General features: G+C 71.8%; 50 protein-coding genes (2 of these 50 only partly in view). 33 read left to right on the top strand and 17 right to left on the bottom strand.

What is annotated here, in order from left to right; translation table 11 throughout:
- The 5 genes from pgm to DNL27_RS10560 form a co-directional block, all read right to left on the bottom strand.
- Nucleotides 1-544, bottom strand: partial view of a phosphoglucomutase (alpha-D-glucose-1,6-bisphosphate-dependent) gene (gene pgm, locus DNL27_RS10580; RefSeq protein ID WP_012399020.1) — the beginning only. The gene continues 1,091 nt to the left of window position 1, outside the view; only the first 544 of its 1,635 coding nucleotides appear in the window; the start codon lies at nt 542-544; its stop codon lies beyond the left edge, outside the window.
- Between the two features lie 136 nt (nt 545-680).
- The gene (locus tag DNL27_RS10575) at nt 681-2,273 is read right to left on the bottom strand and encodes an amidase (RefSeq protein WP_112235513.1); all 1,593 of its coding nucleotides are present in this window, start codon (nt 2,271-2,273) and stop codon (nt 681-683) included.
- Between the two features lie 35 nt (nt 2,274-2,308).
- Nucleotides 2,309-3,784: an amino acid permease gene (locus DNL27_RS10570; RefSeq protein ID WP_112235512.1), complete on the bottom strand. Its 1,476-nt coding sequence runs from the start codon at nt 3,782-3,784 to the stop codon at nt 2,309-2,311.
- A gap of 295 nt (nt 3,785-4,079) precedes the next feature.
- Entirely contained in the window at nt 4,080-5,423 is a 1,344-nt protein-coding gene (gabT, locus tag DNL27_RS10565; protein WP_112235511.1) for a 4-aminobutyrate--2-oxoglutarate transaminase, read from the bottom strand.
- Nucleotides 5,424-5,509: 86 nt separating this feature from the next.
- Entirely contained in the window at nt 5,510-6,985 is a 1,476-nt protein-coding gene (locus tag DNL27_RS10560) for an NAD-dependent succinate-semialdehyde dehydrogenase (RefSeq protein ID WP_112235510.1), read from the bottom strand.
- Between the two features lie 327 nt (nt 6,986-7,312).
- Here DNL27_RS10560 and DNL27_RS10555 point away from each other — a divergent pair, with 327 nt between their 5' ends.
- On the top strand, nt 7,313-8,692 hold the full coding sequence (locus DNL27_RS10555) for an NAD-dependent succinate-semialdehyde dehydrogenase (RefSeq protein ID WP_112235509.1): 1,380 nt from the start codon (nt 7,313-7,315) through the stop codon (nt 8,690-8,692).
- 198 nt (nt 8,693-8,890) lie between these two features.
- On the opposite strand, the gene DNL27_RS10550 is transcribed toward DNL27_RS10555, so the two are convergent.
- From DNL27_RS10550 to DNL27_RS10540, 3 genes are all read right to left on the bottom strand, one after another.
- Complete coding sequence (locus DNL27_RS10550; protein ID WP_012399014.1) at nt 8,891-10,519, bottom strand: amidohydrolase; 1,629 nt, start codon at nt 10,517-10,519, stop codon at nt 8,891-8,893.
- Between the two features lie 91 nt (nt 10,520-10,610).
- Complete coding sequence (locus DNL27_RS10545) at nt 10,611-12,257, bottom strand: thiamine pyrophosphate-dependent enzyme (protein ID WP_012399013.1); 1,647 nt, start codon at nt 12,255-12,257, stop codon at nt 10,611-10,613.
- Nucleotides 12,258-12,335: 78 nt separating this feature from the next.
- Nucleotides 12,336-14,012: an amidohydrolase gene (locus tag DNL27_RS10540; RefSeq protein WP_012399012.1), complete on the bottom strand. Its 1,677-nt coding sequence runs from the start codon at nt 14,010-14,012 to the stop codon at nt 12,336-12,338.
- 461 nt (nt 14,013-14,473) lie between these two features.
- Here DNL27_RS10540 and DNL27_RS10535 point away from each other — a divergent pair, with 461 nt between their 5' ends.
- The 4 genes from DNL27_RS10535 to DNL27_RS10520 all read left to right on the top strand — a co-directional run bounded on the left by DNL27_RS10535 (nt 14,474) and on the right by DNL27_RS10520 (nt 18,841).
- The gene (locus tag DNL27_RS10535) at nt 14,474-15,970 is read left to right on the top strand and encodes an amino acid permease (protein WP_112235508.1); all 1,497 of its coding nucleotides are present in this window, start codon (nt 14,474-14,476) and stop codon (nt 15,968-15,970) included.
- 137 nt (nt 15,971-16,107) lie between these two features.
- Entirely contained in the window at nt 16,108-16,443 is a 336-nt protein-coding gene (locus DNL27_RS10530) for a rhodanese-like domain-containing protein (protein ID WP_012399010.1), read from the top strand.
- Nucleotides 16,440-17,441: a prephenate dehydratase gene (pheA, locus tag DNL27_RS10525; RefSeq protein WP_112235507.1), complete on the top strand. Its 1,002-nt coding sequence runs from the start codon at nt 16,440-16,442 to the stop codon at nt 17,439-17,441. Before DNL27_RS10530 ends, pheA begins: the two co-directional genes overlap by 4 nt.
- A gap of 5 nt (nt 17,442-17,446) precedes the next feature.
- A complete protein-coding gene (locus DNL27_RS10520) occupies nt 17,447-18,841 on the top strand; it encodes a GntP family permease (RefSeq protein ID WP_112235827.1) in 1,395 nt (464 codons plus the stop codon).
- Between the two features lie 45 nt (nt 18,842-18,886).
- On the opposite strand, the gene DNL27_RS10515 is transcribed toward DNL27_RS10520, so the two are convergent.
- A complete protein-coding gene (locus tag DNL27_RS10515) occupies nt 18,887-19,861 on the bottom strand; it encodes a diacylglycerol kinase family protein (RefSeq protein ID WP_012399007.1) in 975 nt (324 codons plus the stop codon).
- A gap of 125 nt (nt 19,862-19,986) precedes the next feature.
- Between DNL27_RS10515 and serS the strand changes: the two genes are divergently transcribed.
- From serS to DNL27_RS10500, 3 genes are all read left to right on the top strand, one after another.
- Nucleotides 19,987-21,291 carry a serine--tRNA ligase gene (gene serS, locus DNL27_RS10510; protein WP_012399006.1) on the top strand — a complete coding sequence of 435 codons (1,305 nt, stop codon included), beginning with the start codon at nt 19,987-19,989 and terminating at the stop codon, nt 21,289-21,291.
- A 301-nt stretch (nt 21,292-21,592) separates the two neighbouring features.
- Nucleotides 21,593-22,507, top strand: a complete 915-nt coding sequence (locus DNL27_RS10505; protein ID WP_112235506.1) for an HAD family hydrolase — start codon at nt 21,593-21,595, stop codon at nt 22,505-22,507.
- 52 nt (nt 22,508-22,559) lie between these two features.
- The gene (locus DNL27_RS10500; RefSeq protein ID WP_112235505.1) at nt 22,560-23,192 is read left to right on the top strand and encodes a hypothetical protein; all 633 of its coding nucleotides are present in this window, start codon (nt 22,560-22,562) and stop codon (nt 23,190-23,192) included.
- A gap of 33 nt (nt 23,193-23,225) precedes the next feature.
- On the opposite strand, the gene DNL27_RS10495 is transcribed toward DNL27_RS10500, so the two are convergent.
- Together DNL27_RS10495 and DNL27_RS10490 are read right to left on the bottom strand one after the other, a co-directional pair.
- Nucleotides 23,226-24,005: a hypothetical protein gene (locus DNL27_RS10495; RefSeq protein WP_226905836.1), complete on the bottom strand. Its 780-nt coding sequence runs from the start codon at nt 24,003-24,005 to the stop codon at nt 23,226-23,228.
- 216 nt (nt 24,006-24,221) lie between these two features.
- Complete coding sequence (locus DNL27_RS10490) at nt 24,222-24,737, bottom strand: inorganic diphosphatase (RefSeq protein WP_012399002.1); 516 nt, start codon at nt 24,735-24,737, stop codon at nt 24,222-24,224.
- A gap of 188 nt (nt 24,738-24,925) precedes the next feature.
- Here DNL27_RS10490 and dacB point away from each other — a divergent pair, with 188 nt between their 5' ends.
- The 20 genes from dacB (at nt 24,926) to DNL27_RS10390 (ending at nt 45,872) form a co-directional block, all read left to right on the top strand.
- A complete protein-coding gene (gene dacB / locus DNL27_RS10485) occupies nt 24,926-26,485 on the top strand; it encodes a D-alanyl-D-alanine carboxypeptidase/D-alanyl-D-alanine-endopeptidase (RefSeq protein WP_239494346.1) in 1,560 nt (519 codons plus the stop codon).
- A gap of 75 nt (nt 26,486-26,560) precedes the next feature.
- Nucleotides 26,561-27,658: a zinc-dependent metalloprotease gene (locus DNL27_RS10480; protein ID WP_112235503.1), complete on the top strand. Its 1,098-nt coding sequence runs from the start codon at nt 26,561-26,563 to the stop codon at nt 27,656-27,658.
- Between the two features lie 53 nt (nt 27,659-27,711).
- Complete coding sequence (locus DNL27_RS10475) at nt 27,712-28,173, top strand: DNA-binding protein (protein WP_204360289.1); 462 nt, start codon at nt 27,712-27,714, stop codon at nt 28,171-28,173.
- A gap of 4 nt (nt 28,174-28,177) precedes the next feature.
- Entirely contained in the window at nt 28,178-29,302 is a 1,125-nt protein-coding gene (tilS, locus tag DNL27_RS10470) for a tRNA lysidine(34) synthetase TilS (RefSeq protein ID WP_370447101.1), read from the top strand.
- Complete coding sequence (hpt, locus tag DNL27_RS10465; protein WP_012398997.1) at nt 29,299-29,850, top strand: hypoxanthine phosphoribosyltransferase; 552 nt, start codon at nt 29,299-29,301, stop codon at nt 29,848-29,850. The genes tilS and hpt overlap by 4 nt, the downstream gene beginning before the upstream one ends.
- Before the next feature lie 264 nt (nt 29,851-30,114).
- Nucleotides 30,115-32,244, top strand: a complete 2,130-nt coding sequence (ftsH, locus tag DNL27_RS10460; protein WP_012398996.1) for an ATP-dependent zinc metalloprotease FtsH — start codon at nt 30,115-30,117, stop codon at nt 32,242-32,244.
- The gene (gene folE, locus DNL27_RS10455; RefSeq protein WP_012398995.1) at nt 32,245-32,943 is read left to right on the top strand and encodes a GTP cyclohydrolase I FolE; all 699 of its coding nucleotides are present in this window, start codon (nt 32,245-32,247) and stop codon (nt 32,941-32,943) included.
- The gene (gene folP / locus DNL27_RS10450) at nt 32,940-33,995 is read left to right on the top strand and encodes a dihydropteroate synthase (protein WP_012398994.1); all 1,056 of its coding nucleotides are present in this window, start codon (nt 32,940-32,942) and stop codon (nt 33,993-33,995) included. Before folE ends, folP begins: the two co-directional genes overlap by 4 nt.
- Before the next feature lie 7 nt (nt 33,996-34,002).
- Nucleotides 34,003-34,416, top strand: coding sequence for a dihydroneopterin aldolase (folB, locus tag DNL27_RS10445; RefSeq protein WP_012398993.1), 414 nt, complete (start codon nt 34,003-34,005; stop codon nt 34,414-34,416).
- Nucleotides 34,416-34,940: a 2-amino-4-hydroxy-6-hydroxymethyldihydropteridine diphosphokinase gene (gene folK / locus DNL27_RS10440; RefSeq protein WP_012398992.1), complete on the top strand. Its 525-nt coding sequence runs from the start codon at nt 34,416-34,418 to the stop codon at nt 34,938-34,940. The genes folB and folK overlap by 1 nt, the downstream gene beginning before the upstream one ends.
- On the top strand, nt 34,928-35,479 hold the full coding sequence (locus tag DNL27_RS10435) for a DUF3180 family protein (RefSeq protein ID WP_012398991.1): 552 nt from the start codon (nt 34,928-34,930) through the stop codon (nt 35,477-35,479). The genes folK and DNL27_RS10435 overlap by 13 nt, the downstream gene beginning before the upstream one ends.
- A complete protein-coding gene (locus DNL27_RS10430; protein WP_041297413.1) occupies nt 35,463-35,975 on the top strand; it encodes a PH domain-containing protein in 513 nt (170 codons plus the stop codon). Before DNL27_RS10435 ends, DNL27_RS10430 begins: the two co-directional genes overlap by 17 nt.
- Entirely contained in the window at nt 35,972-37,984 is a 2,013-nt protein-coding gene (locus tag DNL27_RS10425; RefSeq protein ID WP_112235500.1) for a PH domain-containing protein, read from the top strand. The genes DNL27_RS10430 and DNL27_RS10425 overlap by 4 nt, the downstream gene beginning before the upstream one ends.
- 52 nt (nt 37,985-38,036) lie before the next feature.
- Entirely contained in the window at nt 38,037-39,017 is a 981-nt protein-coding gene (locus DNL27_RS10420) for a Rossmann-like and DUF2520 domain-containing protein (RefSeq protein ID WP_112235499.1), read from the top strand.
- 2 nt (nt 39,018-39,019) lie between these two features.
- Nucleotides 39,020-39,862: a pantoate--beta-alanine ligase gene (gene panC, locus DNL27_RS10415; RefSeq protein ID WP_112235498.1), complete on the top strand. Its 843-nt coding sequence runs from the start codon at nt 39,020-39,022 to the stop codon at nt 39,860-39,862.
- A gap of 24 nt (nt 39,863-39,886) precedes the next feature.
- Nucleotides 39,887-41,419 (top strand): lysine--tRNA ligase, encoded by a 1,533-nt coding sequence (gene lysS, locus DNL27_RS10410; RefSeq protein WP_012398986.1) that lies wholly within the window; start codon nt 39,887-39,889, stop codon nt 41,417-41,419.
- Nucleotides 41,420-41,480: 61 nt separating this feature from the next.
- Nucleotides 41,481-41,756 carry a hypothetical protein gene (locus DNL27_RS10405; RefSeq protein WP_239494342.1) on the top strand — a complete coding sequence of 92 codons (276 nt, stop codon included), beginning with the start codon at nt 41,481-41,483 and terminating at the stop codon, nt 41,754-41,756.
- 238 nt (nt 41,757-41,994) lie between these two features.
- Nucleotides 41,995-42,336, top strand: a complete 342-nt coding sequence (locus DNL27_RS10400) for an Lsr2 family protein (RefSeq protein WP_012398984.1) — start codon at nt 41,995-41,997, stop codon at nt 42,334-42,336.
- A 282-nt stretch (nt 42,337-42,618) separates the two neighbouring features.
- Nucleotides 42,619-45,237 (top strand): ATP-dependent Clp protease ATP-binding subunit, encoded by a 2,619-nt coding sequence (locus tag DNL27_RS10395; protein ID WP_112235496.1) that lies wholly within the window; start codon nt 42,619-42,621, stop codon nt 45,235-45,237.
- A gap of 116 nt (nt 45,238-45,353) precedes the next feature.
- Nucleotides 45,354-45,872, top strand: coding sequence for an amino-acid N-acetyltransferase (locus tag DNL27_RS10390; protein ID WP_197408491.1), 519 nt, complete (start codon nt 45,354-45,356; stop codon nt 45,870-45,872).
- Here DNL27_RS10390 and DNL27_RS10385 read toward each other — a convergent pair.
- Nucleotides 45,856-46,839, bottom strand: a complete 984-nt coding sequence (locus tag DNL27_RS10385) for an A/G-specific adenine glycosylase (protein ID WP_112235495.1) — start codon at nt 46,837-46,839, stop codon at nt 45,856-45,858. The genes DNL27_RS10390 and DNL27_RS10385 overlap by 17 nt on opposite strands.
- Before the next feature lie 25 nt (nt 46,840-46,864).
- On the opposite strand from DNL27_RS10385, the gene DNL27_RS10380 reads away from it, so the two are divergent.
- Complete coding sequence (locus tag DNL27_RS10380) at nt 46,865-47,602, top strand: DUF4232 domain-containing protein (protein WP_112235494.1); 738 nt, start codon at nt 46,865-46,867, stop codon at nt 47,600-47,602.
- A gap of 263 nt (nt 47,603-47,865) precedes the next feature.
- On the opposite strand, the gene disA is transcribed toward DNL27_RS10380, so the two are convergent.
- The 3 genes from disA to DNL27_RS10365 all read right to left on the bottom strand — a co-directional run bounded on the left by disA (nt 47,866) and on the right by DNL27_RS10365 (nt 51,861).
- Nucleotides 47,866-48,942, bottom strand: a complete 1,077-nt coding sequence (gene disA, locus DNL27_RS10375) for a DNA integrity scanning diadenylate cyclase DisA (protein WP_112235493.1) — start codon at nt 48,940-48,942, stop codon at nt 47,866-47,868.
- A 282-nt stretch (nt 48,943-49,224) separates the two neighbouring features.
- A complete protein-coding gene (radA, locus tag DNL27_RS10370) occupies nt 49,225-50,643 on the bottom strand; it encodes a DNA repair protein RadA (protein WP_112235826.1) in 1,419 nt (472 codons plus the stop codon).
- A gap of 60 nt (nt 50,644-50,703) precedes the next feature.
- Complete coding sequence (locus DNL27_RS10365) at nt 50,704-51,861, bottom strand: aromatic acid exporter family protein (RefSeq protein WP_112235492.1); 1,158 nt, start codon at nt 51,859-51,861, stop codon at nt 50,704-50,706.
- Nucleotides 51,862-52,083: 222 nt separating this feature from the next.
- Here DNL27_RS10365 and pstS point away from each other — a divergent pair, with 222 nt between their 5' ends.
- The 4 genes from pstS to pstB all read left to right on the top strand — a co-directional run bounded on the left by pstS (nt 52,084) and on the right by pstB (nt 56,210).
- Nucleotides 52,084-53,187, top strand: a complete 1,104-nt coding sequence (gene pstS, locus DNL27_RS10360) for a phosphate ABC transporter substrate-binding protein PstS (protein WP_112235491.1) — start codon at nt 52,084-52,086, stop codon at nt 53,185-53,187.
- A gap of 146 nt (nt 53,188-53,333) precedes the next feature.
- Nucleotides 53,334-54,281 (top strand): phosphate ABC transporter permease subunit PstC, encoded by a 948-nt coding sequence (gene pstC / locus DNL27_RS10355; RefSeq protein ID WP_012398975.1) that lies wholly within the window; start codon nt 53,334-53,336, stop codon nt 54,279-54,281.
- Nucleotides 54,281-55,399 carry a phosphate ABC transporter permease PstA gene (pstA, locus tag DNL27_RS10350; RefSeq protein WP_012398974.1) on the top strand — a complete coding sequence of 373 codons (1,119 nt, stop codon included), beginning with the start codon at nt 54,281-54,283 and terminating at the stop codon, nt 55,397-55,399. Before pstC ends, pstA begins: the two co-directional genes overlap by 1 nt.
- A 31-nt stretch (nt 55,400-55,430) precedes the next feature.
- Nucleotides 55,431-56,210 carry a phosphate ABC transporter ATP-binding protein PstB gene (gene pstB, locus DNL27_RS10345; protein WP_012398973.1) on the top strand — a complete coding sequence of 260 codons (780 nt, stop codon included), beginning with the start codon at nt 55,431-55,433 and terminating at the stop codon, nt 56,208-56,210.
- A 105-nt stretch (nt 56,211-56,315) separates the two neighbouring features.
- Here pstB and DNL27_RS10340 read toward each other — a convergent pair whose 3' ends face one another.
- Both DNL27_RS10340 and DNL27_RS10335 read right to left on the bottom strand, forming a co-directional pair.
- Nucleotides 56,316-57,341, bottom strand: coding sequence for an inorganic phosphate transporter (locus DNL27_RS10340; protein WP_112235490.1), 1,026 nt, complete (start codon nt 57,339-57,341; stop codon nt 56,316-56,318).
- Between the two features lie 6 nt (nt 57,342-57,347).
- Nucleotides 57,348-57,671, bottom strand: the 3' portion of a protein-coding gene (locus DNL27_RS10335; RefSeq protein WP_112235489.1) for a hypothetical protein. The gene runs 294 nt beyond the window's last position; only the last 324 of its 618 coding nucleotides appear in the window; its start codon lies off the right edge, out of view; it ends in the stop codon at nt 57,348-57,350.

Here is a 57,671-nt window from a genome sequence, read left to right as displayed (position 1 = left end):
CCTCGATGAGCTCGTTCGCGCGGTTCGCGATCCACTCGGTGGCGTCCGTGTCCGCGGGGCCACCGTGCGGGGGGTTGTACTTGAAGCCACCGTCCGTGGGCGGGTTGTGGGACGGGGTGATCACGATCCCGTCCGCACGGTCCTCGGGCTCGGACGCGTTGTACGTGAGGATCGCGTGGGACAGCGCCGGGGTGGGCGTGAAGCCGTCCCGGGAGTCCAGCAGCGTGCGCACGCCGTTGGCCGCGAGCACCTGCAGGGCGGTGTCCTGCGCGGGCCCGGACAGCGCGTGGGTGTCCCTGCCCATGAACAGCGGTCCGGTGATGCCCTGCCCGGCGCGGTACTCCACGATCGCCTGGGTGATCGCCGCGATGTGGTGCTCGTTGAACGAGGTCTTCAGTGAGGAACCACGGTGCCCGGAGGTCCCGAACACCACGCGCTGGTCCGGGTTCCCGGCGTCCGGCACCCGCTCGGTGTAGGCCGCCAGGAGCTGGTCGATGTCCACGAGGTCACTGGGTTGGGCAACGGTGCCCGCACGGTTGGTCATGCCACCAACCTAGTCCCGAAAGCGCGCCCCGTCAGGCCGTGCGCCGCTCGGTTTCGGGCCCCGCCCCCGCCACGGCGGACGACGACGCCGCACGGCCCCCTCCTGCGCGCGGGCGGCGCCGTGCGCGGAGGGGCACTCAGGCGACGAGGTGTGCGTGCGGCGTCGTGGGCGGGTCCAGCTGGGCGGCCAGCGCGAGCAGCTGCGCCTCCGAGGACGCGCGCCCCACCAGCTGCACGCCCATGGGAACCGGCCCGGGGTAGTCCCCGGACCCGGGGGTGCGCCACGTGGTGGGCACCGTGATGGCGGGCAGCCCGATTACGTTCACCACCGAGGTCCACGGCGTGTACTGGCACTGCCGCAGGTAGTCCTGGTCCGCGCCCGCCGGATCCGCGATGTCGAAGCCCTTGTGGTACCAGCCCACGGGCCGCGGGGGCATGGCGAGAGCCGGGGTGAGAATCATGTCGAAACGGGAATACTGGCGGATCAGGTCCGCCTCGATGCCGCGCAGCACGGCGAACGCGTCTGCGAGCTCCACCGCACTGCGGGAGAGTGCGCGCTCGCGGAACGAGCGGGCGAGGCCGGTGAGCAGGTGCTCGGCGCCGTCGAGCGGCAGCTGGCCCATGGCGGTGGTCCACAGCCGGGAGAAGGCCTCGGGGTACGCGGGATCGTAGTGGAGATCGGCGTCCTCCACCGTGTGGCCCAGGGACTCGAGCCTGCGGATCCCCTCGTCCAGCGCGGCGCGCGCCTCGGGGGACACCGTGATCTCGTACGTGGCGTCGAAGGGCGAGGCCGTGCTCACCCCGATGCGCAGGGGGCGATGACCCCACGGCGCGTCGCCCTGCAGGGCGCGATCCACGACCCGCGAGAACGAGGGTTCCGGCACGGCCACCACGGGCCGGTCGATGCGCTCGTGGCCCGGGGTGCCGCACAGCACGTCCATGAGCAGGGCGGCGTCTGCGGCGGTACGGGTGATGGGTCCGTTGACCCCCAGCTGGCCGACGTTGGACAGCGCGTCGCTGCTGGGGACCCGACCCCGGCTCGGTTTGAGCCCGATGAGCCTGCACGCCGCGGCCGGAATCCGTACGGAACCGCCGCCGTCCGAGCCGATGGCCGCGGGGAGGATGCCCGCGGCTACGGCGGCGGCCTGGCCTCCGGAGGAACCTCCGGCCGAGCAGTGCAGGTCAAAGGGGTTGCGCGCCGGAGGGTACAGGCGGTTCTCGGAGTAGCAGTTGAGCAGGAACTCGGGCACCTGGGTCTTGCCGAGCAGCACGGCGCCGCTGTCCTGCAGGGTGGCGGCGAGCTCGTCCGAGCGTTGCGCCCGCGGGATGCTTCCGTCCGCCCCGCGGGTGGTCAGTGAGCCCCACGAGGTGGGCATGCCGGCGACGTCGTGCCCGTCCTTCAGGGACAGGGGGACACCGCGCAGGGCGGCCGCTTTCGCGTGCTCCCGGGAGGGCCCGGCGGAAGGGCGCGTTCCGCCGTGCCGGGTGGTTCCGCCGGATCGTTCGGACGCCGGTGCCGGAGAGTCTTCGAGCAGACCCCCGCAACGCAGCCGCTGGTCCGCGGCGCGGGCGCTCTCCAGTGCGGCATCCCGTGCCACGTGGACGAACGCACCCAGGTGCTCGTTCAGCGCGTCGATGCGGTCCAGGGCATCCGAGGTCAGGGACTCGCTCGTGGTCTCGCCGCCGCGCAGTGCCGCGACGGTCTCGGTCAGGGTGGGGAAGTGCGCCACGGGATCCTCTCGCGGGGTCGGTGAACGGTGGGGGATCAGGCGGTGGGCGTGGTGGCGGGGGCCGCGGTCTCGGCGGCCCGGCGGCGTCGCAGGTTGCGGCGCACGAGCGGCCAGAACACGGCGAGCACCGCCACCGCCACGAGGCTCGTCCACACCTGGGTGCGGCTCGCGGCGTCCGAGACCAGCATGACCACGACGATTCCCGCGACGGCCACGATCACCAGGATGCCGAGCCACGGGTGCAGCCAGATCTTGAGCTTGAGGTTCGCCCGCTCCTCGGGGCTCATCTGCGACCGCAGCTTCATCTGGGTGATGGCCACGAACACGTACACGAACAGGGCCACCAGGCCCGCCGAGTTCATGATGAAGTCGAAGATCCCGGACTCCGGAGCCAGGAAGTTCACGAACACCGCCGCATAACCGCCCAGGGTGGAGGCGAGGACCGCCACCGCGGGGACGCCGTTCCTGGACTTGCGGGCCACGATGCGCGGAGCCAGCCCCTCACCCGCCAGGGCGGAGAACATGCGAGCGGCCGAATACAGGCCGGAGTTCAGCACGGAGCACACCGCGGTGAAGATCACGATGCTCATGATCATCTCCGCGCCAGGCACGCCGAAGCGCTCGAAGACGTGCGCGAACGGCGCCTGCACGTCCGGGTCCGGAAGCTGGTTCCAGGGGACGATGGTGACGATCAGCAGGACGGATCCCACGAAGAAGATCAGGATGCGCCACACCACGGTCACGGTGGCCTGGCGGATGCCCTTGGCAGGGTCCTCGGACTCCGCGGCGGCCATCACGGCGATCTCGGTGCCGAAGTAGGAGAAGATCACCACGGCCACGCCGGAGATCACGGCCCAGCCGCCCTGGGGTGCGAAGCCGCCGTGCTGCCAGAGGTTGGGGATCGAGAAGTCGGCGCCCGGCCACAGCCCGAACGCGAAGAGGGCGCCCACCGCCAGGAAGACCACGATCACGGCCACCTTGATGCTCGCGAGCCAGAACTCCACCTCACCGAAGGAACGCACGGAGATCAGGTTGGTGGCGGTGAAGACCAGCAGCAGGACCACCGAGCCCAGCCACACGGGCATCGCCGGGAACCACCCCGCGAGCAGCGAGCCACCCACCACGGCCTCGAACGCAATCACACCCACCCAGAAGTACCAGTAGAGCCAGCCGACGAAGTACCCGGCCCAGTCGCCCAGGCCCACGCGCGCGTACTCCATGAACGAGCCCACGGCGGGGCGCGACGCCGCCATCTCCCCGAGCATCCGCATGGCCAGGAACACGAGCAGCCCGCCCAGGAGGTAGGAGAGCACCGCGGCCGGACCCACCAGGCGGATCACATTGCCCGAGCCCACGAACAGGCTGGCGCCGATGATCCCGCCCAGCGTGATCATGGTGACGTGGCGCGAGCGCAGCGCCTTGTGGGTGATCTCGGGGGAGTCACCCTCGGCCGCAGGGGCGGCGGAGCTGCCGGTCGGTGCCGGTCCCTGTGGTGCTTTGCCGGTGCTCATGGCTGGTCCTTTCGACCGCAGGAGAGGTGGTGGCGGTGGCTGCGGATAGGTGAGTTCTACCACACGAGGGGCGCGGGCGGCGTCGTCGTACGCCGTGCGGCGCACGGGTGGATCTGCACCGTTGCCGCAGGTCCGGGCCGGCCGCGGTGGAACGGTGCCGGCCCGGGCCCGGTGCCGCGGCAGGTCCGGGCCACGCGGCGTCGTCGTGCCGGGCAGGCGAGCGGGATACAAACGGGCGGCCACCGGAGAACCGGTGGCCGCCCGTCAGGGTGCATGAGACGTCAGATCCCCGGGATCAGGCGCCGACCTCCTGGATGGCCGCGGCGAACACGCCGAGGGCGTCGCGCAGCAGGTCCATGTCGATGACCAGCGGCGGGAGCAGGCGCACAATGTTGCCGTACGTGCCGCACGTGAGGATCGCGACGCCCTGCTCGAGGCAGCGCGCGGCGATCTGCTTGGCGGCGTCCGGGTTGGGCTCCGTGGTGCCGGGCTTCACGAACTCGAGGGCGATCATCGCGCCGCGGCCGCGGAGGTCGCCCACCACGGGGGCGGACTCCGCCACGGAACCGAGCTCCTCGCGGATGACCTTCTCGATCTCCCGCGCACGCGCCACAAGATCCCACTCCTCGATGGCCTCCAGGGCGCCGAGGGCCGCCGCGCACGCGACCGGGTTGCCGCCGTAGGTGCCGCCCAGGCCGCCGGGGTGCACGGCGTCCATGATCTCCGCGCGGCCCACCACGCCGGACAGTGGCATGCCGCCGGCAATGCCCTTGGCGAAGGTCACGAGGTCCGGCTCCACGCCCTCGTGCTCGGACGCGAACCATGCGCCGGTGCGCGCGATGCCCGCCTGGACCTCGTCCGCGACGAACACGGCGCCGTTCTCGCGGCACCACGAGGACAGCGCAGGCAGGAAGCCCTCGGCCGGCACGATGAACCCGCCCTCGCCCTGGATGGGCTCGATGACCACGGCGGCCACGTTCTCCGCGCCCACCTGCTTCTCGACCATGGTCAGTGCGCGCTTCGCGGCCTCGGCGCCCGTCATGCCCTCGGGGTCGCGGAACGGGTAGGACATGGGCACTCGGTAGACCTCGTTGGCGAACGGCCCGAAGCCCTGCTTGTACGGCATCACCTTGGCGGTCATGGCCATGGTGAGGTTGGTGCGCCCGTGGTAAGCGTGGTCGAACACCACGACGGCCTGGCGCTTGGTGTGCACGCGCGCGATCTTCACGGCGTTCTCCACGGCCTCGGAGCCCGAGGTGAACAGCGCGGTGCGCTTGTCGAAGGACCCGGGGGTCAGCTGCGCCATCTTTTCGCCCACGGCCACGTAGTCCTCGTACGGGGTGACCATGAAGCACGTGTGGGTGAACTTGGCCACCGCGTCCTGGACGCGCGCCACCACCTTGGGGTTGGAGGCGCCCACGGACGTCACGGCGATGCCGGAGCCCAGGTCCACCATCTGGTTGCCGTCCACGTCCTTGATCACGCCGCCGTCCAGCTCGTCCGCGAAGACGGGCAGGGAGGAGGCGACGCCGGCCGCGACGGTCTGCGCGCGGCGCTCGGCCAGTGACTGGGACTTCGGGCCGGGAATGCTGGTCACCAGCTCGCGTTTCTGCGGAAGCCGGTACTCGATCTCTGCCATCTCTGATGGTCCTTTCGTGCTGTGCGCGGCGCTGCGCCGCGGGATGCGGTGCGGGCGGATCGGGCCCGCGGAATCCGGTGCGGGGATCAGGCCCAGGGGGAGGGCATGCCCATGTACTGCACGGTGGTGTACTCGGCGATGCCCTCGGCGCCGCCCTCGCGGCCCACGCCGGACTCCTTCACACCGCCGAACGGTGCCGCCGCGTTGGAGATCACGCCCACGTTCAGCCCCAGCAGGCCGTACTCGATGCGCTCGCCGATGCGCAGCGCGCGGGAGATGTCCTCGGTGAACACGTAGGAGGCCAGGCCGTACTCGGTCATGTTGGCCAGGCGCACGGCGTCGTCCTCGTCCGTGAAGGTGGTCACGGGCGCCACGGGACCGAAGATCTCCTCCTGGAACACGCGGCACTCCTCGCTCACGCCGGTGAGCAGGGTGGGCTCGAAGAAGTAGCCGGGCCCGTCCACGGGCTTGCCGCCCACGACGGCGCTCGCGCCCTTCTCGAGTGCGTCCTGGACGAACTCGTTGACCGAGTCCAGGGCCTTCTTCTCCACCATGGGGCCCACGGTGGAGTCCTCGTCCAGGCCATTGCCGGGCTTGAGCGCCTTGAGCTTGGCCGCGAACTTCTGCGAGAACTCCTCGGCCACGGACTCGTGCACCAGGAAGCGGTTGGCGGCGGTGCATGCCTCGCCCATGTTGCGCATCTTGGCGGCCATGGCGCCCTCCACGGCCTTGTCCAGGTCCGCGTCCTCGAACACGATGAACGGGCCGTTGCCACCCAGCTCCATGGAGGTGCGCAGCACGTGGTCCGTGGCGGTCTTCATGAGCTGCTTGCCCACCGGGGTGGAGCCCGTGAAGGACACCTTGCGCAGGCGCGGGTCCGCCATGATCGGATCCGAGACGTTGGACGCGGACTTGGAGGACACCACGTTCAGCACGCCCGCGGGGATCCCCGCCTCGATCATGAGCTTGGCGAAGAGCTGGGAGGTCAACGGGGTCAGGCGCGCGGGCTTGAGGATCATGGTGCAGCCCGCGGCCACGGCGGGTGCCACCTTGCGGGTGGCCATGGCCAGCGGGAAGTTCCACGGGGTGATCAGCAGGCACGGGCCCACGGGCTTGTGGGACACGAACATCTTGAGGTTGCCCTCGGGCGTGGACGCGTAGCGGCCGTAGTGGCGCACGGCCTCCTCGGAGAACCAGCGCAGGAACTCCCCGCCGTAGACCACCTCGCCCCGGGCCTCCTTCAGCGGCTTGCCCATCTCCAGGGTCATCAGCAGCGCGAGGTCCTCCTTGTGCTCCTGGACCAGGTCGAAGGCGCGGCGCAGGATCTCGGAGCGCTCGCGGGTGCTCGTGCGGGCCCAGGACTCCTGGGCGTTCGCGGCGGCGTCCATGGCCGCATGCGAGTCCTCCTCGGTGGCCGAGGCGAGCGTGGCCAGGATCTCGCCGGTCGCGGGGTTCTCGACGTCGAACGTGCCGCCGTCCGAGGCGTCACGCCACTCACCGTTGATCAGAAGACCCTTGGGGGTCGCCTCGAGGACGGCGGAGACCTTGTCGTGGATGCTCATCTTTTTCCTTTCGGCGCGCGCCGGTGCGCGGCGATCTCGGGTTCGTGGGACGGGGCTGTCTGCGTTCATCGTATGCCCGGGCGCAAGGGGCGCCGGGCCCGAACCGTCCATTGTCCAGGGGGTGGACGCGTTCACCCCGATTGTTCTGGTTCGTGACGCCCATCATGCTCACCGCGGCCGTCGTCGGCGCTCCCGCGCGCCGCTCACCCGCGTCCCGGTACGGACGCCGCACGGTGCCGTCCGCGACCGGCGCACCGCGGCCTCGTGGGCTTCTCGCCCTGGGTGAAACCCCTGCCGCGGCCGTGTGATGCGCCGTAGGCTCGGGTCATGGCTTACGCAACCACCAACCCCGCAACCGGGGAGACCGTCAAGACCTTCGAGACCGCCACGGACCAGCAGATCCGCGACGCCGTGGCCCGTTCCGCCAAGGAGTACACCTCCTGGCGCACCGTTCCGGTGGCGGAGCGCGCGCGGCTCATGCACGCCATGGCCGGTCTGTACCGCGAGCGCCAGGACAAGCTCGCCGCCCTGATCACCGAGGAGATGGGCAAGCCGCTGGCGCAGTCCGTGTCCGAGGTGCAGCTCGTGGCGGACATCTACGACTACTACGCGGACAACGCCGAGGAGTTCATGAAGGGCCGCACCTTGACGCCCTCCACGGGCGGCGAGGCCCGCGTGGTGCTCGACTCCACGGGTGTGCTGCTGGGGATCATGCCCTGGAACTTCCCCTACTACCAGGTGGCGCGCTTCGCCGCCCCCAACGTGATGCTCGGCAACACCGTCATCCTCAAGCACGCGGGCAATGTCCCGCAGGCCGCGCTCGTGCAGGAGCAGCTCTTCCACGAGGCGGGCTTCCCCGAGGACGTCTACATCAACGTGTTCGCGTCCAACGACCAGGTCGCGGAGATCATCATCCCGGATCCGGCGGTGCGGGGCGTTTCCCTGACCGGTTCGGAGCGGGCGGGCGCGTCCGTCGCGGCCACCGCCGGCAAGAACCTCAAGAAGGTTGTGCTGGAACTGGGCGGCTCGGACCCCTTCATCGTGCTGGACGCCGAGAACCTGGAGCGCACCGTCAAGCAGGGTGTCCTCGGGCGCATGAGCAACAACGGCCAGGCGTGCACCAACGCCAAGCGCTTCATCGTGCTGGAGGACGCCTACGACACCTTCGTGGAGAACTTCACCCAGGCCGTGCAGGGCGTGACCCCCGGGGATCCCATGGACCAGAAGACCTTCCTGGGCCCGCTGTGCGCCGTGGAGGCTCGCGACGAGATCATGGAGCAGGTCCAGGACGCCGTGGACAAGGGTGCCACCGTGCTCGCCGGCGGCAAGAAGCTCGACAAGCCCGGAGCGTGGATGGAAGCCACCGTGCTCGCGGACGTCACCCCCGAGATGCGCGCGTACGCCGAGGAGATCTTCGGCCCCGTGGCCGTGGTCTACAAGGTCAAGGATGCGGACGAGGCCGTGGAGCTCGCCAACTCCTCGCCGTTCGGCCTGGGCGGCTCCGTGTTCGGCTCGGACGAGGCCGCCGCCGTGGAGGTCGCCCAGCGCGTGGACTCCGGGATGGTGTACGTCAACGAGACCACGGGCACCGCCCCGGACCTGCCCTTCGGCGGCGTCAAGCGCTCGGGCGTGGGCCGCGAGCTCGGGCCGTTCGGCATCGAGGAGTTCGCCAACAAGAAACTGATCCACACCCCCAAGAAGAAGTAGTCGGCACAGGCTCTTCGAGACCGCCGCCCCCGCGCCGCTCACGGTGCGGGGGCGGCGTCGTCCCCGGGGCCGGAGAGGCCGATGGAACCGGCGGAGGACCAGGGCTCCCGGGCCCCGAGTCGGCAGTTCCGCGGTCCGCCGTGGGCGGCGTCGTTCTCCGGCTCGACGACGCCGCACGGCACCCGCCGCGGGCGGACGTCAGTCCTCGCGCTGGTAGCGGATCTGGGAGCCCACCACCGTGGCCTCCACCACGGTGTCCCGCACGGCCTCCGCGTCCACGGTGAAGATGTCCCGGTCCACGCACACGAAGTCCGCCAGCATCCCGGGGGCCAGGCAGCCCTTCTGGTTCTCCTCGTACGAGGCGCGGGCCACGGCGTGGGTGTAGTAGGAGACGGCTTCTGGGCGGGTGATGATCTCGTGCGGCTGCCACCCGCCCTGGGGGGAACCGTCCCGGGTGCGCGTGATGGCCGCGTGGATGCCGTGGAACGGGTTGGGATCCTCCACGGGGGCGTCGGAGCCGAAGACCAGCTCGGCCCCCGCCCGGCGGAGGCTGTTCCACCCGTAGGCCACGAGGTCCCGGTCCTCCAGGAACCCGTTGAGGGGGATGTCCGTGGTGCAGTGCATGGGCTGCAGGGAGGCCGTCACCTCCAGCTGCCGGAAGCGAGGGACGTCGCTGCGCTTGACGTACTGGGCGTGCTCGATCCGGTGGCGCAGTCCGAAGGCCCGGGAGATGGCCTGGTTCGCCGCAATGGCGTCAAGGGCCTCGGTGGCCGCCTGGTCCCCGATGGCGTGCACGGCGGCGGCGATCCCCGCTGAAGCCGCCCGGTGGATCCAGTGCTCCAGCTCCTCGGGCTCCATCACCGCCATTCCGTGGTCCTGGGTGCCGGGCCACGCCTCGGACATGTGGCACGTGTGCGAGCCCAGGGCACCGTCCGCGAAGAGCTTGAGCGGGCCCATGGAGATCCACTCGTCCCCGGAGTGGGTGCGGATCCCGCGCCGGATGAAGTCCTCGATCTGCTCCTGCCGCAGGATCTTGTGCACCCGGATGTCCAGCTCGCCGCGGTCGTGGAGCTTGCGGTAGGCGTGCAGGCAGTCCACGCCGTCGATGTCGTGGATGGAGGTGATGCCGCGCTTGAGCAGCTCGCGCTGGCCCAGAGGTAGGTAGCTGTCGATGCTGCCGGAGATGTCCGACTGCATCAGCCCGTCCCGGATGGGGATCGCAGCGGCCTCCCTGAGCACCCCGGTGAGCTCACCGTGCTCGTCCCGCTCGAACTCCCCGCCGTCCGGGTCCCTCACGGTGCGGTCCAGACCGAGGACCTGCAGGGCCTTGGAGTTCAGCCACAGGGTGTGCAGGTCCAGGGAGCTCAGGGCCACGGGGATGCCCGGCGCCACCGTGTCCAGCACGTGGCGGTCCGGGCGCTCGGGGCTCGTCCACGCATTGATGTTCCACTGCCCGCCGAAGACCCAGGTCACGGAGTCATCGGCCATGGCCTGGGCCACGTGCGGGCGCAGCACGGCCATGGCCTCGTCCAGGGACGTGCAGTTCCTCAGGTCCGGCTCGATGAGCGAGCGCGAGTACATGGCGGAGTGGATGTGCCCGTCGCCCATGCCGGGAAGGACATATGCTCCGCCGAGGTCGGTGCGCTCTGTGCCCAGCGGCGCGAGGTCCCGCAGCTGCCGGTACTCGCCCACCGCCACGATGCGGTCCTCGGACGTGAGAATCGCATCGGGGTGGGGCATGTCGTGGGAGTGCCACTGGCCCCGGGGCGTCCAGCCCGTGGCGGGGTTCATGGCGTGGACCGTGGCATTGTGGAACAGGCGGTGCATGGAACTCCTCGTGGTGCGCTGAACGCGGCGACGGCCCGACTTCCGCGGGTCGTCACGGACCACCCTACGACGCCGCCGCGCCGGGGTGCCCCTACATTCCCGGGCTCAGTTTGGCCCGGTCCACGATCACGTGGACCAGGGCGGGGACGCGCTGCTCGGTCACGGCGCGCACGGCCTCGGTGACGACGCGCTCGATGTCCTCGTTGCGCTCCAGGCGGGCACCGTGGGCGCCGTAGCCCCGCGCGATGGTGGCGAAGTCCGGGTTCTGCAGCTGCGTGCCGGAGATCCGCCCCGGGTAGTGGTTCTCCTGGTGGGCGCGGATGGTGCCGAACTGGCTGTTGTCCACCACCAGGATCAGCGGGTGCGCGCCGTACTGCACGGCCGTGGCCAGCTCCTGCATGTTCATGAGCAGCTCGCCGTCTCCCGACACCGAGAACACGAAGCGCTCCGGCTCCTGCAGGGACACGGCCACCGCGGCGGGCACGGAGTACCCCATGGTGCCGTTGCGCACCGAGAAGTGGCACGGGTACTGGTGCTTGGTCACGTAGCGCGCGCCCCACGCCGTGTGGTTGCCCGAGCCGGTGGTCATGGCGGCGTCCTCCGGCAGGTGCTTGATGAGCTCTTGCATCACGAGCTCCATGTCCGCGGTGCCCGGGGCGTTGTTGCCCGCGGTCTCCGGGATCCGCAGGTGCTCCTGCCGGGCCTGCGCGGCGGGGGCCAGCCACGCGGACCAGTCCGGGTGCTCGGCCAGCTCCAGGAACTCCACGGCCTCGCCGAAGGCCACGGGGGAGGCGAGGATCTGCCGGGTCACCGCCCCCGAGTGCTGGCGCAGGGAGGGGTCGATGTTGACGATCCAGTTCACGGCGGAGGGGTCCTGCCGCAGCGTGAAGCCGTCCGTGGGGATGTCCGAGAGGCTCGTGCCCACCACCAGCAGCACGTCCGCGTCCACGAGCACCCGCCGGGTGGCCTCCGTGCGGCCGTAGCCGAGCTCACCCACGTCCACCGGGGAGTCGTCGGGAATGCGGTCCCCCGCGCGCCAGTCCGAGATCACGGGGATCCCGTGGCGCTCGGCGAAGGCGGTGACCTGTCGGGAGGCCTCGGGCGTCCACCGGGGCCCGCCCAGCAGGATGGCGGGGCGCTCGGCGTGCTCGAGGGCGGAGGCGAGGTCCGCGAGGTCGGTGCCGCTGACCGCACCCTCCGTCACGGGCAGCGGCGGGACCACCGGGGCGTCCGTGAGCTGGGTGATGACGTCCTCGGGCAGGCCCACCACCACGGGCCCGGGGCGCCCGGATCGGGCGGCGAAGAACGCCTTGGCCACGTACTCCGAGGCGCGGTCCGCCTCGTCGAGGATCATCACGCGCTTGGCCTGGGACCCGAACCACTGGTGGGGGTCCAGCTCCTGGAAGGCCTCCTTGTCCCGGTGCCCCACGGGGATCAGCCCCACGAACAGCACCAGGGCAGTGGAGTCCTGCCACGCGAGGTGGATGCCCACGAACGCGTTGGAGGCACCCGGCCCGCGGGTCACCATGGCCACGCCCGGGCGTCCGGTCAGCTTGCCGTAGGCTTCGGCCATGTAGGTGACACCGCCCTCCTGGCGGCACACCACGTTCTGCACGCCGGACTCGTAGAGCCCGTCCAGCACGTCCAGGTAGCTCTCACCCGGCACGGTGAACACGCGGTCCACGCCGTGGGCCTTGAGGGACTCGACGATCAGGTGGCCGGCGGATTGCTGGGGCATGGGGATCTCCTGACTCCGGGTCGAGTGTGGCCCGGATCACCGTTCTGGGGCTTGTCCGGCGATCCTACCGCCGGGGCGTCACACGGAGCCGTGCACCACCTCGCCGCCGATCACCGTGGCGGTGACCCGCACGTCCTTGATGCGGGCGGGATCCACGGTGTGGATGTCCTCGGAGAGCACCACGAAGTCCGCGAGCATCCCGGGCACCAGCCGCCCCTTCTCGTGCTCCTGGTGGGAGGCGTGGGCACTGCCCACGGTGTAGGCGCGCACCGCCTCGGCCACGGTGACGCACTCCTGCGGGACGAACTGCGCGCCGGAGGAGGTGCGCCGGTTGACCATGTCGTGGATGTTGGCGATCGGCGGGTAGTCCACCACGGGGGCGTCCGTGGAGGCGGGGACCTCCATGCCGGCGTCGAGCAGCGACTTCATGCGGTAGCACAGCCGGGTGCGGTGCTCGCCCATGGCACGGGCGATGCCGTCCCCGAGCTCGTTCACGAACCGCCCCTGCGGCACGGGCACCACGCCGAGCCGTGCGGCGCGGGCCACCTGCTCGTCGCTGGCCACCCCGAAGTGCTCGATGCGGTGGCGGCAGTCCTCGCGGGGGGCCCGACGCTGGGCGTCCTCGATGGCATCCAGGGCCACGTCCACCGCGCCGTCGCCGATCGCGTGGACGGCCAGCTGCCAGCCGTTCTCGTGCGCGGCCACCAGGCGGCGTCGGAGCCAGTCCTGCGGGAACTGCAGGTAGCCGGTGTTGTGGGTCCCGGCCTCGGCGTCCGCGGCGTAGTCCTCGGTCATGTACGCGGAGCGCCCGATCAGCGAGCCGTCCGAGAGCACCTTGACCGCGCCGATGCGCAGCCGCTCGTCGCCCAGCCCGGTGCGCAGCCCGAGGTCCAGCCCGAACGGCTGGCCGTCCTCGGGCAGCGCACGCGCCACGGTGGCCCCGGTGGGGTCCACCGGGTGCAGCGTGGTGAGGTACGGCATCACGGTGGCCCGCACCGCGAGCCGCCCCCGGTCCCGGGCCAGCTGGTAGGCGGCCAGGTCCGTGACGCACTGGCCCAGGTGCTCCGGGGCGCCCAGCCCCGGTTCGGTCACGGACGTGATCCCGGCGGCCACGGCGACGTCGCTCGCGGCCGCAATCTGCTCCGCCACCTGCTCGGTGGTCTTGGCGGGCATCGCGGCCGAGACGATGGACCGGGCGGTCTCCTCGAGCAGGCCCAGGGCGGCGCCGTCGTCGTCCAGCGGCACGCTGCCGCCCTCGGGGACCGTGAACCCGGTGCGCCCGGGGTAGCCGGCGGCCTCGAAGGCCGCGGTGTTGACCACGGCCATGTGCCGCGAGTTGTGCCACAGCCACACGGGGTTCTCGGGGGACACCGCGTCCAGCGCCTCGGCCGTGGGGTGGGCCCCGCCCAGGTGGTTCTGGTCGTAGCCCTGTCCCATGACCCACTTACCGGGTTCGGCCTCCTGCGCGGCGGCCCCCACGGCGTCGAGCAGCTCGTCCATCGTGGCCACCGTGACCGGCCGCAGGTCCACCTGCAGCAGGGACTCGCCGAGGGCGCTCAGGTGGCAGTGGGCGTCGTGGAAGCCCGGGACCACGGTGGCCCCGTGCAGGTCCACCACCCGCGAGAAGACGTCCGAGGGAAGTTCGTCGTCCACGCTCACCACGCGCCCCCCGTGCACCCCCAGGGCGCCCACCACGGGGTGCCGAGGATCCTGCGTATGGATGCTGCCGTTGGTGTAGATGACGTCGAGTGCCATGGTGGCGCCGTCCTCGTGGTCGCGGTCCCGGACCGCGGGTGCCGTGCTCCGGCGATCCGCGCGGGCCGGTCCGGGACCCGCGGCGGCTCCCGCCATCGTCCCCCGGCACCGTGTCCCGTGTCACGCCCGGCCCACCGGGGCGCTCCTGCGGCACGGCGACGACGCCGCACGGTCGCCGTCCGCGCGCGCGTGAGGCGGGCGGCGTCGTCCTCCTGTGCCCCGCCGCGCGCCCGGACGGACTCGCGGGTGTCGGAACGGCGACGGGGCGGGCGCCCGCCACGGCCCTCTCGCGGTGGGGCCTGTCGTAGCGGGAGCCCGTCACGACGGCGCGCTGTCGCCCCGGGCGGGCGGTGTGACGCTAACCTCATGGGCAACGCCGTGCGTCGCCGCCGCCGTCACCGGGAGTCGCCCGCGCTCCCGCCGTCGCGGACGCACTCGCCCTCGAACCCCAGGAGAACGCCATGCCGTTCGATCCCCAGGCGCCGGCCACCGGCCCCATGCCCGTCTACCAGGAGAGGGGTGACCAGGGGTACAAGAAGTCCCTGGGCAACTTCCAGATCCAGATGATCGGCATCGGCGGTGCGATCGGCGTGGGCCTGTTCCTCGGCATCGGCGGGCGCCTCGCCGTGGCCGGGCCCGCGCTGATCCTGTCCTACCTGGTGGTCTCCGCCGTGGTCTACCTGCTCATGCGGGCCCTGGGCGAGCTCGTGATCCACCGGCCCACCACGGGCGCCTGGGTGTCCTACGCGCGGGAGTTCGTGAGCGACCGCTTCGCGTTCATGACCGGGTGGATCTACGTGGCGCTCTCCGCCGTGGCCGGCGTGGGGGAGATCGCGGCGCTCGCGGTCTACGTGCAGTTCTGGTGGCCCGAGATCCCGGGGTGGATCCCCTCGCTCGTGGCGGCCATGGTGATCGTGGGCTGCAACCTGCTGAGCGTGAAGCTCTACGGGTTCATCGAGACGTGGGCCGCGGCCATCAAGGTGGTGGCCATCCTGCTGTTCCTGGGCGCCGGGATCATCCTGGTGGTCGCCGGGGACATCTTCAACGCCCCCACCGCGGCCAGCGTGTCCAACCTGTGGAACCAGGGCTTCGCGACCCACGGCGTGATGGTGCTGGTGGTCGTGATGACCGGCGTGGTGTTCTCCTTCTCCGCGATCGAGATCGTGGGCGTCTCCGCCGGTGAGGCCAAGGACCCCGAGGAGTCCATGCCCAAGGCCATCAACTCCGTGGTGCTGCGCATTGCCATCTTCTACATCGGCTCCATCCTGGTGCTGTCCATGCTGCTGCCCACGGACGAGTACTCGGGGGAGGAGTCGCCGTTCGTGACCGCGCTGTCCTCCCTGAACATCCCGGCGCTCGCGGGGATCATGAACTTCGTGGTGCTCACGGCGGCCGTGTCCGGCGTCAACGCCACCCTGTACGCGTGCGTGCGGCTGCTGCGCAACCTGGCCGCGCACGGCCAGGCACCCGCGATCATGTCCACGGTCTCCCACCGCGGCGTGCCCTCCGGCGCGCTGGTCTGCATCTTCGGCTTCGACCTCGTGGGCATCGTGATGATCTACGCCCTGGGCGCCGCGGACGCGTTCGAAGTGGTGCTCAGCGCGTGCTCCGTGTTCATCCTCTTCGGCTGGATCTCGATCTTCGTGTCCCACCTGGGCTACCGGCGCCAGGTGGCGCGGGGCCAGGTGCAGCCCGTGCACTTCAAGATGCCCGGGGCACCGGTCACCAACTACGTGTGCCTCACGTTCCTGGTGGTGCTGTCCCTGTACATCATGTTCGACTTCTCCAACCCCCACTGGTACTTCAGCCTCCTGGCCGGCGTGCTGATCCTGGTGGCCACCAACGTGGGCTACGAGATCTCCAAGCGCCACGTGGCCAGGCACGGCCTGCCCGAGCTGAAGACCACGGGAACCGACGACCACGAGGACGCCGAGCCCGCGCAGACCGAGGGGCGCTGAGCGGCGTCGTCCTCCGGGCCGGGCACGGACGCCCGGGTGCGCCCGCGTGCCACGCGCCCCGGGCGTCGGCCGAACGCGGGCGCTGCCGCTAGGGTGGGGCACCGTATGAAACCCCGAGGCCGACACCGGAGGAAACCATGGACACCGTGAACAACCTGCCGTCCGCAACCGTGGACGAGATCCCCGAGGGCGCCCCGGTGCTCGACGTGCGCGAGCAGAACGAGTGGGATGCCGGGCACATCGAGGGCGCGCAGCACCTGCCGCTGTCGCAGCTCGCCGAGCGCGCCGAGGAGGTGCCCCTGGACCAGGACGTCTACGTGATCTGCCGCTCCGGCGGGCGCTCGCTGCGCGCCACCGCCTACCTCGCGCAGTACGGCTACGACCCCGTGAACGTGCTCGGCGGGATGGGTGCGTGGGCGGACGCCGGCAAGCCGATCGTCTCCGAGACCGGCGAAACGGCGCGCGTTCTGTGAATGCGGCGCACGCCGGCGTGGCCCCGGGTCCGGTGGACCCGGGGCCACGCCCCCTCCGGTACGCGTTCCTGGGCCCGGAGGGCACGTTCACCGAGGCTGCGTTGTTGCGTGTCCCCGGGGCCGACGCCGCCTCGCGGACTCCCGTGAACTCGGTGCCCGCCGCGCTGGGCGCGGTCCGCGAGGGCCGCATGGACGCCGCGGTGGTGCCCATCGAGAACTCGGTCGAGGGCGGGGTCACCGCCACCCTGGACGCCGTGTCGTTCGGTGCGGAGCTGCGGATCCTGCGCGAGATCCTGGTGCCCATCCAGTTCGTGCTCGTGGCGCCGGAGGCCACCTCCCTGGCGGACGTGTCCACCGTGTCCACCCACAGCCACGCGTGGGCGCAGGTGCGCGGCTGGGTCGAGGAGAACCTGCCCGGCGTGGCCTACGTGCCCGCCGCCTCCACCGCGGCCTCCGCCGTGGCCATGCTCGACGGATACGGCGGCGTGAGCACCGAGGGGCTGGGCTACGACGCCGCGGTGTGCTCCCCGGTGGTCGTCCAGCGCCACCCCGAGCTCACGGTGCTGGCCGAGGACATCGGGGACAACAAGCAGGCGGTCACGCGCTTCGTGCTCGTCGCCCGTCCGGACGCCCCCATGCCCGCGCCCACGGGAGCGGACAAGACCTCCCTGGTGGTGCCCCTGTGGGAGGACCGCCCCGGCGCGCTGCTCGACATCCTCGAGCAGTTCGCCACCCGCGGCGTGAACCTGACCCGCATCGAGTCCCGCCCCACCAAGACCCACCTGGGCGACTACTTCTTCTCCGTGGACATCGACGGCCACATCCATGACGCCCGCGTGGCCGAGGCCCTCATGGGCGTCCGCAGGATCTGCCCCCGCACCCGGTTCCTCGGCTCCTATCCCCGCGCCGACGAGCGCGCGGTCCCCGTGGCCACCCACCACAGTGACGCCGCATTCATCCAGGCCCGTTCGTGGGTCGACAACCTGAAAGGACAGTGACGTCCATGGACATCGAGGGCTGGAGCCAGACCCTGACGGCAGGACCGCTGCTGCTCATCGCCGCAGCCGCCATCGCGGTGCTGCTGGTGCTCATCATCAAACTGCGGGTCCACGCCTTCCTGGCGCTGATCATCGTCTCCGCCCTCACGGCGTTCGCCACGGGGATCCCCACCGACCAGGTGGTGCCCGTGATGCTCGACGGGTTCGGCAAGACCCTGGCCAGCGTGGCCCTGCTCGTGGGTCTCGGCGCGATGCTCGGGCGCCTGCTCGAGACCTCCGGCGGGGCACAGGTGCTCGCGGACCGGCTGATCCGGGCGTTCGGGGAGAAGCGCGCGCCGCTGGCCCTGGGCGTGGCCTCGCTGCTGTTCGGCTTCCCCATCTTCTTCGACGCCGGTCTGGTGGTCATGCTGCCCGTGGTCTTCTCGGTCGCGCGGCGTCTGGGCGGCAGCGTGCTCACGTACGCACTGCCCGCCGTGGGCGCGTTCTCCGTGATGCACGTGTTCCTGCCGCCGCACCCGGGTCCCGTCACCGCGGCCACGTTCTTCGAGGCCAACGTGGGCTACATCATCCTGGTGGGCCTGATCTGTGCGATCCCCGCGTGGTACGTGTCCTCCTACCTGTTCGGCAAGGTGGCCGGGCGCCGGATCTCCCTGCCCGTGCCCACCATCCTGGGTGAGGCCGAGGACGTGCGGAACCCGCCGAAGGTGGGGACCGTGGTGGCCATGCTGCTGCTGCCCATGGTGCTGATCTTCCTCAACACCGGGCTGGGAACCCTCGCGAAGTCCGGGGCGGTGTCTCAGGAGACCGCGTCCCAGACGTGGTTCCAGCTGCTGCGCTCCCTCGGCGAGACCCCGATTGCGCTGACCATCACGCTGATCGTGGCCGCGTTGTGCATCGGCCGGGCCCGCGGGCTCAGCGGCACCGCGATCGAGAAGACGTTCGACTCCGCGCTGGGCCCCGTGTGCTCGGTCATCCTCATCACCGGCGCCGGTGGGATGTTTGGCGGCGTGCTGCGCACCTCCGGGATCGGTGCGGCCCTCGAGGACGTGCTCGCGGACCTGGGGATCCCCGTGATCCTGGCCGGCTTCCTGATCGCCGCCGTGATGCGCGTGGCGCAGGGCTCGGCCACCGTGGCCCTGACCACCGCGGCGGGGCTGATCTCTCCCGCCGTGCTCGCGGGCGACTACAACGGCGTGCAGCTCGCGGCCATGGTCGTGGCCGTGGCCGCCGGTTCCGTGGTGCTCTCCCACGTCAACGACTCCGGGTTCTGGCTCGTGGGCCGGTTCCTGGAGATGGACGTGCGCACCACGTTCAAGACCTGGACGGTGCTCGAGACGATCATCGGCGTGGTGGGTTTCGCCCTGGCTGCTGTGGTCTTCGGGGTGGCCGGCGTCGCCTGACGCGGGTCCCCCGGACGATCGCGCACCGGGCGGGCGCCCGCGGCCTCAGCCGTGGGTGCCAGCCCGGTGCGCGTCCACGTCGTCCGCCTGGGACGGCGGCACGCGCACCTTCAGGGAGCGGTGGTGGATGGTGGTCTCGAACGCCTGGACGCTGCCGAGCGGGTCCCCGTCCACCTCGGACTCGATGGGCTCGTGGAACTCCACGCGCACGGACTTGCCGCTGTAGTAGTTGATCACGGGCGGTTCGTGGCGGTGCTGCAGCACCACCTTCGCGGCCATCCGCAGCCACCCCACCGCGGAACGGGGTGTCATCACCACGAGGTCCAGGAAGCCGTCGTCGAGCCGGGCCTTCGGCGCCAGGACGATCCCGGCGGTGAGCTCACCGCAGTTGCACACCATCACCGAGCGCACGAGACGCGAGACCCACGGCCCGCCGTCCACGGAGAAGCGCGCCCAGCGGGGCCCGCTGAATAGGTTGCGCGCCCCGGCCTCCGCGTACGCGGCCCAGCCCACGAGGTCCTTGAGGTCGTCCTTGGTGTCGGCCATGATCTGGGCGTCGAAGCCCGCGCCGCCCATCACCAGGAACCGGTGGTCCTCGCTGCGCCCGTCCGGGGTCTCGAGGTGCATGCCCACGGTGTCGATGGCCTTCTCCGAGCCGAACAGCGCCACGTCCACCGAGTGGTGCGGGTCCGCGAGGTCCGCCTGCAGGTTGCGGGCCAGCAGGTTCCCGGTGCCCAGCGGCAGCAGCCCGAGGGGGATCTCGCCCCCGGCCAGGGACGCGCCCACCGCGCGGATGGTGCCGTCCCCGCCCGCGGCGAGCACCACGTCCGCGCCCATGTCCACGGCCCGGCGGGCCATCGAGAACCCGGGGTCGTCGGCCTCGGTCTCGAAGATCACGGGATCGGCCCACCCGGCCTTGCGGCACGCGATGATCACGGCATCCTGGGCGAGCTCCGCGAGGGCCTTGGTGGGATTGACGACGACGGCCACGCGCTGGGGCGTCCGGGGCAGTTCCGGCACGGCTCCCTTTCCTGGATCGGTTGAAAGGCGGCTGGAGATGGGCTCAAGTGTACGGTCACCGGGTGCGCGGGCGCCGTCGGGACGCTGTATCGCGCCCCCGGGCATCCGTTGGATACCCTGGACGCGTGATCGACATCAATGAGCTGCGCGCCGACCCTGACACGTACCGAGCCTCCCAGACCGCCCGCGGGGCGGACGCCGGGCTCGTGGACCGCATCCTCGAGGCGGACTCCCGGCGCCGCAGCGCGATCACCGACTTCGAGTCCCTGCGGGCCGAGCAGAACGCGTTCGGCAAGAAGGTGGCCAGGGCCCAGGGCGAGGAGAAGCAGCAGCTGCTCGCGCAGGTCAAGCAGCTGGCGGCGGACGTGAAGGCCGCCCAGGCCGCCGCGGACGAGGCCCAGGCCACGCAGCAGCAGCTCGTGACGCAGTTCCCCAACCTGATCGTGGAGGGCATCCCCGCCGGCGGCGAGGACGACTTCGTCCAGCTGCGCACCGAGGGCACCCCCCGGGACTTCGCGGCGGAGGGCTTCGAGCCGCGCGACCACCTGGAGCTCGGCGAGCTGCTGGACGGCATCGACATGGAGCGCGGTGCCAAGGTCTCCGGCTCGCGGTTCTACTTCCTCAAGCGGGACGTCGCCCGGCTGGAGACGGCGCTGCTGATGGCCGCGCAGGACCTCGCGCTGGACAACGGCTTCATCCCCATGACCACGCCCAACCTGGTGCGCCCGGGCATCATGAACGGCACCGGTTTCGACGTGGAGCACGACGACGAGATCTACCGCGTGGGCAAGGACGACCTCTACCTCGTGGGCACCTCCGAGGTGGCCCTGGCCGGCTACCACTCGGACGAGATCCTGGACCTCTCCGGCGGGCCGCTGCGCTACGCCGGGTGGTCCTCGTGCTACCGCCGCGAGGCCGGTTCCGCGGGCAAGGACACCCGCGGGATCATCCGCGTGCACCAGTTCAACAAGCTGGAGATGTTCGTCTACTGCCACCCCGAGGACGCCGCCGCGGAGCACGAACGGCTGCTCGCGTGGGAGGAGCAGATGCTGCAGGCGTGCGGGCTCGCCTACCGGGTGATCGACACCGCCGCCGGGGACCTCGGCACCTCCGCCGCCCGCAAGTTCGACTGCGAGGCGTGGATCCCCACCCAGGGCAAGTACCGCGAGCTGACCTCCACGTCCAACTGCACCACGTACCAGGCACGCCGCCTCAACATCCGCGAGCGGCTGCCCGAGACCACGGACGCCCACGGGAAGGTCAAGAAGGGCGGCACGCGCGCCGTTGCCACCCTCAACGGCACCCTGGCCACCACCCGCTGGCTCGTGGCCCTGCTCGAGACCCACCAGCAGGCCGACGGCTCCGTGACGGTTCCCGAGCTCCTGCGCCCGTACCTGCGCGGGCAGGAGGTCCTGCGTCCGGTCGCCTGACCGGCGCACAGGCCCTCCGCCGATGACGCCGCCCGCCCACCGTGCCCGCGCGCGGCGAGCGGGCGGCGTCGTGCGTGACGGGATGAGCGTCCTGGTGCGCGCCGCAGGCCGGCCACCACGGCGGAGGGGCCGTGAGGTGCGCCGGCCGGAGACGGTGACGTGGCCGCGAGCCCAGCGCCGGCCGCCGGGGTGGGGCAGCCCCCTGCTGCGCCGTCACCGGTCGACACGGGACTTCACCCTCGCGTCACCCGGGCGTCCACCCGCGGACATGCCCCCATGGTCATGTGACACCATGACTGTCATGACTGAGACTCAGGCCGGCACCGACGACCGGCGCACCGACGACCGCGCGACGAGCGCCGCGGACGCCTTCGCGCCCATGAAGATCCAGACCCCCCGCTCCAGCTCGTGGACCAGGGAGGAGGGCGTACGGTACCTCGTGGCGCTGGACGTGGACGGCACGCTCGTGGACCACGACGGCCACATGTCCCGCGGCGTCAAGGACGCCCTGCGCGCCGTGGTGGGCGCCGGGCACCACGTGGTGATCTCCACCGGGCGCTCCATGGGCGCCACCCTGCCCGTGATCCGCCAGGGGCACATCGACTCCGGCTTCGCCGTGTGCTCCAACGGCGGCGTGACCCTGCGGCTGGACCCGCAGCTGGAGGAGCACTACGAGGTCACGGACCGCGTGAGCTTCGACCCCGCCCACGCCCTGCGGGCCCTGGCCAGCAAGCTGCCCACCGCCAAGTTCGCCCTCGAGGGCGCGGACGGGCGCTTCTACTCCACCGAGCGTTTCCAGGACGCGTCCTTCGGCATCGAGGCCGTGGGCGTGGACATCCACGAGCTCGCGCAGATCCCGGCGGTGCGCCTGGTGGTCTACAGCGCCACGGACGCCCCCGGGGACTTCGCGGACGCCATCGAGCAGGCCGGTCTGCACGGCGTCGCCTACTCCGTGGGGTGGTCCTCGTGGCTGGACGTGGCCGCGAACGGCGTGTCCAAGGCCAGCGCCCTGGAGCGGATCCGCCAGCACCTGGACGTGGACCCCGCCCACACGGTGGCCATGGGGGACGGGCGCAACGACATCGAGATGCTGCAGTGGGCCGCGCGCGGGGTGGCCATGGGCCAGGCCCCGGACGAGGTGGCCGAGGTCAGCCGCGAGGTCACGGGCAGTGTGTACGAGGACGGCGCGGCGGCCGTGCTGCGCACCCTGCTCTGAGCCGCGCGCGGCACCTCCCGGTGAAAACGCATCGACCTGGGATACTGGCACCGTGTTCGTCCTGACCCTGACCCAGCGCGTGCCGGGCGCATCCCGCCCGGATCCCGAGACGGACCGCGAGGTGTGCCGGCGTCTCGCCGCCCTGCCCACGCGGGCACCGTTCCAGCCCTCGGGTCCCGGCATCGTCCGGGGCCTCACGGAGGACCCGCAGGCCGCGGTGGACGCCGCGATGACCGGGCTGCGGAACAGCGCCTACGCCGTGGGGATCGGGGTGGGGGACGTCCACCTCACGCGCGTGGACCAGCCGGACGGCCGCGTGGCCGTCACGGCGGAGGGCCCGGGCATGGGCTTCGGGCACGACGCTGCCCAGCACACCCGCAGCTCCGAGCGCGTGGCCGTGCGCGTGAGCGCGGCGGACGCCGAGGCCGCGGCCCAGGCGGAGGCCGTGCTGCGGATCGTGGGCCACATCGTGGCCGTGCGCAGCGAGGCCGAGTGGCGGGTGGTGGACCTCATGGTCCCGGGTGCCCGCGGCCAGCAGAGGACGGTGGCGCAGCAGCTGGGCATCACACCCCAGGCGGTGTCCAAGGCCGTGGTGCGCTCCCTGTGGAACGAGGAGTGGCGGGCCCGCCCCGCGGCCGCCACCCTGCTGCGGCTGTGCGCGCCCGAGGACCCGCTGGGCCTCTAGACCGGCCGCCTCCCGGGTGCGGGGCACCCGCGCTCACCACCACGTGTCCACTGCGAAGCCCGCGGCCTCGAGGTGTGCCCGCAGCACGGGCAGGCACTCCGTGGGCAGCCGCAGGGAACCGGGCACGTCCCGGGCGTCGAAGTAGCCCGTGAGCCACGTGAAGGCGGGGTGCTCCTCGGCCAGTGACTCGCAGCGTGCCACCACCTCCGCGGTGTACTGCTCCGGGGCGAAGATCCAGAAGGACTCCACGTCGGTCAGCTGGAACAGCCCGATGCCCCGGTGCCCGGGGGTCCCGGACCGGGTGGCCGCTCCGGGCGGTGGCGCCGGGGCGGCCTCGCCCCACGCCTGGGACGGGCTGCGCACCCAGCCGCCGGAGGCCGCGGGCCCGAGAGCGGGCGCCAGGGGGTCCAGCTCCCAGCGCGGTGCCGCGGCGAGCCACTCCGGGACCTCCGGGGGGTACAGCGGGGCGTGGGGGGCCTCGGGCCAGCGGTCCCGCCACGTGGCCCAGGCGCCGGCCTGGACCCGGTCCCAGAACTCCTCGGCCCCGAGGTCCACGGACACCTCCGCCACGGTGCTGCTGGGCCGTGCCCACGTGGCCGGCGCCTGCTCCCCGGGCAGCTGCACGGACTCCGCGGTGAAGGGCCGGGAGGCGATGTCCGGGTGGAGGGAGGGTGTGGGTGCCGGTGCTGCCCCGGCCGCCGAGAGCAGCGCGCGAACCCCGTCCGTGAGCCGCTCCGGGCCGAGCACCTGGGTGGACGCGGTGCCGTGGAAGACGTACACACGCTCGTCAGCACCGTGCTGCGGATCGAACACGGACACCACCTCCCGGACGGACGGACGTGCGGTGGGGCGAGCACCGCGGGAACACCGAGCCCGAGGACCGGGCGACCCGCGCGCTGCGCGGCACCCCGGCCACCGGAGCGAGACCATCCCACCACGGCCCGGCGACACGCATAAGCGGCGGGACGACGAGGTCCCCGCCGCCGGAACGCACCGGCTGCGGGGACCTCTGCGGGACGGGGGAGGGACTCAGTCGTCCTGCTCCGCCTCCGCGGCGTTGTCGTACTGGGACTGCTGGAAGCGCTGCTGCGCCTCCACGATCAGGCGCTCGGCGGTCTCCTTGCCCTCCCAGCCCTCACCCTTGACCCACTTGTTGGGTTCGAGGTCCTTGTAGCGCTCGAAGAAGTGCTGGATCTCCTTCTGCAGGAACTCGTTGACGTCCTCGAGGCCCTGGATCCCGTCGTAGCGCTTGTCCGTGGACACGCACAGCACCTTGGCGTCCCCGCCGGCCTCGTCCGTCATGTTGAACACCGCGATCGGGCGCGCCTCGACGATCACGCCGGGCATGATGTCCACGTCCATGATGACCATGGCGTCCAGGGGGTCGCCGTCCTCGCCCAGGGTGTCCTCGAAGTAGCCGTAGTGCGTGGGGTACTGCATGGAGGTGAAGAGCACGCGGTCCAGGCGGATCCGGCCGGTCTCGTGGTCGATCTCGTACTTCACGCGGGAACCGCGGGGGATCTCGATGGTGACGTCCAGCTCCATGGTGACACTCCTTGAATCGTGGTGAGGTGGGCCGGGCACGGCGTTCACCCGGCGCCCACGGCCACCACCGGGTCCCGGCGGCGTCCGTGAGGGCAGATGCTCCCACGATACCGGCCGCGCCCTCCGCGGTCCCAGCGGGCCGGGGCTGAGCGTTGTCCCCGTCAGACCCGTGCAGGACAATGGGGCCCATGCCGGCCACCTCGTCACGTCCCCGCGCCGCGCGCCGCGGTCCGGTGCTGCTGTGCGTGCTGCTGGCTCTCGCGCTCGTGGCCTCCGCGGCGCTCGCGGTCCCCGCCCTGGCCGGTGAGCTGCGCCCCGTCGCGCAGTGGCGAGCGGCGCACGAGGAGCTCGCGGAGGGGTCCGGCGCCGCGGACCACGACGCCGCCGCGGGGCCAGGCGCGGGCGGCACCCCCGAGTCGGGAGACAGCGCCGACGAGGGCGCGCGCACCGGTGCCGAGGACGGCTCGGACCGCGGCGCGGACCCGGTCCCCGGCAGCGCGGGCAGCCCCGCGGCGTCGTCGTCCGGCGCCGTCTCCGCGCAGGGTCTCCAGCGGGCGCTGGACGCCGGGCTCGAGGGAGCCCCCGGCGTGGTCACCGCCGCGGTGGGGGAGCTGGGAGCCGACGGCCCGGTGGCGGGGCGGGAGCAGGCCCGCCCCGTGGTGCCCGCCTCGAACCAGAAGCTGCTGAGTGCCCTGGCGGTGGCCGAGCACGTGGGGGCCCAGGACCGGCTGGTGACCACCGTGGTGAGCGGCGGGCCCGGGGCGCTGACCCTGGTGGCGGGGGGAGACACGATGCTCGCCCCGGGGCAGGGGGACCCCGCGGCGGTCAACGGCCACGCGGGACTCGGGACCCTGGCCCGGCGCACCGCGCGGGCGCTCGAGCAGCGCTCGCCGGACGGGGTGCCCGGTGCCGTGGAGGTCACGGTGGACACGAGTCTGTTCGCCGGCCCGGACCTGAACCCGGCGTGGGAGAAGGAGGACGTCGCCTCGGGGGAGATCTCCCGGGTTGCACCCATCGCGCTGTACTCCCACCGGGTGCCCGCCGCGGACGGCACCGATCCCGGGGACCGTGGGCGGCGGCCCGCGGACCCCGCGGGCGAGGCCCTCGCAGAGTTCTCCCGGCAGCTGCAGAAGGAGCTGGGCGACGCCGCGGTCACCGCGCGGGGGACCGCCCGGGCACCCGAGGGGGCCACCGAGCTCGCACGGGTGGAGTCCGCCCCGGTGCACGAGCAGAGCGCCTACATGCTCGCGCACTCGGACAACTCCCTCGCCGAGACCCTCACCCGGGTCGCGGCGGCACGCTCCGGACGGGAGGCGAGCGTGGCAGGGGTCCAGGACCTGCTGCCGGCCGCGCTGCGCGAGCACGGGATCGACACCTCCGGGCTGCGGGTGCTGGACGCGAGCGGCATGGCACCGGGCAACCGGGTCACGGCCGCCACACTCGCCCGGGCCGTGGACACGCTGCTCACGGAACCGCGGTTCGGCCCGTACGGGCGCGGGCTGCCCGTGGCCGGTGGCACCGGAACCCTCGCGGAGCGTTTCGACGACCCCGCGGAGCAGCCTGCCCGAGGGGTGGCCCGGGCCAAGACCGGCACGCTGCTGGACGTGGTGGCGCTCAGCGGGTACGTGCAGCGGGAGGACGGGGCCGTGCTCGTCTACGCGGTGGTGCTCAACGGCGTCACGGGGCACACCGCCCGGGCCAAGGACCGCGTGGACCGCACGGTCGCGGAGCTCACCCGGAGCCGGTGAGCGGTCCACGGCACCCGGGGTGACCCCGAGCGTGGCCCTTCTGTGCGGGTCGGAGCGGTGTGGTTGAGTGTGCCCATGAGCCGAGAACTGACCCGCCGTTCGCTGGTCGACTGGGATGCCGCCGCGCAGATCGCCGCGAAGGTCACGCCCCCGGGGCCCACCCCTGAGCCCCGCGAGATCTCCAGGGCGGTGGAGTCCCTGCGCTACTTCGCCCACGAGTCCGTGCACCACGTGCACGTCATCACCGGGCTGGACGCCGCGGAGAACCTGCGTGACTCCACCGTGCTGGTGGTGGACCGTGCGGGGTGGGCCAAGGCCAACACCCAGACCTTCTCCGTGCTGATGCAGCCGGTGTTCGACCGGCTGAGCGCGAAGGACCCCGCCAAGTTCGCCGCCGCGCAGCGCGGGATCGCCCCCACGGCCACGGCCGCGGAGATAGGGGCCCTGGTGGGCTTCCTGTCCTCCAAGGTGCTCGGGCAGTACGACCCCTACGCCGGGCTCGTCTCCGAGCGGGCCGCCCGCAGCCACCCCGGGGGGCGCCTGATGTTCGTGGCCCCCAACGTGCTGTGGACCGAGCGGGAGCTCAACGTGGTCCCCGAGGACTTCCGGCTGTGGGTGTGCCTGCACGAGCAGACGCACCGCGTGCAGTTCGCCGCGGCCCCGTGGCTGCGGGACCACATGCTCGAGCAGATCTCCCGGCTGGGCTCCCTGGACGCCGGCGCCTGGCAGCGGCTGCGCGCCGTGGGGGCCTCCCTCGCCGGGCGCTCCAGGGACCCCCGCCCGGACGCCGGGCTGGGACCCCTCACCCACCTGCTCACGGACGAGGAGCGCGCCACCCTCTCCCACGTGACCGCCGTGATGTCCCTGCTGGAGGGCCACGCGAACGCCGTGATGGACGCCGTGGACGCCAGCATCGTGCCCACGGTCAAGACTATCCGCCGCCGCTTCGACGCGCGCTCCTCGACCCACGGGGCGCTGGACCGGATGGTCCGCTCCCTGCTGGGCATGGACGCCAAGATGCGCCAGTACAGCAACGGGCAGAAGTTCGTGGAGCACGTGGTGGAGCGTGTGGGCATGGAGAGCTTCAACACGGTGTGGAGCTCCCCGCAGACCCTGCCCACGGAGGCCGAGATCCACGACCCCGAGGCCTGGGTGCGGCGCGTGCTCGGCTGAGCCGCCCCCCCGGCACCCGGCCCGACTTCAGATCGGTGTGCCAAGATGACCCCGTGAGCTCTGAAAACATCAACCAGCAGATCCGGCTGTACGGTCAACCGCTGTCGGAGCGCTTCGGCGCCGTGGTGGGGGCCTACGGCATCACCCAGCGCAGGCTGGCCCAGGTGCTGGGGCTCTCCGCGCCCATGCTCTCGCAGCTCATCAGCGGCCGACGCATCAAGATCGGCAACCCGGCCGTCTACGAACGCCTGGTCATGCTCGAGGACAGCGCGGGCTCCTCGGACCTCGAGGCCGTCCTGAGCCGCGTGGAGGCTTCGCAGCCGGTGCTTTCCACGTCCCAGATCCGCACCGGCATCACCACGGACACGGACGCCGTGACCGCACTGGCCTCGGTGGTCCCCACGGGGGAGCTGGAGCGCGCCCTGGTGATGCTCGGGGAGAACACCCCCGTGCTCTCCAAGGTGCTGGCCATGGCCGAGGAGTGCGCCCAGCGCAAGAGCGCCTCGCAGGGCTGAGCCGGTGCAGCGAGGACGCAGTGGCCGCCTGAACCCGACCGTCGCCCGGGTGCGGCGTGCGGTGCGGCGCACACTGGATCCGGTGCTCGACGCCGACCGCTCCCGTGGTGAGGCCCCGCCCCTGGTGCTGCTCGGCTGCAGCGGGGGAGCGGACTCGCTCGCGCTCGCGGCGGCCGCGGCCCACCTGCAGCGCCACGGCACGTGCCGCGTGGGGGCGGTGGTGGTGGACCACCAGCTGCAGGACGGCTCGGGGGAGGTTGCCCACCGCGCCGCCCAGACCCTGCGGGGGCTGGGGCTGGACCCGGTCCACGTGGAGCGCGTGCACGTGACCCGCCGCGGCACCGGCCCGGAGATGGCCGCCCGGCTCGCCCGCTACGAGGCCTTCCGTTCGGTGGTCGCCCGCACGGGCGCCGCCGCCGTGCTGCTCGGCCACACCCGCGACGACCAGGCCGAGACGGTGCTGCTCGGGCTGACCCGCGGCTCCGGCACGCGCTCGCTGTCCGGGATGCCCGAGCGCCGCGTCGAGGACGGTGTGCTCTACCTGCGCCCGCTGCTCAACGTCACCCGTGCGGAGACCGAGACGGTGTGCGCCGCCGAGGGCCTGGAGCCCTGGCTCGATCCCAGCAACGCGGACACCGCGCTGACCCGCTCCCGGATCCGCCACGAGGTGCTGCCCCACCTGGAGGCCCAGCTCGGACCCGGCGTCGGCAGGGCCCTGGCCCGCACGGCGTCGGTGCTCGGCGCGGACGCGGACTATCTCGAGGAGCAGGCCGCGGCCGCCTACGACGCCGCCCTGCTGGCTCCGAGCCGTGCGGAACCGGAGCACGCGGTGGTGCTGGACGGCGCGGTGCTGCAGGCCACCCCGGCGGCCCTGCGGCGTCGTGTGCTGGCCCGGGCGTGCGTGGCCGCGGGCGGGGAGACGCCCACGTTCGAGCGGCTGGGAGCGCTGGAGGACTTCGCCCTCGGCCACGGCGAGGCCGGGCCCGTGCAGCTGGCGGGTAAGGTGTCAGCGTGGCGGCACCGCCCGGACGCGGACCGTGCGCGGGGGTGCCTGGAGCTGCGCGGAGAGCCCAGCCCGGCGCCCCAGCAGAGAACCACCACCCAGAACAACCCCGGGAGTGCCCAGTGAAGGCCGAACACGTCCACGAGGATCTGAGCAGCATCCTGTTCACCAAGGAGCAGATCGCCGAGAAAGTCCGCGAGCTCGCGCAGCAGATCGACCGCGACTACGAGGGCCGGGACGTGCTGCTCGTGGGCGTGCTCAAGGGCGCCGTGCCCGTGATGGCGGACCTGATGCGCGAGCTGCAGGGCCAGTACCCCATGGACTGGATGGCGGTGTCCTCCTACGGCTCCGGAACCAAGTCCTCCGGCGTGGTGCGGATCCTCAAGGACCTGGACACGGACCTGCACGGCAAGGACGTGCTGATCGTGGAGGACGTGATCGACTCCGGCCTCACCCTCTCCTGGCTGCGCACCAACCTGGAGTCGCGCGGCACGCGCTCCGTGGAGATCTGCGCGCTGCTGCGCAAGCCCGAGGCCATGAAGACCGACATCGACGTCCGCTACGTGGGATGGGACATCCCCAACGAGTTCGTGGTGGGCTACGGGCTGGACTTCGCGGAGCAGTACCGCAACCTGGACTGCATCGCCACCCTGGCCCCGCACGTCTACCAGTGAGCCGGGCGCGCCGCCGCGCGTGACCCGGCCACCCAGGCCCCGCCACCGCAGCTCCCAGCCCGCACCGGGCGGGCCCGTGTACCGTGGCCGGTCCGTGTGCGCTGTGAAAGAACGGGCGGCGCACGAGGCGCTGCGGCGCCGCACGAAGCGATACATTGTGCCAAACGCGCCACGGCCCGCGTGTCCGAACCCCCGTGCACCGGGGGCGGTCCGCCGACATGCGAGCGGGGCGCGGCGTGACACGTCCACGGGAGGATCAACGGCTTGGCCACGGCAAAAAAACCCACGAGTTTCTTCAAGGGCCCCATCTTCTGGATCCTGCTGGCCATTGTGGTCCTGGTTCCCGTGGGAGCGAGCTTCTTCAGCCCCACCACGTCCCGCGTGGACACCAACGTGGGCCTGGACCTGCTCGAGCAGGACAAGGTCAAAGAGGCCAAGATCTACGACGGCGAGCAGAAGGTGGAGCTCTCCCTCAAGGACGACCTCAACCAGGGTGACCGCAACCTGGGCAAGGACGTGGAGTTCTACTACGTCAAGCCCCGCGCCGAAGAGGTCGTGAAGACCATGGACCAGGCGCACCTGGAGGGCTTCACGGACCAGCCCGTGGAGAACAACTGGTTCCTGTCCCTGGTGCGCTTCCTGCTGCCCTTCCTGATCATCATGGGCATCTTCTGGTTCATCTTCTCCCGCATGCAGACCGGTGGGCAGGCCATGAAGTTCGGCCGCTCGAAGGCCAAGATGTTCAACAAGGAGAACTCAGAGGTCACGTTCGCGGACGTGGCCGGCGCGGACGAGGCCGTCCAGGAGCTCGACGAGATCAAGCAGTTCCTGGTGGAGCACGACCGCTTCACCGCGGTGGGCGCCAAGGTGCCCAAGGGTGTGCTGCTCTACGGCCCTCCCGGCACGGGCAAGACCCTGCTGGCCAAGGCCGTGGCCGGTGAGGCCGGTGTGCCGTTCTACTCCATCTCCGGCTCGGACTTCGTGGAGATGTTCGTGGGCGTGGGCGCCTCCCGCGTGCGCGACCTCTTCCAGCAGGCCAAGGAGAACGCCCCGGCCATCATCTTCGTGGACGAGATCGACGCCGTGGGCCGTCAGCGCGGCGCCGGCATGGGCGGCGGCAACGACGAGCGCGAGCAGACGCTGAACCAGCTCCTCGTGGAGATGGACGGCTTCGACGCCAACACCAACGTGATCCTGATCGCCGCGACCAACCGCCCGGACGTGCTGGACCCCGCGCTGCTGCGCCCGGGCCGCTTCGACCGCCAGATCGGCGTGGACGCCCCGGACATGAAGGGCCGCGAGCAGATCCTGCGCGTGCACGCCAAGAACAAGCCGCTCGCGCAGAACGTGGACCTCGCGTCCGTGGCCAAGCGGACCCCGGGCTTCACGGGCGCCGAGCTGGCCAACGTGATGAACGAGGCCGCACTGCTCACGGCGCGCTCCCACGCGCAGCTGATCGACGACCGCGCCGTGGACGAGGCCATCGACCGCGTGATCGCCGGTCCGCAGAAGCGCTCCCGCGTGATGAAGGAGCTGGAGCGCAAGGTCACGGCCTACCACGAGGGCGGCCACGCCCTGGTGGCGGCGGCCCTGCGCAACACGGACCCGGTCACCAAGATCACCATCCTGCCGCGCGGGCGGGCCCTGGGCTACACCATGGTGATGCCCTCGGACGACAAGTACTCCACCACCCGCAACGAGCTGCTGGACCAGATGGCCTACGCCATGGGCGGGCGCGCGGCCGAGGAAATCGTGTTCCACGACCCCTCCACCGGCGCCTCCAACGACATCCAGAAGGCCACGGACACCGCCCGGAAGATGGTCACCCAGTACGGGATGAGCGCCAAGATCGGCTCCGTGAAGATCGGCGGGGACAACTCGGACCCGTTCGTGGGCCGCGAGATGGGCTCCGGCTCCAAGGAGTACTCGGACCGCACCCTGGGCATCGTGGACGACGAGGTGCGGCTGCTGCTCGAGCAGGCCCACGACGAGGCCCACCAGATCCTGCTGCAGAACCGCCCGGTGCTGGACCGCCTGGCGCTCGAGCTGCTGGAGAAGGAGACCCTCAACGAGGCCCAGATCCGGGAGATCTTCCGGGACGTGACCCTGCGCGATGTGCGTCCCGTGTGGCAGTCCGGCGAGGAGCGCGAGATCTCGGACGTGCCCCCGGTGGTCACCGCCGCGGAGCACGAGGAGGCCCGCCGCAAGAACCTGCAGGACCCCAGCACCATGGCCCCCCAGGACCAGGCGGTGGCCGCCAAGCCGGAGCACCCTCTGGAGGTCCCGGAGCACCAGGATCCGCGCCCGGGCGGCGACGACGCCCAGTCCGGTCCCGGCGGTGGCCAGGGCGGGGTGCCCGGGCAGGAACCGGGTGGTAAGCGGGAGAACGGCTGAATGGCACCCGCGCCCGAGCAGAACGCGCCCATCCCCAGCGCTCCCGAGCACGACGCCCACGAACCGGTCTCCGAACCCGTCTCCGGCTCCTTCCTCGACCACGCCGGCACCGGTGAGGTCTCCGCCGCGGTGGACCAGCCGAGGATCGCCGCCGCGGTGCGGGAGATCCTGCTGGCCGTGGGGGAGGACCCCGACCGCAACGGTCTCCGCGACACCCCGGCTCGGGTGGCCCGCGCGTACGCGGAGGTCTTCGCGGGGCTGCACGAGGATCCCGCCGAGCTGCTCGCCACGTCCTTCGACATCGGCCACTCGGAGATGGTGCTGGTGCGTGACGTGCCGTTCTACTCCACGTGCGAGCACCACCTGGTGCCGTTCCACGGGGTGGCCCACGTGGGCTACATCCCCGGCCCGGAGGGCAAGGTCACGGGCCTGTCCAAGCTCGCGCGCCTCGTGGACCTCTACGCCAAGCGCCCCCAGGTCCAGGAGCGGCTGACCACCCAGGTGGTCGAGGCGCTCGTGGCGCACCTGCACCCCGCCGGGGCGATCGTGGTGGTCGAGTGCGAGCACCTGTGCATGTCCATGCGCGGCGTGCGCAAGCCCGGCGCCAGGACGGTCACCTCCGCCGTGCGCGGGCAGCTGCGGGACCCCGCCACGCGTGCCGAGGCCATGAACCTGATCGCAGCGGGACACGGCCGGTGACCGCCGCGCACCACGCCGCCACCGGCGCCCAGGGCGGCGCACCGGGCGCTCCCCGCGCCGCCCCAGGTGCCCAGGGCCCGACAGCCGACGCCAGGGGCGCGGCCACCGGAGCCCACGACGCCGCCCGCCCCGGTTCCCGGCCGGATGCGCCGGACCGTGCGGGTGGGGACGCACCCCTCGGGTGGGGCTCGTTCGAGGGGCTGCCCACCGGGCGCACCCTGGTGATGGGGGTGCTCAACGTGACCCCCGACTCGTTCAGCGACGGCGGCCGCCACGACTCGGAGGCGGCGGCCATCGCGCACGGCCTGCGCCTCGCGGAGCAGGGAGCGGACATCGTGGACGTGGGCGGGGAGTCCACCCGTCCGCACGCGCAGCAGGTGGACCCGCGCGAGGAACGGCGCAGGGTGTTGCCGGTGATCCGGGAACTGAGCCGCCGCGGCGTCGTCGTGAGCGCGGACACGCTGAACGCGGACACGGCCCACGCCGCGATCGAGGCGGGCGCGCACATCGTCAACGACGTCTCGGGCACCGCCGTCAGTGCGGAGATGGTCGAGCTCGTGGGCGCCACCGGCGTGCCGTACGTGCTCATGCACTCGCGCGGGACCCCGCAGACCATGACCGGGCTGGCCACCTACACGGACACGGTGGCCGACGTGCTGCGGGAGCTCACCGCGGTGCGCGACCGGCTGCTCGCGGCCGGCGCGGCCCCGGAGCGCCTGGTCCTGGACCCCGGTCTGGGCTTCGCGAAGGCCGGCACGCAGGACTGGGAGCTGCTGCGGGCCCTGCCCCGGCTGCAGGCGCTGGGCCACAGGGTGCTCGTGGCGGCCTCCCGCAAACGCTTTCTCGGGGCGCTGCTGGCCGAGGACGGCGAGCCCCGCCCCGTGGACGGGCGCGACGGCGCCACCGCCGCGCTCAGCGCCCTGGCGGCGTTCGGCGGCGCCTGGGCCGTGCGCGTCCACGACGTCCCGGCCACGGTGGACGCGGTGGCCACCGCGCACGCGTGGCTGGGAATCGAACCACCCGTACTGCGACCCCGGGATGCAGGGAGCTGACGCCGCCATGACCACCGCCACACCCGACCCCGCCCACCTCGACCGCATCACCCTCACCGGGCTGGGTGCGGTGGGCTACCACGGCGTATTCGAGAAGGAGCGTCGCAGCGGGCAGCCGTTCTTCGTGGACCTCGTGCTGCACGTGGACCTGCGCCCCGCCGGTGCCACCGACGACCTCACCCGCACCGTGCACTACGGCGAGGTCGCCGAGATGGTGCGCGAGATCATCATCGGCACGCGGTTCCAGCTCATTGAGGCCCTCGCGGAGGAGATCGCCCGCAGCCTGCTGGAGCGCTTCACCCTCGTGGCCGCCCTCGAGGTCACGGTGCACAAGCCCAAGGCACCCATCGACGTCACGTTCTCGGACGTGGCCGTGAGCATCGTGCGCACCCGCGCCGCACTCGGGGCGGGTTCACGCTGATGGCCGCCCGGTGCGTCGTGGCCCTGGGCGCCAACCTGGGGGACCGGCTCGCGGTGCTGCGGCACGCGGTCCGGGACCTGGAGGCGAGCCCGGGGATCACGGTCACCGCGGCGTCGCCCGTGGTGGAGACCCGCTCCGTGGGCGGGCCAGAGGGCTCCCCGGACTACCTCAACGCCGTGGTGGAGCTGCGCTGCGAGCTCGCGCCCCTGGAGCTGCTGGAGGTGTGCCAGCGGATCGAGCAGCGCCACGGGCGCACCCGGGAGCTGAGGTGGGGCCCGCGCACCCTGGACCTGGACGTCGTGTGCGTGGAGGGTGTGCGCAGCGAGGACCCGCGGCTCGTGCTGCCGCACCCGCGCGCGGCGCAGCGGGCCTTCGTGCTGCGCCCGTGGGAGCTCATGGATCCCGCCGCGGAGCTGGACGGGGTCCCGGTCGCGCGTCTCGCGCGCGCCGCCGCGGACCTGGGGGACCTCACCGTGACCGAGCACCGGCTGCGGCCGGAGGAGGAGACGTCGTGCGCTACCTGAACCTGCTGTCCCTCGTGGCCGCCGCCGCGGTCGCCGCCGCCGTGGGGTGGAGCATCGCCCAGGTGGTCGGGGGGCGGGAGAGCCTGCTCATCCTGGCCTGGGTCAGCATCGTGGCCGAGGTGGCCGCGGGAGCGGTGGTCGCGTACCTCGGGCTGCGGCTGCGCGCCCACCGGGACCCGGAGGCCGGCCGGGGCGCCCGGAAAGACCCGGCGCGGCGCAAGCCGTACGACCCCGTGTGGGCCGTGGGCACGGCCGCCGCGGCGCAGGCCATCGCGTACTACGGCGCGCTGTGCGCCGGGTGGCACGCGGGGATCGGTGTGGACCAGCTGGCCCTGATCGGTGTCCGCTCCACCCAGCAGCCGCTGTGGCAGTGCGTGGCCCAGGTTCTCGTGGGCGTGGCCCTGGCCGTGGTGGGCTGGATCGTGGAGAAATCCTGCAGACTTCCTCCCGATGACCCGGACGCGGAGGAGGAAAGCCCGTACGGTGGGCGGCGTGACCCGTACGCCACCGGAGAGGGAGGATATGCCCGCGACCACTGACCTGAGCCCTGCGGGACTGAGCTGGCACGGGGTGTCCCCCAAGTACGTGCCGGTGCGCCTGATCGGCGCCGCGATCGGGACCGCCGCCTGGACGGCGGGCCTGGCCGTGCCCCTGGTTCTCGCGCTGCTGGGTGTGTGGGGCGGAGCCGCCTCGTGGCTGTGGATCCTGCCCGCCGCCGCCCTGGTGTGGGGGCTGGTCAACCTCGCGCTCGTGCCCCGCAGGGTGCGCGCCATCGGCTATGCGCAGGCGCCCACCGAGCTGTGGCTGCGCCGGGGCCTGTTCTTCCGCTCCGTGACCGTGGTGCCCTACGGCCGCATGCAGTACGTGGACATCAAGACCGGACCCGTGCTCAACGCCTTCGGACTGGCCACCCTGACCCTGCACACCGCGTCCGCGAGCACCGACGCCGTGCTGCCCGGACTGCCCCGGGAGGAAGCGGACCGCCTGCGCGAGCAGCTCACCCAGCGCGGTGAAGAGCTCATGGTGGGCCTGTGACGGGCCCCGAGGACGCCGTGGCCGGCGTCCCCGGCCTCGGGCAGCCGCCGCGCGGGCACCACCCCGACCGAGCGCCGTCGTCCCGAGCCGGGGCACCGCAGCGGGACTCCGGTCCCGAGGAACCCCGGGCCGAGTTCCGCCCCCGGGAACCGCAGGCAGGGCTCCGCCCCGAGGAACCGCGCGCAGAGTCCCACCCCGGAGGATCGCAGGCAGGGTCCCAGCCCGGGGCACCGGCGGTGCAGCCGCACCCCGACGGGCCCCAGCGCCCCGACGAACCCCAGCGCGACGCCGAGGACGTGTGGCACCGCGTCCACCCGCTGACGCCGTTCGTGCGCAGCTGGCTGCTGCTCGTGGCCCTCGCGTGGGGCATCGGCAACACCTTCCTGGATGACGTCCTCTCCGCACTGGTCAAGCACGAGCCCCTCAACGTGGACGTGGGCGGTGCCGTGCAGCTGGTGGGCGCGGGCCTGGCCCTCGCGGTGCTGTGCGGGGTGCTGGGCCTGCTGATCGGGCTGGGACTGCTCTCGTGGTGGTTCACCCGCTACCAGATCACCGAGGAGCACGTGCGCTTCCGCAGCGGCTGGCTGTTCCGCACGCAGCGCCAGGCGCGCCTGGACAGGGTGCAGGGCATCGACATCGAGCGCCGCTTCCTGCCCCGCGTGCTGGGGCTCTCCGCCCTGAAGTTCGACGTGGCGGACGGCGGGTCCAGCGTGCTGCAGCTGTCCTACCTGGGCCGGGAGCACGCGCAGCAGCTGCGACGACAGCTGCTGGTCGCCGCGCACCGGGCGGCGGCGCAGCACGGCTCGGCGGGCACGACGCCGCCGGAGGCCTCCGCGGACCCGTCACCACGGGCTCCGACCGCGCCCGACGGTGCCCGCGCGGCGGAGGACGCGCAGGCGTCCGTGGACGGCGCGGGTCGGGTGGCGCCCTGGAGCGCGCCGACAGCCGGTGCGCCGAACTCCGCTGCGGCTGACCAGGGGGCGGCCACCCCTGGTGCGGCGGCCCCGGGTACCGGTGCTCCCGAGGCTGCGGGGGCGGCCCGCGGTGGGCGCTCCCGGGACGGCGTGGACGTGCGGGTGGCCCAGAAGTACGGGCTGCTCGGCGAGCAGGACGAGCTGCGCCGCGTGTTCACGGTACCCACCGGTCGCGTGCTGCTGGGCCTGGTGCTCTCGCCGCCGGCCGTGGTGCTGGTGGTGCTGGCGCTGGTGGCCGCGGGGCTGTCCGTGTGGTTCCCCGAGGCGCTCGTGGTGGTGCTGCCCTCGAGCCTGCCGCCGCTGCTGGGTGTGGTCTCCGGGCTGTACTCGCGGCTCGAGAAGAGCTGGGGCTTCACGCTGAGCGAGGAGCCCTCGGGAGTGCGCACCCGGGCGGGGCTGTTCAACGAGCGCTCCTCCACGATCCCCACGGGCCGTGTGCAGGCGCTGGAGGTCACGGCGCCGCTGCTGTGGCGGGTCTTCGGCGGCCACAGGGTGGTGGTCGTCACCGCAGGCAAGGGCGGGACGTCGGACGCCGAGGGCCTCGGCTCCGTGGTGCTGCCGGTGGGCACGTGGGACGAGGTCCGGGAGCTGCTGGGGCTCGTGCTCCCGCTCGCGGACGCCCCCGAGGGCCTCGTGTCGGAGGGGATCACCGGGATCGGCGGTTCCGGCAGGTTCACCACGAGCCCCCGGCGGGCGCGCTGGCTGGACCCGCTCACGTGGCGGCGCACGGGTTTCGCCGTGGACGACTCCTCCCTGGTGCTGCGCTGGGGCCGGCTCGCCCGGCACGCGAGCGTGGTCCCGCACCACAAGACCCAGTCGGTGGCGCTGCGCCAGGGTCCGGTGGAGCGGCGGTTCGGGCTGAGCGATTTCGCGGTGCACGTGACCCCCGGATCCGTCACCACGTCCGTGGCGCACCTGGACGCGGCCACCGCGCGGGAGCTGCAGTGGTGCCACGCGGAGCTCGCCCGTGCGGCGCGCGAGCGGGTGGACGGCACGGCCGCGGGCGCGCCCGCCGGAGGCACGCCCGCCCCCTGACGCCGTGCGCTACCCTGTGCGTGCCGTTGTGTCCCCTGCGAGGAGTGTTCGCGTGTCCCACCCCAGTCACCGCCCCGGCCGTCTCGGCGTGGGCGTCGTCAGCGCGGGCAGGGTGGGTGCCGTGCTCGGCGCCGCGCTGCGGGCCGCGGGCCACGCCGTCGTGGGTGTGCACGCGACCTCGGAGGCCAGCCGGGAACGGGCCGCGGCACTGCTGCCGGATGTGCCGGTGCTGGACGTGGAGACCATCGTGGAGCGCAGCGAGCTCGTGCTGCTCGCGGTGCCGGACGACCAGCTGCCCGGTCTCGTGGCCGGGCTCGCCGCCACGGGGGCGTGGCAGCCCGGCCAGCTCGTGGTCCACACCGCCGGACGCTACGGCACGGACGTCCTGGAGCCCGTGCGGGCGGCCGGGGGGATCGGTCTCGCGGTGCACCCGGCCATGACCTTCACGGGGCTCAGCCTGGACCTGCAGCGGCTGGTCGACTGCAGTTTCGGGATCACCGCGGCCGCCCCCGTGCTGCCGATCGCGCAGGCGCTCGTCGTGGAGATGGGCGCGGAGCCCGTCGTCGTCGCCGAGGCGGACCGCCCGCTCTACCACGCGGCCCTCGCCCACGGCTCCAACCACGTGATGACGGTGCTGGGGGAGTCCATGCAGCTGCTCGGCGAGATCGGTGTGGAGCACCCGGACCGCGTGCTGGGACCGCTCGCGCGGGCCACCGTGGACAACGCCCTGGCCTCCGGGGAGAACGCCCTCACGGGCCCGGTGGCCCGCGGGGACGTCGCCACCGTGGCCGCGCACGTGGCCGCACTGCGCGAGCTGGCCGGCGGCGGTGCGGGTGCCGCTCCCGGGGACCCGGCGGACGACGACGCCGCACGGCCGCCGCATACGGGCACTTCACCGGGGGGCATCGGGCGGGAGCTGCTGGCCGGGTACCGCGCGCTGGCGCGTCAGACGGCCCGGCGCGCCGCGGCGTCGGGCAGACTGGACGCCATGAGCTACCGCGCGGTGCTGGCCGCGCTCGAGGACGAGGAGTGAGCGTGGCGGAACCCGTGGTGTGCACCACCGTGGAGCAGGTGCGCGAGGAGATCGGGGCGCGCGTGGGGCGGGGGGCCCGCTCCGTGGGACTGCTGCCCACCATGGGCGCGCTGCACCACGGCCACCTGGAGATCGCCCGCCGTGCCCGCGCGGAGAACGACCTGACGGTGGTGTCCGTGTTCGTGAACCCCCTGCAGTTCGGCCCCGGCGAGGACTTCGAGAGCTACCCGCGTCAGCTGGAGCAGGATGTCGCGCTGCTCGCCGAGGTGGGGGTGGACCTCGTCTTCGCCCCGGACGCCGCGCAGATGTACCCGGACGGGACCCCCGTGGTCACGGTGACCTCCGGTGCCGCGGGAACGGTCCTCGAGGGCGCCACCCGCCCCGGGCACTTCGACGGCGTCCTGACCGTGGTCAACAAGCTCTTCACCATCGTGGCCCCCGGCCCGCTGACCCCGTTCCGGGCGTACTTCGGGGAGAAGGACGCGCAGCAGCTGCTGCTCGTGCAGCGCATGGTGCGTGACTTCGAACACCGCGTGGAGATCCGCCCCGTGCCCATCGTGCGCTCCGAGCAGGGGCTCGCGCTGTCCTCCCGCAACCAGTACCTCTCCGAGGGCCAGGCGCGCCACGCCCTCGTGCTGCACCGCACCCTGAGCGCGCTCGCGGCGGGCGGGTTCACGCTGGAGCAGGCCAGACGGCAGGTGGCCGCGGAGCCCGAGGTGCGTCTGGACTACCTCGTGACCGTGGACCCTCGCACCCTCGGGTTCGTGGACCCGGCGCCCGGGGCCCTGGCCCTGGTGGCCGCGTGGGTGGGGCCCACGCGGCTGATCGACAACATGCGCATCTGAGCGCTACCGGTATCCTGGTCCACTGTGACCGAGCAGCCTGAGACCACCGTTCCCGCCGAGCCCGCCAGCACCGATCCGGAGCTGAGTGCCCACGAGCTCAACGACCAGATGGCCGTGCGCGCCGCCAAGCGGCAGGCCGCCGCGGACGCCGGGATGCACCCCTACCCCGTGGGTGTGCACCGCACCGCGACCCTCGCGAGCGTGCGGGCGGAGTTCGGTCACCTCGCGGACGGCGAGGAGACCGACCACGTGGTCACCGTGGCCGGTCGCGTGGTGCACGTGCGCAACACCGGCAAGCTGTGCTTCGGGACCCTCCAGGAGGGGGACGGCACCCGCCTGCAGGTCATGCTCTCCAAGGCGAATGTGGGGGACGAGGCGCTCGCACAGTGGAAGGCCCTCGTGGACCTCGGGGACTTCGTGGCCGTGACCGGGCGGGTCATCAGCTCCCGCCGGGGCGAGCTGTCCGTCATGGCGGACTCCTGGACCATGGCCTCCAAGGCCCTGCGCCCTCTGCCCACCATGCACAAGGAGCTCAACGAGGAGACCAGGGTGCGCCAGCGCTACCTGGACCTGATCGTGCGCCAGGAGGCGCGCGACGTCGTGCTCACCCGCTCCCTGATCACCCGCACCGTGCGCCGGGTCATGGAGCAGCAGGGGTACGTGGAGATCGAGACGCCCATGCTGCAGCTCGTGCACGGCGGCGCCGCGGCGCGGCCGTTCGAGACCCACCTCAACGCCTTCGACCAGGACATGACCCTGCGCATCGCCACCGAGCTCTACCTCAAGCGCGCGGTGGTGGGCGGCATCGATAAGGTCTTCGAAATCGGGCGGGTATTCCGCAATGAGGGCGTGGATTCCTCCCACAGCCCGGAATTCACCACCCTGGAGGCCTACGAGGCCTACGCGGACCAATTCGACATGGCGGACCGGATCCGGGAGATCATCCAGGAATGCGCGCGGCAGCTGGGCGTTGAGGGCATCGACACCCCGCAGGGCCGCATCGAATTGTTCGGTGAATGGCAGTGGGTGTCCGTGTACCCGGGTCTGTCCGAGGCCGTGGGGCGGGAGATCACCCCGGAAACCCCCGCGGAGCAGCTGCGCGCCGTGGCCGCCGAGCGGGACATTCCCGTGAATCCCGCGTGGGACGCCCAGAAGCTCGTCATGGAGCTCTTCGAGGAGATCGTGGAGCCCACGCTGCTCCAGCCCACCTTCGTGTACGACTATCCGCCCGCGGCCCAGCCCCTGGCGCGCCCGCACCGCGAGAAGCCCGGCGTGATCGAGGCGTGGGACCTCATCATCGGCGGCATGGAGCGCGGCACCGCGTTCTCCGAGCTCGTGGACCCCGTGGTGCAGCGGGAACGGCTCACCGAGCAGTCGCTGCTGTCCGCGGCGGGGGATCACGAGGCCATGCAGCTGGACGAGGACTTCCTGCGGGCGCTCGAGCACGGTGCCCCGCCCATGGGCGGCATGGGGCTCGGCCTGGACCGGCTCATCATGCTCTTCACCAACCTCGGCATCAGGGAGACCATTCTCTTCCCGCTGATGAAGCCCGAGTGAGACCCCTTCGCGGCGCCGCCCGCACAGCATCTGTCCAGTCCCGGAGAGGATGATCGTCGTCATGGAGTACCTGGCCGTCTTCGCGCCCTCGCTGGGCGTGGGCGTGATCTTCTACCTGGTGATGCGCTGGCTGCTGCGCGGTGATAAGACCGAGCGCACCGCACGCTCGCATGCCCAGGAGGACGCCGAGCAGTGGTACCGGGCCGTGCGCGAGCGCGAGGGCGAGAATTCGCCGTTCGGGGACCAGCAGGAAAAGCCCCGGCAGCAGAGGGGTCTCGACCTGCGCAACTCCATTCCCATTCGTGATTCCGCAGCGGATCAGAATCCGCCGCAATAGTCCCGTGATGACAATTCACGGAGCACGTGCAATGATGGGCCGTGAAACGGCATTGTTCCCGTTCCATGCGCGGTGAAATCCACCCCGTTATCGTTTGCCCCGCGGGGCTGTCGGCCACCCGGGGGAATGGGTGTCCGGCTCGCGTGGACACCGGATAACAGTTTCACCCCACTGCACGTGTTCGCAGGTGCGAACCCATTGGACGAAAAGGCCCGTGAGGCGTTTGGAGGATCTGACCATGGCTCAGACCGTGAAAATCATTCTGGAAGACGACATCGACGGCGGCGAGGCCCACGAGACCGTGCGCTTCGGGCTGGACGGCGGCCAGTACGAGATCGACCTGAACTCGGAGAACGCCACCAAGCTGCGCGACGCCCTGCGCCCCTACGTCTCGGCCGGGCGCCGGGCCTCCGCCAAGAACGGGCGCAGCGCGGCCACCACCACCCGCCCCAGCCGTTCCGGCAACCCCGAGACCCCCAAGATCCGCGCGTGGGCCAAGGAGCAGGGCCTGAAGGTCTCGGACCGCGGCCGCATCCACCAGGACGTGCAGGACAAGTACTACGCCGCGCACGGCAGCTGATCCCTCGGGACGGGCAGCGGCCTCCGCGGCCGCTCGCCCGCTCCGCCCCCGGTGACCCGCCCCCGGTGATCCGGGGGACCCCGGCCGGAATACGCCCTCGTGCGTGTTCCGGCCGTTCTCGTTCTCGCGCCAAATGCGCGAAACCGGAATTCACGGGAATTGGCGGATCGTGGGCGGGGCAATTTCGCCGAGGGCTGGACACCGTGCGCCAGTGGCGAACAGTGCCCATGGCGGCCATGGCGGTGCCTAACATCGTGGGCAGAGATCAATGAAGGAGTATCCATGTTCGAACGCTTCACCGACCGTGCCCGCCGGGTGGTCGTGCTGGCCCAGGAAGAGGCCAGGATGCTCAACCACAACTACATCGGCACCGAGCACCTGCTGCTCGGGCTGATCCACGAGGGGGAGGGCGTCGCCGCCAAGGCCCTCGAGTCCATGGGCATCACCCTGAGCGCCGCCCGCGAGCAGGTCCAGGACATCATCGGCCCGGGCCAGCAGGCCCCCTCGGGCCACATCCCGTTCACGCCCCGCGCCAAGAAGGTCCTGGAGCACTCGCTGCGCGAGGCCCTGCAGCTGGGCCACAACTACATCGGCACCGAGCACATCCTGCTGGGGATCATCCGCGCCGGTGAGGGCGTGGCCTCGCAGGTGCTCGTGAAGCTGGGCGCGGACCCCGCCAAGGTGCGTGCCACGGTGCTCGAGCTGATCTCGGGCTACCAGTCCGGCAACGCCGGGGGCGAGAAGGAGGCCGCCGGCGTCGGCTCCGGTGGTCGTGCGGAGGGAACCCCCGCAGGCTCCGCCGTGCTGGACCAGTTCGGGCGCAACCTCACCGCGGCCGCCCGCGAGTCTCAGCTGGACCCCGTGATCGGGCGCTACCGCGAGATGGAGCGCGTCATGCAGGTGCTCTCGCGGCGCACCAAGAACAACCCGGTGCTGATCGGCGAGCCCGGTGTGGGCAAGACCGCCGTGGTCGAGGGCCTCGCGCAGGCGATCGTGCGCGGGGACGTCCCCGAGACCCTCAAGGACAAGCAGCTCTACACGCTGGACCTCGGTTCTCTCGTGGCGGGCTCCCGCTACCGCGGGGACTTCGAGGAGCGCCTGAAGAAGGTGCTCAAGGAGATCCGCACGCGCGGGGACATCATCCTGTTCATCGACGAGATCCACACCCTGGTGGGTGCGGGTGCCGCCGAGGGCGCGATCGACGCCGCCTCCATCCTCAAGCCCATGCTGGCCCGCGGTGAGCTGCAGACCATCGGCGCCACCACCCTGGACGAGTACCGCAAGCACATCGAGAAGGACGCCGCCCTGGAGCGGCGCTTCCAGCCCATCCAGGTGGACGAGCCCTCCGAGGCCCACGCTGTGGAGATCCTCAAGGGCCTGCGGGACAAGTACGAGGCGCACCACCGGGTGTCCATCTCGGACGAGGCCCTCGAGTCCGCCGTGAGCATGTCCGCCCGCTACGTCTCGGACCGCTTCCTGCCGGACAAGGCCATCGACCTGATCGACGAGGCCGGTGCCCGGCTGCGCATCAAGCGCATGACGGCGCCGCCGGAGATCAAGGCGCTGGACGAGAAGATCGCGGAGACCAAGACCGCCAAGGAAGCCGCGATCGACGGCCAGGACTACGAGAAGGCCGCGTCCCTGCGCGACACCGAGCAGAAGCTCATCGCCGAGCGGGACGAGAAGGACAAGGCCTGGCGCGAGGGGGACGACCAGATCTCCGAGGTCACCCCCGAGGTCATCTCGGACGTGCTCTCCGCGTCCACGGGCGTGCCCGTGTACAAGCTCTCCGAGGAGGAGTCCGGCCGGCTGCTGCACATGGAGGACGAGCTGCACAAGCGCGTCATCGGGCAGAACGAGGCCATCAAGGCCCTGTCCCGCTCCATCCGCCGCACCCGTGCGGGTCTGAAGGATCCCCGCCGTCCGGGCGGCTCGTTCATCTTCGCCGGGCCCACCGGCGTGGGCAAGACCGAGCTGGCCAAGGCGCTCGCGGAGTTCCTCTTCGGTGACGAGGACGCCCTGATCACCCTGGACATGTCCGAGTACCAGGAGAAGCACACCGTCTCCCGGCTCTTCGGTGCCCCTCCGGGCTACGTGGGCTACGAGGAGGGCGGGCAGCTGACCGAGAAGGTCCGCCGCAAGCCGTTCTCCGTGGTGCTCTTCGACGAGGTGGAGAAGGCCCACCAGGACCTGTTCAACTCCCTGCTGCAGATCCTCGAGGACGGCCGTCTGACCGACTCGCAGGGCCGCGTGGTGGACTTCAAGAACACGGTGATCATCATGACCACCAACCTGGGCACCCGGGACATCTCTCGCACGGTTCCCGTGGGCTTCCAGGCCAGCGGGGACGCCGCCACCTCCTACGACCGCATGCAGGCCAAGGTGCAGGAGGAGCTCAAGGAGCACTTCCGCCCCGAGTTCCTCAACCGCGTGGACGAGATCATCGTGTTCCCGCAGCTGAGCGAGGCCGAGATCGTGCAGATCGTGGACCTGTTCGTGGCGCGGCTGCAGCAGCGGCTGCGCGAGCAGGACATGTCCATCACGCTCACGGATGAGGCCAAGAAGCTCGTGGCCAAGAAGGGCTACGACCCCGCCATGGGCGCCCGCCCGCTGCGCCGCACCATGCAGCGCGAGATCGAGGACCAGCTCTCCGAGCGGATCCTGTTCGGTGAGATCGCCTCCGGCGAGAAGATCACCGTGGGTGTCGAGGGCGAGGGGGACGACGCCACGTTCACGTTCTCCTCGACCCCCATGTCCGAGCTGTCCGACGAGGAGATCGCGGAGATCGAGAACACTCCCACCCTCTCGGACAACGACGACAGCCAGTCCGGCAAGGACGTCCCGCGCTCACCGCACACCGGCGGTGACACGGGCGGGGGAGCGGCCCAGGCACAGGCCTGAGCCGGCACCCCCCGGGGCCGAGCGCCCAGGGCGAGCGGGCGGCGTCGTGAACTTCGGTTCGCGACGCCGCCCGCTCGCGTCCCGGGGGCCGGGCCGGCCCGCGTACAGTCGTGGCCATGACCGAGATCCGCATCCGCCCAGCCCGCACGTCGGACGTCCACGGGATCAAGGAGCTCGTGGCGCCCATGGCCACGGAGCGCATCCTGATCACCAAGGACACCGTCACCTACTACGAGAGCATCCAGGAGTTCGTGGTCGCGGAGGACGAGTCCGGGACGCTGGTGGGCTGCGGGGCGCTGCACGTGATGTGGGAGGACCTCGCGGAGGTGAGGACGCTCGCCACGTCACCGGCGGCACGGGGGCACGGTGTGGGCGGGCGGATGCTGTGCGAGCTGCTGTCCCGTGCCGAACGGCTCGGGGTGAGCCGGGTCTTCTGCCTCACGTTCGAGGTGGGGTTCTTCGCCGCCCACGGGTTCGAGGTCATGGCCAACCAGGAGACCATCCCCGCGGAGGTGTTCGCGGAGCTGCTGCGCTCGCACGACGAGGGCGTCGCGGAGTTCCTCGACCTCGCGCGGGTGAAGCCCAACACGCTGGGCAACACGCGCATGATCCGCCAGCTCACCCCGGAAGGCTGACCCCGGCGTCGTCCGCGGCGGCCAGCCCGTCGGCCAGCAGACCGGTCAGGGCACGACGGCGCTGCTCCGGCGGGGCGGGCAGCCGCCACAGGGCGGTCAGCTCCGCGACCACCACGGCGGGAGGTGCGCCGTGGCCCTGCGCGAGAGCCTCCGATCCCGCCAGGTCCGTGAGCAGCAGCGGCTCGGGCACGGGGTCCACGGCCGAGCGCAGCACGGCCATGAGGGCCCCCCTGACCTGTCGGTCCGTGCCGTGCCACGCCTGGCCCCGCGGGGTCTCCTCCGGGGGCGGACTGCCCGCGGCCAGCCACGCGCACGAGTCCTGCACGGGGCACTCGCCGCAGCGCGGGGAGCGGGCCATGCACACGAGGGCGCCCAGTTCCATGACGGCTTGGTTCCACGCCACGGACCCGGCCACGTCCTCGGGGAGCAGAGAGTCCGCCAGCGCCGTCTCCGCGGCCGTGAGGGACCGGGCGGGCAGCGCCCGGCCGGAGAAGAGCCTGGCCTCGACCCTGCGGATGTTGGTGTCCACCACGGTGTGGCGCTGCCCGAACGCGAACACCGCCACGGCGGCGGCCGTGTAGGCCCCGATCCCCGGCAGCGCGAGCAGCTCGGCGTGGTCTCGGGGCACGCGCCCACCGTGCTCGTCCCGGATGCACTGGGCGGCGGCATGCAGCCGCAGGGCGCGCCGCGGGTACCCCAGCCGGCCCCACTCTCGCACCACGTCCGCCGGGGAGGCCGCGGCCAGGTCGGACGGCGTGGGCCAGCGCTGCAGCCACCGCTGCCACACTGGAAGCACCCGCACCACGGGTGTCTGCTGGAGCATGATCTCGCTGACCAGCACACCCCACGGGGTGCGCTGCGGTGCTCGCCACGGGAGGTCCCGGGCGCTGCCGCGGTACCACTCGACCACGGCGCGGCGGACGTCCTCGACCGGGGCTCCGGCGGGGGATTCGGCATTCGGGTTCATCACCGACCACGGTAGCCTGGAGACCATGGCTTCCCACGGTTCCGAGCGGCACGATCCCCCCACGCACCACACCCCGGACGAGGACACCGAGGCCAGACTTCCCGACCACGTCTACCGCCGACGCCGCCTGGTGGCGCTGGCCGTCATCGTGCTGGTGCTGCTCGTGATCGTGTGGGCGGTGGGTGCCGGGATCCGGGCGGTCACCGGTGGCGGGGAGGGCTACACCGCGGAGCAGGATGCCGCGCCAGCGCCGTCCGCCACGGCCCGGGCCAGCGCGGATCCCGCGAAGAAGTTCGACGACTTCACCCCCCGCCCGTCACCCTCCGGTTCCGCGTCGGGCGGGAGCTCCGCGAGCCCGAGCCCCAGCGCCTCCGCGGTGCCCGAGTGCACCGACAAGCTCTCCGTCACGGCGGGCACGGACAAGGAGAGCTACGCGGGCAAGGAGCAGCCGGTGCTCACCATGACCCTGGAGAACACCGGGGACCAGCCCTGCACGGTCAATGCGGGGAGCAAGCGCATGGCCTTCGTGGTGACCTCCGGCTCCGACACCGTCTTCGACTCCCGGCACTGCGCCGCGGGGGGCGAGGACCGCACCGTGACCCTCAACGCCGGTCAGAAGGAGAGCGCCAAGCTGAGTTGGAACCGCGTCCGCACAGCGGAGGGGTGTCCCGCAGGCCAGCCCGAGGCGCTCGCCGGGTACTACAACCTGGCCGTCTCCCTCGGGGACACCACCAGCCAGCAGGCGGCTTTCGTACTGAAGTGACGGGGCTCGCTCGGTCGTGGTGTCCGCCGCGGGCGGGCGGTGGGACCGTGGCCGCGTGACGGAGGGTGGTTGTCCGCGTGGGGTGCGCCCGGACGGCCCCCTCCGGGAACCGGCTCGCGGTGCCGCCCTGCGGTGCTGACCCGCGGTGCCGCCCTGCGGTGCCGGCCCGTGGGCTGACCTGCGGTGGTCGTGGCCCGAAGCGGCGTCATGGCGACGACGAACGGTGGGCCGCTGCGCAACGGCGTGCGCCCGGGCTCAGCACCTCACATGAAGCGGTCGAGCAGGCTCGTCTCCGCCATCCGGGACAGCGACTCCCGCACGGTGCGGGCCCGCTGCTCGCCGATCCCCTCGACGGACATGAGGTCCTCCAGGTTGGCCGCCATGAGGGACTGCAGACCGTCGAACTGCGCAACGAGACGCTTGGCCACCGCACCGGGCATGGACTTGATGCCCTCGAGCAGCCGGTAGCCGTGGGGGTGCAGATCCGTCTCCAGATTTCCCTGCGGGCCGGTGAGGCCGACTGCCGCCGCGACCCTCTGCAGGTCGATCAGCTCCGCCGGTGACAGCTGTGAGAGCGCCTCCAGCGCCGCCTCCACGGCCGCGCTGTCTGTGGCCTCCGGAAGATAGTCGCGCAGCACCACGTCCGGGCCCGGGCCGGTGCCCGCGGTGAGCTCCTCCAGCTGCAGCGAGATCAGGCGGCCGTCCGCCCCGAGCTCCAGCACGTACCAGCTGATCTCCTCCGAGATCCGCCGCACCATCTCCATGCGCTGCAGGGTGAGGGCCACGTCCCGGGCGGTCACCGCGGCCTCGATCTCCAGCGCGGAGAGGCTGCCAAGCACCTGCTCGAGCCTGTTGCTGTAGTGCTCCAGGGTCTGCAGGGCCTGGTTTGCCCGGGCCATGATCGCCTGGGAGCCTTCGATGGCGTAGCGGTGCTCGTCCTTGTAGATGGTGATCACGCTCATGGACGCGCTCACCGAGATCACGGGCACACCGGTCTGCTTGGCCGTGCGCTCCGCGGAGCGGTGCCGCGTGCCCGACTCCTGGGTGGTGATGGCGGCATCCGGCATGAGCTGGACGCCCGCCTTGAGGATCCGGGTGGCGTCCCGGTCGCACACGATCGCACCGTCCATCTTGGCGAGCTCGCGCAGCTTGGTGGGGGTGAACCCGGTGTCGATGTCGAAGCCCCCGGAGCACAGGGACTCCACCGAGCGGTCGAATCCCAGCACGATCAGCGCGCCGGTGCGGCCTCGCAGGATGCGCTCCAGCCCGGTGCGCAGCTCCGTGCCGGGAGCCACTCTGGCGAGGGTCTTGCGCAGGGCGGATTCACGAGTTTTCACCACGGCCTCATTCTAGAGCGGCACCGACGGCGCTCATCCGGCGCGCACGCACTCAGCCGGCACGGCGAGCAGTCACCCGGCACGACGAGGGCTCGCCCGGATTGCGGGCGCCTGTCAGCCCGGGGGGGTGCTCACCCGGTCCGTGAACGCACACCCGCCCCGACAGCGTTCAGCCGCCGCCATGGGCGCTGGTTCGATCTACCCGCGCTCACGCGGACCGTGGTCGCTCTCAGACCCCGCCCGCGCTGGACTGCCGCCGTGTGTGCTTGCTCGACCCGCCCGTGCTCACCCGGCGCGCGCCGGGAACAGCAGCTCCATGGCCCCGTTCACAGTGGTGACCTCGCGCACCGAGAACCCCGGGGGGATGCTTCCGGGGCCGCTGGGGGAGGCGGGGACCACGGCGTGGGTGAACCCGAGGCGGGCGACCTCCTGGATCCGCCGGTTGATCTCGGGGACGGGCCGGACCTCCCCCGCGAGCCCGATCTCCCCGAAGCACACGAGGCGCTGGGGGAGGGGACGGTCCTGCGCGGCCGAGGCCAGGGCCATGCACACCGCGAGGTCCGTGGCGGGTTCGCTCAGCCGCACCCCGCCCACCGTGGAGACGTAGCAGTCCATGGCGGCCAGGCCCACTCCCGCGCGCCGCTGCAGCACCGCGAGCAGCATGGCCACACGGGAGCCGTCCAGCCCGGAGGTGGCCCGGCGCGGCTGCGCGGTGCTGGACTTGTCGAGCAGCGCCTGGACCTCGGCCAGCAGCGGACGCCTGCCCTCCACCGTGACGCTCAGGCACGTCCCCGCCACGGGCACGGGCGTGCGGGAGACGAACAGCCCGGACGGGTCCGAGACCGAGCGGATCCCGTTCTCCTCGAGGTCGAAGCACCCCACCTCGTCCGTGGGGCCGAAGCGGTTCTTGACGGCGCGCAGCAGGCGGATCCGGGAGTGCTTGTCCCCCTCGAACTGGCACACCACGTCCACCAGGTGCTCGAGCAGCCGGGGCCCCGCGATGGAGCCCTCCTTGGTCACGTGGCCCACGAGCAGCGTGGTCATGTTCCGGGTCTTGGCCGCGTGGATCAGACTGGCCGCGACCTCGCGCACCTGGCTCACCCCGCCGGCCGACCCCTCGATCTCCGGGCTCGCGAGCGTCTGCACCGAGTCCACGACCAGCAGATCCGGGTCCAGGGCCGCCACCTGGGCCAGGGCCATGGAGAGGTCCGTCTCCGCCGTGAGGTACAGGGTGTCCGAGAGCGCGTCAATGCGCTCCGCCCGCAGCTTGACCTGGGCGGCGGACTCCTCGCCGGTGACGTACAGGACTGTGCGCGGTGCGCCGTCGTCCGCGCCCGGTGTGGTGGCGGGACCGCGGGCCACCTTGGCGGCGGCGTCGAGCAGCAGGGTGGACTTGCCCACCCCCGGCTCACCGGCGAGCAGGATGACAGCGCCCGGCACCAGTCCGCCGCCCAGCACCCGGTCCAGTTCCGGGACGTTCGTAGGCGTGAACCGTGCCAGGGCGGAGTCCACGGCGGCAATGGGCTGCGCAGGGGTGGCCACGCTGGCCGCCGCCCGCGTGCGGCCGTGCTCCTGGTCCGTGCCCATCTCCTGCACGGTGCCCCACGCCTGGCACTGCCCGCACCGGCCCACCCACTTGGCCGTGGTCCAGCCGCACTCGGTGCAGCGGTAGCTCGTGGACTGCTTGCGGGTCTTGGTGGCCATGGCCCCACCGTAGGATCCCGGTCCGACGCGCATAAGCCGCCCGGGGCCCGGTTCCGAGGGTCAGCGGCGCTCGAGCGGCGGAAGGTGCCGCGTGGCGCTCTCGTGGGAGACTCCCGCGGCCTCGAGGAGGTCCACGACCATGGGTCGCAGCATCAGCACGAGCGCCTCGCCCTCCATGGTGCGGATGCCCATGGCGCCCGGCTCGAGGCGCTCCGCCACGGAGAAGAGCTCGTTGCGGGTCTGGCGCAGGTAGCTCTCCCGGCTCTGGGCGTGGCTCTCGCGCAGGGCGTGGCCGTAGCTCAGAACGGCGTCGGAGAGGTCGGCGAGGGCCTCGGAGAGAGAGGTCACGGCGTCGTCGGCGAGCGTGACCCGGTTGAGCACCGAGGCGAGCCGGCGCGCGAACACCCGCGAGTTGCGCACCGCGAGGTCCAGGTACCTGATGCTCTCGCTGAGCTCGTCGATCTCCCGGCGGTAGCGGCGGTACAGGGGGGAGGCGTGGGCGATCTCCCGGGACCCGGTGAGCCCGGTGCGGACGGAGTCCACGAGCGGCTGGGTCTGCCGACCCCGCACCAGGGCGTGCCACGCGAGCCGGGAATCGGTGTCCGCCACGGCCCGGGAGCAGTCGTTGAGCATCTGGGTGAACTCGGTGATCAGGGCGCTGAGGTCCTGCCGCGGCTCCCGGCGGGGGTCCTGGGGCACCACGTAGGCCAGCAGCAGGGCGCACAGGCACCCGACCACGGCGTCCAGGGACCGTCCGAAGACCCCGTCCTGGGAGGGCGGCAGCAGCACCACCAGCACGGACTGCAGGCCCATCTGGGTGGTGAAGATCGCCCCGTTGTCCAGGAACCGGGCCAGCAGCAGGGACACCAGCAGCACCACGGCCGCCTGCCACTCACCGGGGCCCAGCACGTGGATCAGCAGGTCACCCATGACGATGCCGAGCGTGCAGCCGATCGAGACCTCCAGCACGCGCCGGTAGCGCAGCCCGCCCTTGGCGTAGCCCAGGGACACGAGCGCGGCGGTGGCCGCGAAGATGGGCCCGTGGTGTCCCAGCAGCCGCTCGGCGATCACGTAGGCGCCCACCGCGGCCAGGGTCATCTGCACGGCCTGGAACAGCCCGGACGTCATGCGTGCCCAGCCGGTGCGGCTGCGGTGCTCCACGTGCTCGAGCACACGGCGGGACCGGGAGCGGGGGTGAGCTGCTTCCGAGGACGCCATGAGGCCATCCTAGATCCGGGACGGGCAGCGCCCGGCCGGAGGCCCCAGCGCGGCGCGCGGTGGCAGGTGTTAATCGTCCGTTCACCTTCCCGGCCGAATCTGGCAACATCCGCTACCTACCGTGATCGCGGGCGCGCTGCGATCGCAGCGGCGACGGGCGTCGGGCTGCGACGTCACCCACCCCGCCGGACTTGCCGGTACACGCCTTTCGAAGGAGAAACAGTGAAGGTTTCGCACGTTGGCCGCTCGGCCGCAGTTCTGGCCATTGGTGCCCTCGCCCTGACCGCTTGCGGTTCCGACAACCCCACCGGCAGCAGCGGGGGCGGCGGCGGGGACAAGGGTGTCTCCGGAACCCTGACCGGCATCGGCGCCTCCTCGCAGCAGGCCGCCATGACCGCGTGGCAGAACGGCTTCCAGTCCTCCAACAACGGGGCCACGGTGCAGTACTCCCCGGACGGCTCCGGCGCGGGGCGCAAGGCGTTCCTGGCCGGCGGCGCCAACTTCGCGGGCTCGGACGCGTACCTGTCCGAGAAGGAGCTGCCGGACGCCAAGAAGCAGTGCGGCGACGCCGGGGCCATGGACCTGCCGGTCTACGTGTCCCCGATCTCCGTGGCGTTCAACCTGCCCGGCATCGAGTCCCTCAACCTCGACGCCCCCACCATCGCCAAGATCTTCAAGGGCGAGATCAAGAAGTGGAATGCCGAGGAGATCAAGCAGCAGAACCCGGACGCCAAGCTGCCGGACACCGCCGTGACCGTGGTGCACCGCAGCGACGACTCCGGCACCACCGAGAACTTCACCGACTACCTCAGCAAGGCCGCGCCCAAGGACTGGACGGACGAGCCGGACCAGGCCTGGCCCTCCAAGTACGCCGCCGAGAACAACAAGGGCACCTCCGGCGTGGTCTCCACCACCTCCAGCACCGAGGGTGCCGTGACCTACGCCGACTCCTCGGCCGTGGGCGACCTCGGCACCGCGGCCATCAAGGTGGGCGAGAAGTACGTCAAGCACTCGCCCGAGGCCGCGGCCAAGGCCGTGGAGGTCTCCAAGCAGGTCGAGGGCCGCAGCGAGCACGACCTCGCCATGAACATCCAGCGCGACACCAAGGAGGCCGACGCCTACCCGCTCGTGCTGATCTCCTACCACGTGGTCTGCGCCCAGTACGACTCCAAGGAGACCGCGGACCTCGTGAAGGCCTTCGAGACCTACGTGGTCTCCGAGGACGGCCAGAAGACCGCCGCGGACGCCTCCGGCTCCGCCCCCCTGTCCCCGGCGCTGCGGGACAAGGCCAAGGCGGCCGTGGACACCATCTCCGCGAAGGGCTGATCCAGCCCTGAGCGGTGACTGCGGCGTCGGCGCGTTCAGCGTGCCGACGCCGCAGTCACGCGCCCACCCGTGGGCGCCCGCCACGTCCTACGCTGGGCAGTGGCCACAGCCCAGCTCGCCCCACACCTGATCGAAGGGACTGGTTCATGTCCACCACCGTCAGCACACGGAAACCGGAGTCGACGTCCTCGGCCGCCGGTCGTGCCGGTGACTCCGTCTTCTCCGGGCTCAGCCTGGCCGCCGGCATCCTCATCTTCGTGGTCCTCGCGGCCGTGGCCCTCTTCCTGTTCCTGCAGGCGCTGCCCACGTTCACCGCGGACCCGGCGAAGATCACCGGGGGCGAGGGGTTCCTCGCCTACATCTGGCCGCTCATCGTGGGCACGCTGATCGCCTCGGTGATCGCCCTGGTCATCGCCACGCCCGTGGGGATCCTGGTGGCCCTCTACATCTCCCACTACGCCCCGGCCAGGGTCTCCCGGCCCGTGGGGTACGTGATCGACCTCCTGGCCGCGATCCCCTCCGTGATCTTCGGCGCGTGGGGTGCCACGGTGCTCGCGCCCGCGCTCGTGCCGCTGTACACGTGGCTCAGCGAGCACCTCGGGTTCATTCCCTTCTTCGGGGGCCCCGCCTCCCAGACCGGCAAGACCATGCTCACCGCGGGGGTGGTGCTGGCCATCATGATCCTGCCGATCATCACGTCCATGTCCCGGGAGATCTTCACCCAGACGCCCAAGCTCCACGAGGAGGCGGCGCTCGCCCTGGGTGCCACCCGGTGGGAGATGATCCGCATGTCGGTGCTGCCGTTCGCGCGTCCCGGCATCATCTCCTCGGTCATGCTCGCCCTGGGCCGTGCGCTCGGCGAGACCATGGCCGTGGCGCTCGTGCTCTCCTCCGGGCCCATGATCCCGTCCCTCATCAAGTCCGGTAACCAGACCATCGCGGCGGAGATCGCACTGAACTTCCCCGAGGCCTACCAGCTGCGGCTGTCCGAGCTGATCGCGGCGGGCCTCGTGCTGTTCCTCATCACCCTGGTGGTCAACATGATCGCTCGCGCCATCATCGCTCGCTACAAGGAATTCTCGGGGGCCAACTGATGTCCACGTCCACCCACACCCCGGGCGTCTCACCCGTCCGCCAGTCCAAGCTCACCCGCGGTCAGCGCCCCAAGTGGCTGATCCCCGTCATCGGCCTGGGGGCCGTGGTGGCGGGTGCCGCGATCGCGGCGCTGCTCGGGTTCAGCATCGCCCTGTGGGCGCTGTTCGCCGCCGTGATCTTCCTGGTCGTCGGCCCCCTGGCCGTGGGCCTGATCGAGGGCCGCCGTGCCGGGTCCGACTCGCTGATGACCTTCCTGGTCTACTCAGCGTTCGTGCTGGCGGTCATCCCGCTGGTCTCCGTGATCTGGACCGTGCTGGTCAACGGGGTCCCCGGGCTCACGTCCGACTTCCTGCTCACCTCCATGAACGGGGTCACCGGCCTGCAGGACAACAACGCCCACTCGTCGGGCCAGGTGATGGGCGGCGCGTACCACGCCGTCGTGGGCACGGTGTCCATCACCTTCTGGGCCACGCTGATGTCCGTTCCCGTGGGGCTGCTGACCGCGATCTACCTGGTCGAGTACTCCCGCGGGGGATGGCTCGGCAAGGCGATCACGTTCTTCGTGGACGTGATGACGGGCATCCCGTCCATCGTGGCGGGCCTGTTCGCGGCCGCCCTCTTCGGGATGATCTTCGGTCCCTCCACCCGCACCGGGTTCGTGGCGGCCGTGGCGCTGACCGTGCTGATGATCCCCACGGTGGTCAAGAACACCGAGGAGATGCTGCGGATCGTGCCCAACGAGCTGCGCGAGGCCTCCTACGCCCTGGGCGTGCGCAAGTGGCGGACCATCCTCAAGGTGGTGATCCCCACGTCCATCTCCGGCATCGCCTCGGGCGTGACCCTGGCGATCGCGCGCGTGATCGGGGAGACAGCGCCCCTGCTGGTCACGGCCGGCTTCGCCTCGGCCATCAACTGGAACTCGTTCTCAGGGTGGATGACCACGCTGCCCACGTTCATCTACTACCAGATCATGAACCCCACCTCGCCCACGAACCCGGATCCCTCCCTGCAGCGGGCCTGGGCGGCGGCGCTGATCCTGATCATCATCGTGATGCTCCTGAACCTCGGGGCGCGCCTGGTCGCCCGTGCGTTCGCTCCCAAGACCGCCGGCCGCTGACCGGCCCCACTCGACCGAAGGACAAGCAACCATGTCGAAGCGCATCGACGTCGACCACCTCAACGTCTACTACGGGGACTTCCTGGCGGTCCAGGACGTCAGCATGAACATCGAGCCCCGCTCCGTGACGGCCTTCATCGGGCCGTCCGGCTGCGGCAAGTCGACGTTCCTGCGGACGCTCAACCGCATGCACGAGGTCATCCCCGGGGCCTACGCCGAGGGCAAGGTGCTGCTGGACGGGGACGACCTCTACGGCAAGGGCGTGGACCCGGTGACCGTCCGGTCCATGGTGGGCATGGTCTTCCAGCGGCCCAACCCGTTCCCCACCATGTCCATCCGGGACAACGTGCTCGCCGGGGTCAAGCTGAACAACAAGCGGATCTCGAGCAGCGAGGCCGATGAGCTCGTGGAGAGCTCCCTGCGCGGCGCCAACCTCTGGAACGAGGTCAAGGACCGCCTGGGCAAGCCCGGTTCCGGGCTCTCCGGTGGTCAGCAGCAGCGCCTGTGCATTGCGCGCGCGATCGCCGTGAAGCCGGACGTGATCCTCATGGACGAGCCCTGCTCCGCCCTGGACCCCATCTCCACCCTGGCCATCGAGGACCTCATCAACGAGATCAAGACCGACTACACGGTGGTCATCGTCACGCACAACATGCAGCAGGCGTCGCGTGTCTCGGACAAGACGGCGTTCTTCAACATCGAGGGCACCGGCAAGCCCGGCCGGCTCATCGAGTACGCGCCCACCTCGGAGATCTTCAACACCCCGCGGAAGAAGGAGACCGAGGACTACGTCTCGGGCCGCTTCGGCTGATCCCGCGGCACTCGCTCCGGCCCGGTTCCCGCCACGCGGGGGCCGGGCCGCTCTGTGTTCGGGCGTGCTCCGCGGAGACTCCGGGGACCGTGGTCCGGGAGCGGGTCAGGGCGCGGGCAGCAGCGGGGAGACGGCCAGGAACAGCACCGCGGACACCAGCCCGCACACCGGCACGGTGAAGAGCCACGTGGCCACCACGCGCACCAAGGTGGCGTGGTAGACGGTGCGGAACTTCTGCGCCGAGCCTGCGCCCAGGATCGCGGCCGTGCTGGTCTGCGAGCTGGACAGCGGGATGGGGGAGAGGAACGCCCCCACGAACAGCAGCGCGCCCGAGACGGTCTGGGCGATCGCCCCGCGCAGCGGATCGAGGGAGACCACCCGGGAGGAGAGCGTGTAGGAGATCCGCCAGCCGCCCATGAGGGTGCCGACCGCGAGGCACAGGCCCACCAGCGCGCTGAGCCACAGGGGGATGCTCTGGCGGGAGATCCCGGAGCCGGCGATCAGGAGCAGCACCACCAGGATCCACAGGGCGCGCCGGGCGTGCTGGATGCCGTGGCCGAAGTGGATGGCCGCCGCGCCCGTGGCCTGCACCACCCCGGCGCGGAAGTTCACCCGGCCGGGGGTCTGGTGCTGGACCATGTGGACCAGGGGGATCACCAGCACGAACGCGAGGGCGAACGCGATCAGTGGGGACACGAGCATGGGGACCAGCACGTTCCAGGAGAAGTAGGGCCCCAGGGCGAGCTCGTAGCCGTGCAGGTCCACCGCGCGGGCGCCGAGCAGGGCCCCTACCACGGCGCCGCCGATGGCCGCGGTGGAGGACGCCGGCATCCGCCACCACCACGTGATCAGGTCCCAGCCGATGGCCGTGACAAGCGCGCAGATCAGCGCCACCGCACCCACGAGGCCGAGGGGCACGGGGATCTCGAACGTGATCATGCGGTTCAGCACGAGGCCCACCAGCAGCGCACCCAGCATGTTGAACACCGCGCCCAGCCACAGGGCCACGCGCGGTGTGAGCGCGTTGAAGCGCACGGGCAGGGCCACCGCGTTGGAGGCGTCGTGGAAGCCGTTGACCACGGTGAAGATCAGCGTGAGGACCACGCCCGCGAAGGCCAGCACGTCGGTCATGGCGGGTCAGTACTCCGTGACGAGGATGCGGCCCACCTCGCTGGAGACCTGGCCCAGGGCCTGGGCGGCGTCGAAGAGCTGCTGGGCGGTGTCCATGCGGCGGATCGCCTGGGCGGGCTTGAACTCGTCCATGAGGCTCGCGCGGTAGACCCGCTGGGTGCGCTCGGCCTGCCGGGTGAGGCGCATCATCTCGAACCAGTAGTCGTCCAGCTCGTCGAAGCTGCTCAGCCGCCCCATGGCCTTGCGGGTCATGTGGGACATGTGCTGGATCACGGCCAGCTGCTCGGTGGCGTGGGAGCTGGGCCGCTCCACCCTGTACTGGCGGTGCAG

Origin of the sequence: Kocuria sp. BT304 (assembly GCF_003290245.1) — a bacterium.
Lineage (GTDB): Bacteria > Actinomycetota > Actinomycetes > Actinomycetales > Micrococcaceae > Kocuria > Kocuria rhizophila_A.
This window is presented reverse-complemented; position numbering and strand designations above follow the sequence as displayed.

Excerpts from the sequence above, each read along its gene's own strand:
- folE (WP_012398995.1), top strand. The coding sequence starts at position 32,245 with ATGGCACCCGCGCCCGAGCAGAACGCGCCCATCCCCAGCGCTCCCGAG.
- DNL27_RS10545 (WP_012399013.1), bottom strand. The coding sequence starts at position 12,257 with ATGCCCCAGCAATCCGCCGGCCACCTGATCGTCGAGTCCCTCAAGGCC.
- DNL27_RS10555 (WP_112235509.1), top strand. The coding sequence starts at position 7,313 with ATGGCTTACGCAACCACCAACCCCGCAACCGGGGAGACCGTCAAGACC.
- pstC (WP_012398975.1), top strand. The coding sequence starts at position 53,334 with ATGTCCACCACCGTCAGCACACGGAAACCGGAGTCGACGTCCTCGGCC.
- pstA (WP_012398974.1), top strand. The coding sequence starts at position 54,281 with ATGTCCACGTCCACCCACACCCCGGGCGTCTCACCCGTCCGCCAGTCC.
- DNL27_RS10560 (WP_112235510.1), bottom strand. The coding sequence starts at position 6,985 with ATGAGCATCCACGACAAGGTCTCCGCCGTCCTCGAGGCGACCCCCAAG.
- DNL27_RS10395 (WP_112235496.1), top strand. The coding sequence starts at position 42,619 with ATGTTCGAACGCTTCACCGACCGTGCCCGCCGGGTGGTCGTGCTGGCC.
- radA (WP_112235826.1), bottom strand. The coding sequence starts at position 50,643 with ATGGCCACCAAGACCCGCAAGCAGTCCACGAGCTACCGCTGCACCGAG.
- folK (WP_012398992.1), top strand. The coding sequence starts at position 34,416 with ATGGCCGCCCGGTGCGTCGTGGCCCTGGGCGCCAACCTGGGGGACCGG.
- gabT (WP_112235511.1), bottom strand. The coding sequence starts at position 5,423 with ATGGCAGAGATCGAGTACCGGCTTCCGCAGAAACGCGAGCTGGTGACC.
- DNL27_RS10400 (WP_012398984.1), top strand. The coding sequence starts at position 41,995 with ATGGCTCAGACCGTGAAAATCATTCTGGAAGACGACATCGACGGCGGC.
- DNL27_RS10380 (WP_112235494.1), top strand. The coding sequence starts at position 46,865 with ATGGCTTCCCACGGTTCCGAGCGGCACGATCCCCCCACGCACCACACC.
- DNL27_RS10430 (WP_041297413.1), top strand. The coding sequence starts at position 35,463 with ATGCCCGCGACCACTGACCTGAGCCCTGCGGGACTGAGCTGGCACGGG.
- DNL27_RS10390 (WP_197408491.1), top strand. The coding sequence starts at position 45,354 with ATGACCGAGATCCGCATCCGCCCAGCCCGCACGTCGGACGTCCACGGG.
- DNL27_RS10365 (WP_112235492.1), bottom strand. The coding sequence starts at position 51,861 with ATGGCGTCCTCGGAAGCAGCTCACCCCCGCTCCCGGTCCCGCCGTGTG.
- DNL27_RS10570 (WP_112235512.1), bottom strand. The coding sequence starts at position 3,784 with ATGAGCACCGGCAAAGCACCACAGGGACCGGCACCGACCGGCAGCTCC.
- DNL27_RS10490 (WP_012399002.1), bottom strand. The coding sequence starts at position 24,737 with ATGGAGCTGGACGTCACCATCGAGATCCCCCGCGGTTCCCGCGTGAAG.
- DNL27_RS10535 (WP_112235508.1), top strand. The coding sequence starts at position 14,474 with ATGCCGTTCGATCCCCAGGCGCCGGCCACCGGCCCCATGCCCGTCTAC.
- DNL27_RS10520 (WP_112235827.1), top strand. The coding sequence starts at position 17,447 with ATGGACATCGAGGGCTGGAGCCAGACCCTGACGGCAGGACCGCTGCTG.
- DNL27_RS10340 (WP_112235490.1), bottom strand. The coding sequence starts at position 57,341 with ATGACCGACGTGCTGGCCTTCGCGGGCGTGGTCCTCACGCTGATCTTC.
- DNL27_RS10540 (WP_012399012.1), bottom strand. The coding sequence starts at position 14,012 with ATGGCACTCGACGTCATCTACACCAACGGCAGCATCCATACGCAGGAT.
- DNL27_RS10385 (WP_112235495.1), bottom strand. The coding sequence starts at position 46,839 with ATGAACCCGAATGCCGAATCCCCCGCCGGAGCCCCGGTCGAGGACGTC.
- DNL27_RS10530 (WP_012399010.1), top strand. The coding sequence starts at position 16,108 with ATGGACACCGTGAACAACCTGCCGTCCGCAACCGTGGACGAGATCCCC.
- folB (WP_012398993.1), top strand. The coding sequence starts at position 34,003 with ATGACCACCGCCACACCCGACCCCGCCCACCTCGACCGCATCACCCTC.
- DNL27_RS10550 (WP_012399014.1), bottom strand. The coding sequence starts at position 10,519 with ATGCACCGCCTGTTCCACAATGCCACGGTCCACGCCATGAACCCCGCC.
- DNL27_RS10405 (WP_239494342.1), top strand. The coding sequence starts at position 41,481 with ATGGAGTACCTGGCCGTCTTCGCGCCCTCGCTGGGCGTGGGCGTGATC.
- pstB (WP_012398973.1), top strand. The coding sequence starts at position 55,431 with ATGTCGAAGCGCATCGACGTCGACCACCTCAACGTCTACTACGGGGAC.
- DNL27_RS10505 (WP_112235506.1), top strand. The coding sequence starts at position 21,593 with ATGACTGAGACTCAGGCCGGCACCGACGACCGGCGCACCGACGACCGC.
- dacB (WP_239494346.1), top strand. The coding sequence starts at position 24,926 with ATGCCGGCCACCTCGTCACGTCCCCGCGCCGCGCGCCGCGGTCCGGTG.
- DNL27_RS10480 (WP_112235503.1), top strand. The coding sequence starts at position 26,561 with ATGAGCCGAGAACTGACCCGCCGTTCGCTGGTCGACTGGGATGCCGCC.